This window comes from Micromonospora noduli, from assembly GCF_003264365.1.
Classification (GTDB): Bacteria; Actinomycetota; Actinomycetes; order Mycobacteriales; family Micromonosporaceae; genus Micromonospora; species Micromonospora noduli.
Genome location: NZ_PYAK01000041.1, coordinates 1 through 52,432, shown reverse-complemented (window position 1 = coordinate 52,432; position 52,432 = coordinate 1). Strand labels below are relative to the sequence as shown.

Sequence of the window (52,432 nt, the reverse complement as noted above, 5' to 3'; positions counted from 1 at the left end):
GCCGCCGCGCTCGCCCTGCCGACCGGTGTGGCGCTGGCCGCCAGCCTGCTGGTCGGCGCGGGCGCCGGTGCGGTCGCACTGGACCTCGCCCGGCGGCGGTTCCGGCCGCGGGCCGGTGGCGGGTCGGTTACCGCCGCGCTGCGCCGGCACCAGCCGGAGTTCCTGCTCTACTTCTCCGCGCCTCCCGGCTCGGAATACCAGGTCACCATGTGGCTGCCGTACCTGGAACGGATCGGCCGGCCGTTCCTGGTCGTGCTGCGTGAGCCGGAGTTCCTGGCACCGATCGCGGCAGCCACCGACGCGCCGGTGGTCTACTGCCCCACCCTGCAGGCGATAGACGAGGCGTTGGTGCCGAGCCTGCGGGCGGCGTTCTACGTCAACCACGGTGCGAAGAACAGCCACTGCGTCCGATTCACCCAGCTCACCCACATCCAGCTGCACCACGGCGACAGCGACAAGGCGCCGAGCGCCAACCCGGTGTCGGGGATCTTCGATCGGATCTTCGTGGCCGGGCAGGCGGCGATCGACCGGTACGCCCGCGCCGGAGTGCAGATCCCGGCGGACAAGTTCGTGGTGGTGGGTCGCCCACAGGTCGAGTCGATCGAGGTACGCCCGGAGCCCGCAAGAGGGTTGGCGCACCCGACGGTGCTCTATACGCCGACCTGGACCGGGCACCACGCCGACGCCGACTACTGCTCGCTGCCGGTGGCCGAAAGCCTGCTGCGCCGACTGTTGGAGCGCGGCGCGACGGTGATCCTGCGGGCCCACCCGTACACCGCGCAGAACCCGGCATCAGCCCGCCAAGTGGGCCGCCTGACCGAGTTGCTCGTCGCAGACCGGGCCCGCACCGGCCGCCAGCACCTGGTCGGCGCGGCGGCTCGGGAGCTGAGCCTGACCGAGTGCGTCAACACCGCCGACGCGCTGGTCTCCGACGTGTCCGGCGTGATCTCGGACTTCCTCTACTCCGGCAAGCCGTACGCGGTCACCGACATGGGCGACGAGGGCGACCGGTTCGTGGAGCGGTTCCCGCTGGCCGGGTCGGGTTACGTGCTGCGCCGGGACATGTCCAACGTGGACGAGGTGCTGACCGCACTGCTGGACACCGATCCGCTGGCCGAGGCCCGCTGGGCCACCCGCCGCCGCTACCTGGGTGACTTCCCGGCCGAGTCGTACGCTGAGGCGTTCCTGATCGCTGCCCGCCGGGAGCTGGCACCGGCTGAGACACTGACCGCGTCCACACCGGCGTAGGGTCTGTTTCATAAGGGCGGTCGAGCCGAGGCCGGCCGCCCTGACCGCTCAGCGGTACGGGTCCAGCAGCGCCAGCACCGCCGCCGGGTCCTCCACGTGCGCGTTGTGCCCGAGACCGGGCAGCGTGGCGACCGGTACCCCGTACTCCTTGAGCTGTTCGTCGGTGACCATCGGATCGTTCTCCCCGCGCGCCAGCACCACCGGCACGTCGGTCGCCGCCAGCAGCGCGGTCAGGTCGGGCTCGCCGACGGCGAAGGCGGTCGGGTCCATGGCGAGGCGCCACCGGCCGTCGACCTGGCGCAGCCCGGCGTCCACCACGGGGTGGTCCGGCGGGACCAGGCCGGCCAGCCCGGAGACCCGCAGGTAGCGGCGAGCCGCCTCGGTGCGGCTGGCGAACCAGCTCACCGGGCGGGCGGCGACCTCGGCCGCGCGGGTCAGCTCATCGGGTGACCAGAGCGCCTTGATGCCCAGCCCGACGACCGCGTCCACCGGCGTTCCGGCGTCGCGGGCGGCCAGCGCCAGGCCGACCACCCCACCCAGCGAGTGCCCGAGCACGACGAGCCGGTCGTCGGGAGCGAGGGCCTGCGCGACCTGCTGGGCGAAGCCCGCGAAGGAGTACGACGGCAGCGGCGACGCCCAGCCGTGGCCGGCGAGGTCCGGTGCCAGCCACCGCCCGGGCCAGTGCTGCTCAAGGTACGGGGCCCAGGGCAACCACACGTCCCCGGTCGCTCCCATGCCGTGCAGCAGCAGCAGGACCGGCCTGCGGCCGGCGTGACCACCCGTCTTCTCCACCACGGCCGCAGTCTCCCACGGTTCACGGCCGGGTACGAGAGCCGTCGATGACGGACCGCGCTGACAAACGCCGCGGGCGCCGGCCCCTTGTGGGAGACGGCGCCCGCGGCGGTCAGCGTGCCCGGGTCAGGCGGAGTAGCCCCGGCTGGTGATCCAGTTGGCCAGGTCGATAGTGGTGATCCAGTACGACGGGTCGGCCGGGTTCGCCGAGTCGGCGATCCGTACGGTGCGACCGTTGTCCTTGTAGCCCACCACGGCGATGTAGTGCCCGCCGCCGTAGGAGTGCCAGCCGCCGTCGGTGTCGGTGGCGTCCCCGACGACGTTGGCCACCACGCCCCGGCCGTCGGTGATGGCCTTCACCACGTCGGCCTGGAGGCGGTCCATCTGGGCCGGGCTGGGCGCGCCGGGGAACATCCGGGTCCGGTACGGGGAGCCCTTCACCTCGGCGTTGAGCACCCGCGTGGTGTCCTCGGCCGAGTTGGTGCCCATCTCGGTGGTGCCCAGCTCGGCGCCGAGCTCCTGCTGGGTGCGGTCGATGCCGGCGGCGCTGAGTGCGTTCCGGGTGGCCGCCGGGCCGCAGTTGTAGTACGTGTTCTGCGCCTCGTAGTCGTAGTCGAGCACCTTGGTCGCGGGCGGCTTCGGCCGCTCCGGCTTCCGGGTCAGGTCGGGGTTGCTGCTGGCCTTGGCGGCGGGCGACGCGGCGCTGGTGGCCGGGGCGGCCGTGGTCGGCACGGCGCTGGCCGAGGGGGACGCGTCCCGAGCCTCGCCGCGGGAGGCGGCGACGTCGCTGCGCATCTCGGCGACAGTGGTCGCGGTGCGCTGGCCGGCCGGGGCGTCGTCGGCAGTGGTGAGCAGGGCGCCGGTGGTGGTGGCGATCGCGAGGGCCGCCGCGGAGGCGGCGACGATCTGGTACGGGCGTTCGGTGGCGAGGCGGCGGAGCTGACGCTGCAGGGTGTGCTTCACGGGGTCCTCCACGGATCGGGGGGAGAGCGGCACACCGGGGCCGGACCGGTATCCGGGCAGGCGCCAGCGCGCGGACAGTGGTCCGCGGATGGTGAACCGCTCAGGGGAACGCCCGGCGCGGCCGGGCGGGGAAGGCGATGACCCGGGGGGTCAGCTCACCGTCACGCGACGAATGAGCGGGTGCACCGCCGCGCCGTGGAGGCGAGGGAACAACCGAGGGGTGGAAAGGTGCTGCACGAGGATGGGACTCCTTCCGACACCGCCTACCGGGTTAGCTGACGGATTCGGGCGGGAAGACGCCCTACCGCGGGCCGTGGCTCGCGGATTCACCCCGGACTTACTGGTGGGTCCCCGGTTCGTTGATCACGATTAAGCGGGTCGATGCGGCGTCGCGTCTTGCGATCGGTTACCGCACCGGACGGCACGACACTACTGGCGTCTCAACGCCCTGCCAAGCCAGGTTCACCTGCGTAAACCCCAATCGGCGCGACAATTTCTGCGCGTATTGCCGATGATGTGACTCGATGGGACAAGCGGTTACGGCGACGCCTGCGGGCGACAACCGGACAGGCCGCAAACAATGCGGCCACAATCGCGTGAACAATCCCGCCGATCGCGTCGGACGTCCGGTTTCCCGATTGGGTGACCGGCCTCACATCACGGATTGGGCTCAACCCGCCCGGGCCGGGCGCCAGCGTGCCACGACGGTGGGACGCAACGCCCCGGCCACCGTGCGGCGCGCGGGGACCAGGGTCGGGCGTAGCCGGGCCGCCGCGGCGTACGCCTCCTCGGCGAGGGCACGAGCCGAATCGGCGGCCAACTCCGCGTCGCGCCAGGCGGCCCGCTCACGGTCGGCGGCCACCTGGTAGTCGGCCAGCCGCGCATCCCGGACCACCCGGCTGATCAGCACCTCCTGCTCGACCGGGTGTCGCCGGGGATCCCAGCCGCGCCGGTGCCCGAACACGTCGCCGAGCTGCGCCATCGTCAGGTCGCCCCGCCAGTACGCCGCCATCGCCGCCCGGTGCAGATAGCGTTCCCGGGCGGCGTACTCAGCCGGAGTGTGCGGGGTCTGCGGGGTGGGCAGCGCCCCGGCGCCCGCGAAGCGACGCGCGGCGGAGTCCGCCTCGTCGTACCCGATCCAGGCTTGCTCCAGCTGCTCCTGAGCGGTCAGCCACGCGGCGCGTCGTCGCTTGGCGGTGGTGGCCGCGCCGGCCGCGGCGACGGCGACCTCCTCGGCGTAGCGGCGCCTGTCGACGGCCTCGGCGGCGGCCAGCTCCCGAGGAGTGGGCCCGGCCGGGAGCGGGTCGTCAGTTGGCCGGTCCCGTTCGGGGCGGGCGGCCAGCACGGCGAGCAGGCCCAGGGTCAGCAGGAACAGCGTCGACCAGATGGCGGCGGCCCGCGGCATCTCGGTCACGAACTGGTAGAAGACGACGGTCTCCATGGTCGGCACCTCGGGGAGAGAGCAGTGCGATGGGGAGCCGCGCCGACCAGTGGGCCACGGCGGGCCACGGATCGGCGGGTCAGGGAGCGGGTGGGTCGACAGGGCGCGGTGTCGGGACGGTCGTCCCGGTGGCTCAGCGCCCGGGTGGAGCCCGGGAAGCCCGACCACCCGCTGCGTCGACGAGGGACGGCCGATCAGATTCGGCCGCGCGGACCGGCAGCACGCCGGCCGCGATGGTGCCCTGATCGCCGGGGAGCGCCACCGGCGTGTCGACCGACCATGTCGGGACCGACTCCTCGGCGGCCTCCGGCGGTATCGCCGGGGCCGGGCGGGCCGCACCGTGTGCCTCGGAGTGGCGGTAGCAGGCCGTCAGCGACCCGGCGGCGACCGAGGCTGGCACCGCGCTCGACGTCGGCACCGGGCCGGGTGTTGGCGTGGCGGCCGTGGCCGTGGCCGTGGCCGGGCCTGCGCCGAGCGCCAGGGCCGCGACGACGGCGAGGCTGGTCAGCACCCGAGTCGCCCAGCGCGCCACCCACCACAGCGGACATGTGAACGCGACCGGAAGCACGTCCCCACGCTACCGTCGCGCCGACCCGGGCGCACCGACCACGGGCGTGTCGGAGCACGCCGCGCCGACCTCGTTGACCAGGGTGGACGTTGTCAGCGCAGGTCGACGTACGTTGATCGACCGGCGGGCTGACCGACCTCGTCGGCAGGTCCGTCGACCTCGCCACGGGCGCTGCTTGCGGGGTCCCGTGCGTCATCGTCGCCGGCCGCCCGTTGTCGGGGGACGGGCGCCGGACGGGCCGCACGGCGCGGCGCGAGCCGGCGCATCATCGGGGTTTCGACGAAGCGGTGCAGCAGCCCGGCGAGGATCAGGTTCGCCGCCAGGAAGCCGAGCACCACGGCCGGGCCACGCCAGCCCGCGAAGCCGATCCCCCACGTCCCGCTCCAGCGCAGCACGCTCGTCATCACCAGGACGTGCACCAGGTAGAAGGCGAACGAGACCTCACCGAGCCAGACCACCGGCCGGGACCGCCACGGCGAGCGCCGACCCCGCACGTCCGCGTCCGCGGCCGCGGTGATCACCAACAGGTACGCGACCGCGAGCAGCGTGGTCCACAGCTCGGCGCGGATCCACTGCGCGGCCGCCACCCAGGTGACCACGAAGATCCCGCTGGCCACTGTCAGCCCGGGACCACGCCAGAGCCCCCGGCGCATCAATTCGGCCGCCACCGCGCCCAGCCAGAACTCCAGCGACCGCACCGGCGGGAAGATCTGGGTGAACCACCAGCGGCTCACCTCCGGCACCAACTCCTGTGCCGGCCAGAGCGCGAGGATCAGCAGCGGCAGCACGACGATCAGCGCCCAGAGCAGCTTCGGTCGGGCCCGGCGCAGCAGCGGCAGCGCCAGCGGCAAACAGAGGTAGAAGAAGAACTCGCAGGACAGCGACCAGCTGACGGTGTTGATGCTGTAGAACCAGCCCGGCCGAGGGTCCCACGCCTGCAACAACAGCAGGTTCTCCAACGCCGCCGCCGGCAGGACCGGGTCGGCGAACCACCAGGCGACCACCAGCGTCGCCGCGAACAGCACCAGGTGGTTCGGGTAGATCTTGGCGATCCGCCGCCGCCAGAAGGTACGCCGGGAGTCCCCCTCCCGGGCCGACCAGACCAGCACGAACCCACTGAGGATGAAGAAGAACTGCACCCCGGAGAGACCGAGGGTGAACAGCGCGTCGATGACAGCCTTGTAGTCCGGCTCGGCGATGATCCGCATGGTGCCGGCGTGAAAGCCGAAGACCAGCAGCGCGGCGATCCAACGCAGCCCGGTCAGCGAGGGCAGCCGGGGCGGGGCCGGTGCGGGCCGGGCGGCCGACGTCGCGGCGACGCTCGTCATGCCGGGATCCCGGCGCTCGGCAGGGTCACCAGCACGGTCGTAGCCTCCTCGTCGCGGCGTCGGACGGCGCGACGGCGACGCCCACGACGACCCGGCAGGGCCGCACCGAGGCACCCTACCGGGTCACTCCCGGGTGAACCGGACGCATCCCACCCGCCCCACGAGCCCGCGATCCCCGGGTCCGAAAACGCCCACCCGCCCGGCGTTAACCTTCCGCTGGGCGGGAGTTCAGAGAGTCCACCATCGGCGGCAACGTCAGGTTCCGGGGCCGGCCACCCGGGTCGTCGAAGGTGGCGGACGTGGTCAATGAGCCGACGCACGCACCGCTGCTGAGCATCGTCGTGCCCGTGTACGGCGTCGAGGCGTACCTGTACCAGTGCCTCGAGTCGATCCGGGCCGACATCCCGGCGGGCGAGTCGGACGCGGTCGAGCTGATCGCCGTCGACGACGCCTCCCCGGACGGCTGCGGCGACATGCTCCGCTCGTACGCGGTCAGCCGCGACGGCGTGCGCGTCGTGCACCTGAGCAGCAACGTGGGTCTGGGGCTGGCCCGCAACGCCGGGCTCGACGTGGCCACCGGCCGGTACGTCTGGTTCGTCGACAGCGACGACTGGTTGCCGCCGGGCACGATCGCGGCGGTGCTGGACCGGTTGCGCCAGCACCAGCCCGACGTGCTGATGCTCGATCACCTGCGGATGCACGAAGGCGGCAGGCGGGAGGTCGACGCGAGCAGCCCGCTGCTGCGCGGGATCACCGGCGTCACCCGGTTGGCCGACCAGCCGCAGCTGCTGCGGGTGCAGCACACCGCCTGGAACAAGGTGGTCCGCCGGGACTTCATGGACGAGTTGGAGCTGCGGTTCTTCCCCGGCTGGTACGAGGACATCCCCTTCAGCCACCCCCTGCTGATCGGGGCCGAGAAGATCTCCGTGCTGGACCGGGTCTGCTACCTGTACCGCCAGGGCCGCCAGGGCGCCATCACCTCCACCCGCAGCGGCCGGCACTTCGACGCCTTCGCCCAGTACGAGCGGCTGATGGACTGGGTCGCCCGAAAGCACCCGGACGAGCGGTTGCAGGCCGAGCTGTTCGAGCTGATGATCAGCCACTACCTGGTGGTGGTGGGCAACGACGGCCGGCTGCACCCACACCTGCGGCGCGACTTCTTCCACCGGGCCGCCGCGCACTACCGTCGCTACCTGCCCACCGGCGGTTACCCGCTGCCCCCGGGAGTGACCGGGCTCAAGCACCGCCTCATCGGGCGGGGTGACTGGGTGGCGTACTCGGCGCTGCGCCAGGCCCATCGGGTCGCTGGTCGCCTGCGTCGACCCGGCCCGGCGGTCAGCGCCGACGGCGGTTCGCTCGCCGCCGACGAGGACCCGGGGCGAGGGGCGAGCGCCGGGCCGACGCGCGACGGTGGGCTCGCGCCGGAGCGGCGTGACGCGCTGGCCGTCGGCCGGCTGCCGTGATCGACCCCACCGCGCAGCACGCCGGGAGCCGGGGCGGCTCCCGACGCCCTGATTTCCCAGGTCGTCCGCCCGCCGGGTGGACGACGACAGCACCACCGCACCCCGGTGCGGGCGTACCTGAGCAGAGGTCGGAATGACGGCGACAATCAAGATCGGACCGCACGCGGTCGGTGCCGGGGAGCGACCGTTCGTGGTCGCCGAGATGTCCGGCAACCACAACGGCGATCTGAACCGGGCGCTGGCCATCGTCGACGCGGTGGCCGCGAGCGGGGCGCACGCGCTCAAGCTCCAGACGTACCGGCCGGACACCATCACCATCGACGTCGACACCCCGGCGTTTCGGATCTCCAGCGGGCACGAGCTGTGGGGCGGGGAGAACCTGTACCGCCTCTACGAACGCGCGCACACCCCGTACGAGTGGCACGCCCCGATCTTCGAGCGGGCCCGCGAGCGGGGCCTGACCGTCTTCTCGTCGCCGTTCGACGCGACCGCCGTGGAGCTGCTGGAGTCGCTGGGCGCGCCCGCGTACAAGATCGCCTCGTCGGAGCTGGTCGACCTGCCGCTGATCCGACTTGTGGCCAGCACCGGCAAGCCGATGGTGATCTCCACCGGAATGGCGACGGTCGCCGAGATCGACGCCGCCGTACGCACCGCCCGGGCCGGCGGCGCGGCGGGCATCGTCCTGTTGGCCTGCACCGCGTCCTACCCGGCGCCGCCGGCCGACAGCAACCTGCGCCGGTTGCCGGTGCTGGCCGGCGCGTTCGACGTGCCGGTCGGGCTCTCCGACCACACCCCCGGCATCGGGGTGGCGGTCGCCTCGGTGGCGCTCGGCGCCTGCTTCATCGAGAAGCACGTGACGCTGGACCGGGCCGACGGCGGCGTGGACTCGGACTTCTCCCTGAACCCGGCGGAGCTCACGGCCCTGGTCGCCGAGTCCGGCCGCGCGTACGAGGCGCTGGGCGGCACCGCGATCGGACCGACCCCCGCGGAGCGGGAGGGGCTACGGTTCCGCCGGTCCCTTTTCGTGGTCGAGGACGTCCGGGCCGGCGATCCGGTGACCGCGCACAACGTCCGCTCGATCCGGCCGGCCGGCGGGCTGGCGCCCGTGGAGATCGACCGGGTCCTGGGCCGCACCTTCACCACCGACGTCCCGCGTGGCACCCCCCTGAGCTGGGACCAGATCTAACCCCAGCCGCCCCGCCCCGCGATCTTGCAGTTACTGTTCCGGCGAAAGGCGCGCAAGCCGCGATTCGGCGTCACAAAGTGCAAGATCGCGGGGCGGGAGGGTCGGGGCGAAGCCGACGGTGACCACCAGGTCGGCCACCCAGAGGGTCCGCCAGATCGCCGATCCGTCGGCCGGCGTACCCAGACCATGGCGCCGCCACCACGCCGCCACCGACACATCGGCCAACTTGCACCAGCATTCGGCCCGCGTCCAGCGGGCCCAGAAGTCCGCCGTGCCGAACCGGCGGGCCAGCGCCGGGGGCACCGGGGCATCGGCGCGCTCCGCGTCGACGGCCACCCGCCAGCCGGGCGCCGGTGGGCCGTACCAGCCGACGCACCGTCCATCGTCGAGGTGACTGCGGGTCACCGCGTCTGCCATCGCGGCCGGCGACCCGATGCGCAGATGCTGCTCGGCGGCGACGAGCAACCCCGGCACCGGACGCGGCACGGCCGCCCCGCCGTGCCGTGCTGGTTGCACCGGCAGGGGAACACCCCGCAGGTCAGATGGCGGCGGCACCGTCCACCACTATGACCTGGCCGTTGATGTTGGTGTGCTCCCGCAGCAGCATCCGCACGACCGGGGTGACCTCCACCGGCTCGGTCAGGTGACCGGTCGGGGTGCGGCGCACGATCTGGTCGAGCTGGGTCGGACCGAGCACGGCGGACATCTCCGAGGCGAAGAATCCGGGCGCGACCGAGTTGACCAGCATCCGGCCGCCCAGTTCGCGGGCGAGCGAGCGGGTGGCGGCGTCCATGCCGCCCTTGGTGGCCGAGTACGCGACCAGGCCGGGGAAACCGCGCTGCCCGCAGATCGAGGTGATGTTGACGATCCGCCCGCGCAGCCCCTTGGCGAGCATCCGACGGATCACCAACCGGGTCAGCTGAAGCGGGGCCGTCAGGTTGGTCTCGATGATCCGGGCGATGTCGTCGGCGGCGGTGTGTGCGTGCAGGGAGTCCTGCCCCATGGCGGCGTTGTTGACGATGCCGTCGATCGGGCCGAGGCGCTGCTCCACCTCACGGACGAAGATCTGCGCGGCGCGCAGGTCGGTGACGTCCACCGAGCCGACGTGCACCCGGTCGGGGTGCTCGGCGGCGAGCTTCTCCAGCTCCGGGGTGACGGTGCGGGCGAACGCGGCCACGCGTACGCCCGCGTCGAGCAGGTCGGTGACGATGGCCAGGCCCAGGCCACGGGAACCGCCGGAGACGAGGACCACTGAGCTGGGCGGGACGAGCTGGGTGTCGGCTGGCTCAGACATCGCTCTTCAGGGTCTCCTTGACGGGAATGTCGGTCAGGACGCGAATGCGGCGTGGCACCGCGTGCTCGGGAAGCCGGTCGGCGCACCAGCGGACCAGCGCGGCCTCGTCCGGCACACCGGTGTCAGCGCCGGACGGGTCGGCAGCGGCGAGGACCACCTCGGCGACCACCATCCGCCCGAGCACCGGGGCGCGGCGGCCGGTCACCCGGGCCCAGGCCACCGCCGGATGCCCGGTCAGCACGCCGCGGACCAGGCCGGCGGAGACCTTGCTGCCACCGACGTTGATCTCGTCGGAGTCCAGTCGGCCGGTGATCAGCACCCGGCCGTCGAGCACCTGCACCCGGTCGCCGGTGCGGATCGGGCCGGCGAGACCGGCCCCGTGGTACGGGGAGGTGACCACCAGCTCGTCGTCGCGGACGGAGAGCGTCGGCCGGCCCGGGGTCTCCCGGTCCAGCCAGTCGACCGGGAACCCGGCCCGCCCGTCGTGCACCACAATGGACGCCCCCACCTCGGAGGACGCGTAGATCCAGGAGATCCGGGCCGTCGGGAAGACCTCCCGCAGCTGGTCCAGGATCGCCTGGTCCACCGGCTCGCCGCCGAGGGTGATCTGACGCAGCGGCACCCGGGCCAGCGCTTCGGCGTCGCGGTAGAGGGTGCGCCGCCAGAAGGTCGGGGTGCCGGACGCCGCGTCCACCCCTTGGGTGGCCGCGACAGTGGGCCAGTCGTCCAGCTCGTCCGGCTCGACCACCACCAGGTGCTGGCCCGGCTGGGTCAGCGACAGGGTGACGACCTGCCACCAGGCGTACGTGCCGGGGGCGTACGGGCAGAGCCAGGTGCGGTCGGGCTGATCGGCCCGCACTGTGGTCAGCGTGTCGAGGGTGTGCCCGACCCGCTTCGGACGCCCGGTGGAGCCAGAGGTCAGCAGCCAGAGCCGGCCCGGCTCGGCGGCTCGCGGCCGGGCCGGTGCGCTCGGGTGCACGCCGTCGTCGTCGAGGACGCTGACGGTGAACCCGGCGGCCAGCAGCTCGGTGCGCATCGCCGCGTCGACCCGACTCGCGGTGCTGAGCAGCAGCTCGGTGCCGTGCACGGCGTGCTGCCGCGCCGCGGTGAGCGCGTGCACTGCCGAGTGGGCGAGCACCGCCACCGGGTCGGGCAGGGTGGGCGTCGGCAGCGAACGCCAGGTCAGCGCGGCGCCACCGACGACGAGCCGGTTGTCGACACCGGCCGGCTCCGGGCTGGCGGGGGTCAGGTGGCGCGACGTCGCGACGGTCACTGGTGTTGAAGCTCGACGAGGAAGTCGAGGACGTCCCCGACGGTGGCGATGCGACGCAGCCCGGGGGCGTCGAAGTTGAGCTCCTCCCCCGTCTCGTCCTCCACCCGCAGGGCCAGTTCGGAGAAGTCGAGCGACCGGAAGCCGATCTCCCGCAACTGCGCCGCGTCGTCCGCGGGCAGCTCCTTGTCCTGATTCTTCAGGACCTGAGCCATGAGGTCGCGGATCTGCGCGCGACTCAATTCGTTCATGCGCCGCAGTCTACAACCCAACGAATGCCTATCTGATTTCCCGGTAGGCCCGGGTAAGGTGCCGGAACCCGACATGAACGGCTAGGAAAGCGAGACGCACGTGCTGCGCGAAGCGACGACGGACGACGTTCATCTGATGTTGTCCTGGCGTAATCAGGAAACCAATCGACAGGTCAGCAAGACCAGTCACGAGATCACCGCCGAGGAGCACGCCCGGTGGTGGTCGGCGGTCCGCGACGACCCGTCCCGGCGAGTGCTGGTGTACGTCCGCGACGACCGGCCCTGCGGTGTGGTCACCTTCTTCGACCTGCGGTTGGACGGCCCCCGAACCGGCGCGTGGGGCTTCTATCTCGACGCCGACGGGCTGGACGGGCGAGGCGAGACACTGCCGGCCTGGCTGGGTGTCATGCGGGAGGCCGTCGAGTACGCCTTCGACGGGCTGCACCTGGACCGACTCGACGGCGAGGTGCTCGGCCACAATACAGTCGTACGACAGATGAACCGGCGTTTCCGATTCGTCGAGGGCACCCCACGACAGGAGCTGTCCGACGGTCGGGAAATCACCGTCATCCCGATTTCCCTGGCTCGGGCCGACCGCCGCCAGCGCTGATTGTCGGACACTTTTCCGTAATGGACGGGAACCATTAACCGACAGTGCTCCCGGTGGACATCCGCCGTTCACGAATAGCGGTGTCCACCGGGGCGGGGTGGGTCAGGCCCGCCGCCAGGCCGCCCAGTGCTGTTCCGGGTTCCCACCGAGTCGGACGAAGCCGTACGCCGTGCCGTCCCAGTCATCGACCTGCCCCGGTGCCCAGCGGGCGAACACGACCTGCGCCGCCGCAGGCGGCTGCTTGTCGCCGAACCACCGGACGTCGGTCCAGGTCACCTGATGGCTGAGGTTGAACCGGAGGACGTAGTGCACGCCGGTCGAGGCCCACACCCGCTCGCCGGGGCGGACGCCGACGTCGGCCACCCGGGGCGTCGGGGCGGTGCTCTCGGCGGCCGGTCGCACGATCCGTTGGTCGATCACCTGCATCGTGACGAGGTTGACCACCACGAGGGCGCCGAGGATCGGCAGCCGCAGGCGGGGCACCCGGGCCGCGGCGACGAGCAGCACACAGCCGGCGATGCCGACCAGCGACCCGACCACCGGTCGCAGCTCCCGCCAGCCCCCGGTCAACGCCACCAGGTCCGGCGCGCTGAACCCGCCGTAGCGCAGCTGGTGGCCCTGGCTGGCCACGTACGCGAGTCGGGCCGCGATCAGCGCACCGCCACCGACCAGCAGCGCCACCGCGACCGCCGCCCGGCGCAGCACCACCCGCCAGCCGGCGGTGAACAGCACCCCCAGCCCGACCAGCAGCCAGAACGGCGCCAGCATCTGCACGTACCGGCCGTAGATCGCGTCCAGCGGCTTGCCGGTGATGCCGGAGAGGATCACCGACGCGCCGCCGGCCACCCCGACGGTCACCACCAGCGCCACGCCCATCGTCCAGCGGGCCGCGTCGCCGTGCCGTGGACGCCACAGCTCGCGCACCGCGCCGGCCCAGGCCACCCCGGCCATTCCGAACGTGATCACCACGAGGTACCAGAGCTGGGTGGTGACAGCGGCGCTCACCCGGGCCACGCCCTGGGCGGAGGCGATCGCCTCGAACGTGCTACCGCCAGGGGTGCTGCCGAGCAGGTAGACCTTGCCGCCGAGGTAGCGGATGGCGGCCTCGTTGACGAGCGCCATGGCGAGCACCGGCAGCAACGCCGCGAGCACCACGGGCGGGCTGATCCGGCGACGGACGAACAGCAGCAGCACCAGCCCGGCGTGCACGGCCACGATCACCAGGCCGCGGGAGTGCAACAGGTGGAACCCGCCGACGAGCAGGCCCACGGTGGCGGCGGCGAGCGGGCCGGGCCGGGTGATCCACCGGTGCACGGCGAGCAGCCAGGCGACCACGAGCGGTGCCATCACCGCGTCGATCATGGCGACGCCCGCGTAGAAGGCGGTGGCCGGCAGGGTCGCCGCCGCGACCGCGCCGAGCAGCGCGTACGAGCGGCGCAGCTGGAACAGGCGGCGACCGAACAGGTACGCCAGCGGCAGCAGTGCCGAGTTCACCATCGCGTTGATCAGCTGGACGATCCGGTAGCTGTCGGTGAAGTCCCGGTCCCCGAGGAACGCCGGCGAGATCAGCATCGGGTAGCCGACCCGGCGCAGCAGGTCGTTCTCGCTGCTGAAGCCCCCCGGACCGCCGGCCAACGCGCGGGCGGTGTTCAGGTAGCTGTCCTCGTCGGTGTGGGCGATCGGCAGCACGACGTGCCGGGACCACCACATGCGCCAGGCCACGCTGAGCACCCAACCGACGACCAGCAGCAGCGGCACCAGCCAACGTCGGGAGGGCGGGCCGCTCGGCGTCTCGGCCACCGCCACCGGCCGTTCGATCACGTCACTACCGGGTGCCATGAACGCCTCCAGAATTGCCGGCCGGACCGGGCCCGCGCTGGTCCGACGGGCCCACCGGCCGGCGTCGGTGACGTCCGGGGTGGCCCGCTCGCATCGAGCCGGTGTGGATGTCGGGTGAACGTGGGACCGGCTGCGCGCCGGGCCGCCGGGTCGTTCGCGCGGTCACTGTAACGGCCCGTTCCGGCCAGGTCAGCCCACATTCGGGACGGTCGGAAGTGTTCGCCTACGCGGTGTTCGGCATTCACGGGAGCAGAGGTTGTGGTTCACCCGCGAGCGCCGAGGAGTTAACCCGCCATGGCTAGCGTGTCACCCCGGTCGGCCGGCCCAGGGCCGCTCGTTCATCCACGAACACGGGAGCACCACATTGAGTGAGTTGAATGGATCGTCCATTCTGATCACCGGGGGAACTGGTTCCTTCGGCAGGACGTTCCTCCGGCACATCCTCAACGAGGCCGACCCCGCCCGCGTGGTGGTGTTCTCCCGCGACGAGCTCAAGCAGTACGAGCTGCGCCAGCAACTCGGCGACGACCCGCGGCTGCGCTGGTTCATCGGCGACATCCGGGACCGGCACCGCCTCACCAGGGCCATGCACGGCGTCGACCACGTGGTGCACGCCGCCGCGCTGAAGCAGGTGGACACCGCGGAGTACAACCCCTCGGAGTACATCGCCACCAACATCACCGGCTCGCAGCACGTCGTCGACGCGGCGATCGAGGCCGGCGTCAAGAAGGTCATCGCGCTCTCCACCGACAAGGCGTCCAGCCCGATCAACCTGTATGGCGCGACGAAGCTGGTCGGCGACAAGTTGTTCGTCTCGGCCAACCACTACGCCGCCCAGCACCCCACCCGGTTCGCTGTGGTGCGCTACGGCAACGTGGTGGGCAGCCGCGGCTCGGTGGTCCCGCTGTTCCGCCGGCTGGCCGCCGAGGGCAAGAGCCTGCCGATCACCGACAAACGGATGACCCGCTTCTGGATCACCCTGGATCAGGCCGTGCAGTTCGTCATGGACTCGTTCGACCAGATGCAGGGTGGCGAGCTTTTCGTGCCGCGCATCCCGAGCATGCGCATCCTCGACCTGGTCGAGGCCGTGGCCCCGGACGCCACCACCCACGAGATCGGGATCCGGCCGGGCGAGAAGCTGCACGAGGAGATGATCGCGCCCGACGACAGCCGGCGGACGCTTCGCGCCGACGGTCGGTTCATCGTCCAGCCGACCATCGCCACCTGGGGCTACCAGGCACCGGTCGACTGCGACCCGGTGCCGGACGGCTTCGCCTACCAGTCGGACACCAACGACGAGTGGCTCACCGTCGAGCAGTTGCGCGACATGCTCGGCATCAACGGATGACGGGGATGCTCCCCTACGGCCGGCAGTCGATCAGCGAGGACGACGTCGCAGCCGTCGCCGACGTGCTGCGCGGCGACTGGCTCACCACCGGTCCGCAGGTCGACGCCTTCGAGGCCGACCTCGCCCGGTGGACCGGCGGAGTCGGTGTCGCCGCCGTCTCCAACGGCACCGCGGCACTGCATGTGGCGTACGCGGCGGCCGGGGTGGGGCCGGGCGACGAGGTGGTCGTCCCGCCGATGACGTTCGTGGCGACCGCCAGCAGCGCGGTCGCCCTCGGCGCGAAGATCGTGTTCGCCGACGTCGACGACGAGACGTTCTGCCTCGACCCGGCGGCGGCCGCCGCCGCGGTCACCTCGCGGACGAAGGTCGTCGCCGCTGTCGACTACGCCGGTCACCCCGCCGACTACGACGCGCTGCGCACGTCGGTCGAGGGCAGCGACGCGCTGCTGCTCGCCGACGCGGCGCACTCGATCGGCGGGACGTACCACGGTCGGCCGGTCGGTTCCCTCGCCGACCTGACCACGTTCTCGTTCTTCCCCACGAAGAACCTGACCACCGCCGAGGGCGGCGCCGTCGCGGCGCTGGACCCGGAGATCCTGAAGCGGGCCCGCCGGTTCCGCGGCGTCGGCGTGGTCCGCGAACGCGGCGACCTGCGTTTCCCGGATGAGGGCGGCTGGCACCAGGAGGTGCACGAGTTCGGGCTGAACTACCGGCTGCCGGACGTGCTCTGCGCTCTGGGTCGCAGCCAACTGCGTCGACTCGGCGAGTTCACGGCCCGCCGCAGCGCCCTGGTCGCCCGCTACGACGAGGCACTGGCCGACCTCGACGGCGTACTGCTGCCGAACCGCAGGTCGTGGGCCGACCCGGCCTGGCACCTCTACCCGATCCGGGTGCTCGACGGGCGTCGCCGCGAGGTGTATGACCGGATGCGGGCCGCCGGCATCGGCGTCCAGGTCAACTACATCCCGGTGCACTGGCACCCGGCCTTCGCCGACCTGGGTTACCGGCGCGGGTCCTGCCCGGTGGCCGAGTCGTTCTACGCCCAGCAGCTGTCGCTGCCGCTGTACCCGGGGCTCAGCGACGCCGACCAGGACCGCGTCATCGATGCGCTGACCGCCGCGGTGCGGGTCGGCTCGGTGCGTTCCGCCGCCTGATGGGAACCTGATGCACCACGCCAACCACTTCTACGGCCACGCGCACGTGCTGGCCCGGTACGCCGGCCTCGGTGACCGGCACCCACCCCGGATCAACGGGTACGTGCAGCACGGCTGGAACATCGGTGACGGCCTGGCCCCCGGCCACCCGTACGCCGAACGCACCCCCAGCCTGCTCTGGTCGGAGCAGACCCGCCGCCGGGCCTGGTCCGTGGGGCGACGCAACGTGGTCGTCATCGGCGCGCCGTTCAGCTACCTGTTGGCCATGCGACCCGAGGAACCACCGGCCGAGGAGCGGGAGGGCACCATCTGGTACCCGTTCCACGGCTGGGAGGGTCAACACGTCAAGGGCGACCACCGCAAACTGATCGCCCTCATCCAGGACACCGAGCCCGGCCCGGTCACGGTCTGCCTCTACTGGCACGAGTACCGGATGCGCAACGTGCGCCGGCTCTACGAGCGCGCCGGGTTCCGGGTGATCTGCCACGGCTACCGGGGGCACTGGTGGAAGGACACCGACCCGGAGTTCCTCGACCGACAGCTCACCGAGCTGCGCCGTCACCGCCGGGTAGCGTCCAACCGGCTGACCAGCGCGATCTTCTACGGCATCGCGGCGGGGTGCGAGCCGGCGGTCTACGGCGACCCGATGATCCTGTCCAACGAGGACCCCACCTTCGGCGGCACCGCTCGGATCCGACGGCAGTGGCCGCAGCTGCACGGCACCACTGTCGACCTGCCCACCGCTGTCGAGATCGCCCGCGCCGAGCTGGGCACCGACCACCGCTGCACGCCGGCCGAGCTACGCGAGCTGCTCGGTTGGGCGAACCTCCAGGAGGAAGAGGAAGACCGTGACGACTGAGACGGCACCCGCCGACCGGATCACCCTGCCGGGCGGCGAGATGCTGGCCTGGTCGGACCTGCCGCAGGAACGGCTGGCCAACGGGGGGCCGCTCGCCGCGCTGGCCGCCCGGTTGGTGCCGCCCGGCGCCCGGGTCCTGGTGGCCGGTCCACACGACCCGGCGCTGCTCGACCAGCTCACCCACGCCGAGGTCACCTGCCTGCTGCGCAGCCACCCGGACGCGGTGGCGCTGGCGCACCGGGCCGCCCGCGTGGTGGTGGGTGGCCCGGCCGGGCTGCCCGACGACGAGACGTACGACGTGGTGATCGCCGCCGCCGGGCTGGACCCGGTGGAGTCGGTGGAGGGCACCCGGCTCGGCTGGGACGCTGTGCTGGCGCGACTCGTCGCCGCGGTGCGACCGGGTGGCGCGTTGCTGCTGCGCCTGGACAACCCGCTGGGCCTGCACAGACTGGTCGACACCACCCCCTGGTACGCCCGCCGCGACGACTCCGCCTGGGCGATCGGCGGCGTGCTGGACCGGGCCCACCCCGCCAACCGGGACCAACTGCGCCAGCGCCTCGGCGCCGTGGGGCTGCGGCCGGCCGCGTGCTGGGCCGCGTACCCCGGTGTCAGCACCCCGACGGCGCTGCTGGACGCCGACCACCTCGACCGGGAGACGGGCTCCGGCCTGTTCGACGCGGTGCTGCACGGCGCCTGCGCCGGGGGTTTCACCAGCGCCACAGTGCTCCAGGACCCGGCCCGGCTCGCTGTGGACGCGCTGCACGCCGGGCGCGCCGCCGACCTCGCACCGGGCTGGCTGACCCTCGCCCACCGGCCCGCCGACCCCACGGACCCGACCACGCCGACCGTCGACCGGGACCTGCCGGTGGCTCTCGTGCAGACCGGTCGCCCCGGGATCGGCGTGCTGGAGGTGCTGAACGGCCCCTCCGGTTGGCGCTGGGGGCTCATCCCGACCACCGAGGCGACGACGCCGGCCGTCGCGCCGTTCGCCAGCCGCGAGGCCGCGTACCGGGACGCGGACGCGCTGTCCGGACCGGTGCCGTCCGGCCGGCTGCTGCGTACCCTGCTGCTCGACGCGGCCCTGCGCCGCGACCTGGCCACCCTGCGCGCGCTGCTGCGCGGGTACGCGGGCTGGCTCGCCGACCAGGCCGACACCGACGGCCGGATCGCCGGCGCGGCGGCGCTGGCCGGCACCGACAACGTGGTGGTCGACGGCGAGCGGTACGCGGTGCTCGACCCCAGCTGGCGGGCCACCGCCGCGCTGCCCGGCGACGTGGTGCTCGCCCGCGGGCTGTGGCGCTTCGCCGCGGGCCTGCTCACCGGCGGGTACGCCCACCCGTGGTCGTCCACTCTCGACGTCGCGGGCCTGACCGTGGTGCTCGGCGGACTCGCCGGTCACGACCTCGACCGCGCGACCGTCAGCGAGGCGGTCGAGGCCGAGGCGGCCATCGCCGCCGCGCTGCACGGGCTGGACGCCGACGGCACTGTCGGCCTCGCCACCGAGCTGCACGCCGTCGCGCCGACCGACCCGCCGGTCGGCGGGCACAGCTACCAGCAGCTACGCGAGGCGTGGCTGCGCCAGCGCGAGGAACTCACCCGGTTGGCCGCGCTGACCGCGTGGACCGAGGAGCTGCTCACCTCGCGGGAACGGGCGCTGCGCCGGGCCGAGACGACGATCGGCCTGCTCAGCGGGTCGCTCAGCTACCGGGTGGGCCGGCTCGCCATCACCCCGGCCCGCCTGGCCAAGCGGGGTGCCCGCGCCGCCAAACGTCGGGCCACCGCGGTGCTGGCCCCCAAGCAGGAGGAGCAGCAGTGACCGGCGTACCGGTGCCCGGGGTCTCCGCGGACGACGCGGGGCCACGGATCGTCGGCATCGTTCAGGCGCGGATGGGCTCGTCCCGGCTGCCCGGCAAGGTGCTCCGCCCGCTCGCCGGACGCTCCGTGCTGGGCCGGGTCGTACGCGCCGCCTCCGACAGCGGCGTCCTGGCCGGCCTGGTGGTCGCCACCAGCACCGACACGGTCGACGACGCGGTGGCCGCCGAGTGCGCGCGGCTCGACGTGCCGTGCCACCGCGGGCCGGTCGACGACGTGCTGGAGCGGTTCCTGGGTGCCCTCGCGGCGCACCCGGGGGACGCCGTCATGCGGTTCACCGCCGACTGCCCTCTGCTCGACCCGGAGATCATCACCCTGGTCGCGTCGGTGTACCGGGCGGTCCCCGGGCTGGACTACGCCAGCACGTCGATCGCCCGGACCCTGCCCCGAGGGCTGGACGTCGAGATCATCCGAGCGGAGACGCTGCGTACCCTGGGCCGGCTCGCCACCGACCACCACCGGGTGCACGTGACCTCGTACGCGTACACCCATCCGGAGCTGTTCCGGGTGCTCGGGGTGACGCTCACGCCGGACCGCTCCGCGCTGCGGCTCACCCTCGACACCGAGCAGGACTGGACGCTGGTCAGCGCGATCATTGACCACTTCGGTGACGTCAGCGTGCCGCTGGCCAAGCTCGCCGACTGGCTCGACGGTCAGCCCCGGCTACGCGCGCTCAACGCCGACGTACGACAGAAGAACCTGGAGGAGTCCTGAGCACCCTGAGGGTCGGGTTGCGCTGCGACGCCGGGCCACGGCGCGGCGTCGGCCACCTCGTCCGCTGCCTGGCGCTCGCCGAGGAGTTCCTCGCCCGGGGCACCGACGTCACAGTGTTCGGCACCGTCGAACGGCTCGACTGGGCAACCTCGGAGCTGGCCGCGCGGGGCATCCCGCTGCTCCCCGGCCCGGACTCGGCGGCCGAACTGGTCGAGGTGGCCCGCCGACACGACCTGGACGTGCTGGTCCTCGACTCCTACGAACTGGACCCGGCCGGGGCCGGTGCCCTGCGCGCCGCCGGCGTCTACACCCTCGCCATCATCGACGGCGACAGCCGAGGCCAGGTAGCGGACCTCTACCTCGACCAGAACTTCGGAGCGGAGCTGCCCGGGCCGGGTTCCGGGGCGGCACTGCCCGGCCGGCTGCTCGCCGGGAGCGGGTACGCCCTGCTGCGCGACACCGTGATCAGCGCCCGGCCGCCGGTCGTCCCGCCCGCCACGGCGGTCAGCCGCCCCCGGGTGCTGGCCTTCTTCGGCGGCACCGACGCGGTCGGCGCGGCCCCGGTCCTGACCCGGGTGCTGGTGGCCACCGGTCACCCGATGGACCTCACTGTCATCGTCGGGCGACCCGAGATCGAGGCCGAGGTCGACGATGTCGCCCCCGGCCGGGGGCAGACCATCCGGCCGGTCCCGCCCACCACCTCGCTGCCGGCACTGATCACCCAAGCGGACCTGGTGGTCAGCGCCGCCGGCACGTCCACCTGGGAACTCTGCTGCCTCGGCGCACCCAGCGCACTGGTCTGCGTGGTCGACAACCAACGTGAGTCGTACACCCGGGTGGTGCGGCACGGCCTGGTCGCCGGCCTCGGCGAGCTGCCGGAGCTGACCGCCGGTGGCGTCGCCGGACGAGCCGCCCGCGCGACGGCGGCACGGACCCTGCACGGGCTGCTCAGCTCGCCGCAGCGGCGCGCGACGCTGGCCGCGCGCGCCTGGTCCACCGTCGACGGGCAGGGCCGGGCGCGCGTGGTGGACGCGGTGTTCGACGCCGTACGCGCCGCCGCCGTCCCCGGCTGACCGCAGCGGGCCAAGGTCGGAGCGGGCCGGCACCGTTCGGCGCTAGCACGGGTGTACTAAAGTGCTGCTAGGGTGGCCGTATGACGCAGGCCGCCTATCAGCCGTCGATGCTCGACCTGGCCGACGCCGGGCCAACGCTGGGGCCGCTGCCCGGCCAGATCCGCCGACACCAGCTCAGCCGGGGCGCCTGGGTCGACCACCTTCCCGGCTGGGTGCGCGGCTCCGACACCGTCCTCGACACCCTGCTCACCGAGGTGCCCTGGCGTGCCGAGCGGCGCACCATGTATGACGCCGAGGTCGACGTGCCCCGCCTGCTCTGCTGGTACGACGGCGCGAGGCAACTCCCCCATCCCGTGCTCACCGCCGCGCGGGCCGCACTCACCGAGCACTACGCGCCCGAGTTGGGCGAGCCCTTCGTCACCGCCGGCATGTGCCTCTACCGCTCCGGGCGCGACAGCGTGGCCTGGCACGGCGACACCATCGGTCGCTCGGCGCACACCGACACGATCGTCGCGATCGTGTCGTTCGGAGCACCCCGACCGCTGCTGTTGCGCCCACGCGGCGGCGGCGGCGAGAGCCAGCGCTTCCCGGTGGGCCACGGCGACCTGATCGTCATGGGCGGCTCGTGTCAACGCACCTGGGAGCACGCCATCCCCAAGACCACCCGACCCGTGGGCCCCCGGGTGAGCGTCCAGTTCCGCCCCCACAACGTCGCCTGACCGTGGCCCTGCACTAGGGCGTCAGACGTTCGAGGCGGTGGCGGACCTCCTCGGCTGCGGGGTCGCCCACGTCCTCATAGATCCGCGCGGCCAGGCGCCAAGCGGCAGCGGCAGCGTTCCGGTCACCCATCCCTTCCCGGGTGTCCCCGAGTCGGATGAGAGTCTCCGCCTCGTGATACCGGTCCGCGGAGTCACGAAAGAGTGTGATCGCCTGCTCGTAGCAGTTGGCCGCGCGGTCGCGTTCGCCGAGGCGGTCGTAGGCGAAGCCGAGGCTGTCCAGCGTCGCGGCCTGACCGTTGCGGTCGTCGGTCCGTCGTTGCTGGTCGAGGGCCTCGCTGCAGCTGGCGATGGCCTGGACATAGTCGCCGGTGCTGGCGAGCAGCCAACCAATCGCGTTGAGCGTCCGGGCTTCGCCCGCGTGATTGCCGACCAGCCGGTAGAGCCGCAGCGCCTCGCGACCGTGTTCGAGCGCCTCGTCGAGCCGGCCGTCCAGGTAGCAGAGCTCGCAGTAGTTGTGCAGCGTCTGGGCCTGGCCGATCGGGTCGCCGAGACGTTCGTGCAGCTCAAGCGCGCGCTTGAGCCGGTACTCGGCAGTGGTGCGGTCGCCCAGTCGGGTCAGCGCGCGGGAGACCAGCCGGTTGGCGACGGCTTGACCGGCGAGGTCGTCGATCTTCTCCGCGGCACCCAGCGCGACCTCTTGGATGGCGAGCTGGTCCTGCCAGAGGCCGCGCGGCGCCACGAAGGTGGTCAGCGCCCACGCAATCTGCCAGGCATACGTCTCGAAGCCGTTCTCGGCGGCCTGTCGGACCACCCGGACCAGCACTCGATGCTCCGCCGTGAACCAGGCGAGCGCGCCGTCGTGATCGGTCACCGGTCGCCTGGCGGGTACGGGCAGCGGCGGCATCGGCTCGATCGGGGGCCACTGCGGCTGGAGTAGCCGGGCGGCCGGATAGGCGGAGTGCAGGTAGTGGTCGTACAGGCGATGTCGGGCTGCGACGTGTTCGTCGCCGCGCTCCGACGACTGTGCGAGCTCGGCCGCGTAGGCGCGCAGAAGATCGTGGAAGGCGAACCGGCCGGGCGCGTGCTCCGCCAGCAGATGGAGCCGGGTCAGTTCCCGCAGGATCGGCGTAACGGCCGCAGCCGACTCACCGGCGAGCGCCGAGGCCGCGGCGGTGGTCAGGTCCGGGCCCGGATGCAGCCCAAGCAGGGTGAACAGCCGGGCCGCGTCCACCCCCAGGGCCAGGAACGACCACGAGAAGACGCGCCGGACGTCGCCGTCGGCCAACGCGTCCAGCCTCGCCTCGGCCGAGTGCAGTTCGGCGGCGATCGCGCTGAGCGGGAACGTGGGATGGGTCGCGACACGCGCCGCCACTATCGACAGTGCCAGCGGAAGCCGGCCTGCGGCCTCGATGATGTCGGCCACCGCCACCGACTCGGAGGCGAGCCGGCTGACCCCGAGACGCCTGGCGAGCAGGCTCCTCGACTCCTCCGCCGTCAGCACGTCCAGTGTCAACGGCGTGGCACACTCGGCGGCGATCAGGCCGCCGAGCCGGTCACGGCTGGTGACCACGACCATGCAGCGGCCCGCACCGGGCAGCAGGGCGCGCACCTGGGCGGAGTCGCGAGCGTTGTCGAGCACCAGGAGCATCCGACGGGAGGCCAGCAGGCTGCGGTAGAGACCAGTCCGGGCCTCCATGTCGGAGGGTATCCGGGCGTGGGGCACACCGAGCGCTTCGAGGAAGCCGGACAGGGCGTCGGGCGGGGACACCGCGCCAGCTTCGTCGTAACCACGAAGGTTCACATAGAGCTGGCCGTCCGGGAAGCGGTCGGCAACCCGGTGCGCCCAGTGCAACGCCAGCGCCGTCTTGCCGACTCCGGCCATGCCGGACACCACAGAGATGGCCCCGCTCGTCGGCCCCTCAGCCCCGCCGTGCAGAAGCCCGTCGAGGCCCGCCAGCTCGACGCTGCGTCCGACGAATTCCGGCACCGCACGCGGCAGTTGCTCGGGGCGCTGGATGAGCGGTCCCACTGTCGTCTCCGGCGCCGGCCGGTCCGGCCCGGTTGGCGGTTGCGCCGTCAGGCCCGGGCGGTGATGCAGGATGTCGTCGTACAGCGTGACGAGCTCGGGTGCGGGATCGAGGCCGGTCTCCTCCGCCAGCGCCTGTCGGGCCTGCCGGAAAGCATCCAGTGCGCCAGCCACGTCTCCGATGCGGTACAGGCCCACCATCAGCTGGCCCCACGCCCGCTGCCGCAGCGGATGCCGGTCGAGCAGGCCGCGCAACCGGTGCACGACATCGGCCGACGCGCCGAGGGCCAGCACCGCCTCGGCGTAGTCCTCCTCGACGAGCAGCCGGCGCTCCTCCAACTGCGCCACCCGCCGAGCCAGTGTCGAGCGCAGCGGGAGGTCGGACAGCGGCGCGCCACGCCACAGGCGCACCGCGGCGGAGAGTTCGGCCTCGGCCCGGTCCAGATCGGAAACGGCGAGCGCCTCGCGGCCCCGCGCCGCCGCGGCGTCGAACAGGTCCACGTCCCGTTCGTCTGGGCCCACCCGCAGCAGGTAGCCGCCGGCCGCAGCGGTTATCCCATCCCAGGTCGCCCCACCGCCCAACGACCGCCGCAGCCCGCGCACATAGGTGCGCAAATTCGCGGCGGCCGACGCCGGTTCTTCGTCGCCCCACAGCATCGCGGCCAACTCGTTGGTGCCGACGACCTCATTCGGGCGCAGCAGCAGGGTCGCCAGCAGGAGACGCTGCTTCACCGAGCCCAGTGGAACCGACCGGCCGTCGCGGTACACCCGGAACGGGCCAAGGAGTTCGAAACGCAACCAGGCACCTCACATGTGGGCGCTGCCATGTGCCGCCACGCCTACAGCACCCGGATGACGCGGGCGAGTAGATGAGCTGTGCGTGAGTTGTACGGCGGTTGTACCGGCCCCACCGTACCTTCTCCACGGGGGGCCCGGAGCGGTGAGGACGGTTCTACCGTCCTCACCGCCCCATCCAAGAGCACCGATCGCCAGGACTGGTTGCACGACGGTGGCGCGAGGCCAAACGGGACCGTCTGTCCACCTGGCACGAAGCCACCTCGCCTGGTCGTGCCAGGTGTGACACCGCCGGCTGGCGCAACGCCCCAGCACCGTTGCCCCTCATGAATCCCGACCAGAGGAGATACATGTCGTCGCACCGCTCCACCCGCCGCGTCCTCAAGAGAGTCGCGATGCCCGCCATCGGCGCGGCACTGGCCATCGGCATCAACGTCACCATCGCCACGCCGGCCGCGGCCAGCGGCTCCTACACGGGCCGGGCGTTCGTCCATGGCACCGGCGCGGTGTCTGACGACTTCGATGACGAGGGCGTCACCAACGTCACCACGCACCGCAACTCGAACGTCGCCTGTCTCTGGCAGACCATTCTCTGGGCGAATGGCTACCTGCCCTCCTCCGGGGTCGACGGCGTCTTCGGCGACCAGACCGATGCCGCGACGAGGAACTTCCAGCGCGACAAGGGCCTCTCAGCGGATGGCTCCGCAGGCCGGAACAGCTGGACGAAGGCCGGCGACAAGCTGGTGCAGCACGACAACCAGAACGGGTGGCTGTACGTGGTGTACCACGGGGCGACGGGTTCCCGGAGCCCGTACGGCTCGCACCAGTTCGTCCTACAGCGTTCGCCCGACGGGAACTACCGGTTCTACCCGCCGCAGGGCAGCGGCCCCTACTGGGCCGCCTACAACTCCCGCACCTGCTGACCCCGCCCAGGACCACGACGGGGCGGATGCCGGGCCAGCCCGTGTCCCGATCCGGAGGAAAAATACGAAGTTCAACGGCTACACCGGTGTCATCGACGGCATCGCCGGGCCGGGCACCAAGGCGGCGTTCTGGCGCAAGGCCTACTCCAACCCGGCGGTCTGACCAACTGAGCATCATCGCGAGTGGCCCGACCCCCACTCGCTGACCAGCGACTCGCAAGGTAGGTCCGGACGCGACGGGACCGTTGTCCGGACCTACCTTGCGGTTCTCCGGCCTGATCGCCATTGATCCAGCGGTGACCGGGCGCCGCACTAGAGGAGGCCGGCCAGTTTGTAGAGGACCAGCGAGCCGGCGACCGCGACGTTCAGGCTGTGGCCGTGGCCGACCATGGGAATCTCCACCGCCGCGTCCAGCTGGTCGAGCGCCTCGGGCGGAATGCCGGTCGCCTCGTGCCCCAACAGCACCACGGTGCGCCCCCGAGCGGCGGGCAGATCACCGAGCCGGACGGCCTCGTCGGCCAGTTCCACCCCGAGGACCCGGGTGCCGGCGGCCCGTTCGGCGGCCAGCCAGCGCAGCGGACTGCCGACCCGGTGAACGCAGCCCGGCCGCCGCAGCGTGTTGCCCCGGGCCACTGCCTCGTCCACCCAACGAAACGGGGGCACGGCGAGGCAGGCGCCGACCGCGTCGCACGTACGCAACAGGGTGCCCAGGTTCGCGCCGTGCAGCGGCCAGAGCGGCGCGGCGATCAGGTGACCCCAGCAGCGGTGTGGCCGGGGACGGCGGGCGGCGCGTAGCTCACGCCTCGGCCGGACCCGGATGGCGGCGCTCACGCCGCACCGGCGACTCCGCCGGACAGGAAAGAAATCATGTTGAGGGGCGCTTCGCGGTGCACCCGGACCCTCACCGACAACAGAGCGCACCACCCTACCGTGCTGGCGGAGACCCCACCCCGCATGATCGTGCTCGACCCAGGATCGAGTGGCATCACCGCGTCGGTGATGCCACTACTTCCAGGATCGAGCACGATCTTCGGACCGCATGTGTCGGGCCGGCCCCGGGGACGGCCCGACAACGCGGGTGGGTCAGTCGCGTTCGATCAGGTGGCCTACCACCGTCGGGCCGAGCATCACCGCGAAGCCGCTGCCGTCACGGCGTGGGTCCGCCGCAGGCAGCTCCACCGGGTCGCCGGTGGCGGTCGCGCCGACCGGTCGCGGGCCCACCCAGGCGACGGCCACGTCCGTCTCACCCTTGAGGAAGCGGTGCGCACGCACGCCGCTGGTCGCCCGACCCTTCGCCGGGTACGCCTTGAACGGCGTCACCTTGACCGTCGCGCCGGTGGAGGTGACCACCATCGGCTCGCCGTGCCCCGGATCGTCGGTGCGCACCGCGCCGAAGAACGCGACCCGCGCCCCGGCCGGCAGGTTGATGCCGGCCATCCCGCCGCCCTTGAGGCCCTGCGGCCGGACCAACCCGGCGGGGAAGCGCAACAGCGACGCCTCCGAGGTGACGAAGGTCAGCGTCTCGGTGCCGTCGGTCAGCCAGGTCGCCCCGACCACCTCGTCACCGTCTCGCAGACCGATCACCTCGAACTCGTCGGAGCGCACCGGCCACTCCGGCGAGCAGATCTTCACCGCGCCCTGCCGGGTGCCCAACGCCAGCCCCGGTGAGCCCTCCGCCTGCCCGCCCAGCGGAGCCAGGCCGACGACGGTCTCCCCCGCCGCCAACGGCACCAGCTCGGCCGCGGACATACCGCCACGCAGTGACACAGTGCCCGCCTGCTCGGGCAGCACCGGCAGCGGCAGGACGTCGACCTTGAACGCCCGACCGGCGCTGGTCAACAGCAGCACCCGACCACGGGCGGTGGAGTGCGCGATGGCGCGTACCGTGTCGTGCTTGACCCGGCCGTTGCGTCGGCGCCCCTCGGAGCTCTCCTCCGACTCGGCAGCGGTTCGGGCGACCAGCCCGGTCGCGGAGAGGATCACCTGGCACGGGTCGTCGGCGACCTCCAGCGGGCCGGCCGGCGCGGACGCGGCCAGCACCTCCTTCAGGTCACCGTCGACAAGCGTCGTACGACGTTCGGTGGCGAACTGCTTGACCACGGCCGCCAGCTCGTCGGAGACCACCTTCCGGAGCACCCGCTCGTCGTCAAGGATCTTGCTCAGCTCGGCGATCTCGGCGCGCAGCCGCTCCTGCTCGGCCTCCAGCTCGATCCGGTCGAACTTGGTCAGCCGGCGCAACGGAGTGTCCAGGATGTACGTGGCCTGGATGTCGGAGAGGCCGAACCGGCTCATCAGCCCGTCCTTCGCAGCCTGCGCGTCGTCGCTGCCCCGGATCAGCCGGACCACCTCGTCGATGTCCAGCAGCGCGATCAGCAGACCGTCGACCAGGTGCAGCCGCTCCTGACGCTTGCGCCGGCGGTACGAGGTGCGCCGGGTGACCACCTCGTACCGGTGGGCCAGGAAGACCTCCAGCAGCGCCTTGAGGCCCAGCGTGCGCGGCTGCCCGTCGACCAGGACCAGGTTGTTGACGCCGAACGACTGCTCCAGCGGGGTCAGCCGGTAGAGGTCGGCGAGCAGCGCCTGCGGGTTGACCCCGACCTTGCACTCGACGACGAGCCGGGTGCCGCTCTCCCGGTCGGTGAGGTCCTTGACGTCGGCGATGCCGGTCAGCCGCTTGGTCTTGGTGACCTCGTTGGTGATCGCGGCGATGACCTTCTCCGCACCGACGCCGTAGGGCAGCTCGACCACTGTGATCGCCTGACGGCCCCGGCTGCCCTCGATCGGGCCGATCTCCACCTTGCCGCGCATCCGCACCACGCCACGCCCGGTCTCGTACGCCCGGCGCACCTCGTCCAGCCCGAGCAGCACCCCACCGGTGGGCAGGTCGGGGCCGGGGACGAACTCCATGAGTTTGTCCAGAGTGGCGTCCGGGTGGTTGATCAACCAGCGGGCCGCGGAAACGACCTCCGCCAGGTTGTGCGGGATCATGTTGGTGGCCATCCCGACCGCAATCCCGGACGCGCCGTTGACCAGCAGGTTGGGGAAGGCCGCCGGCAGCACGGTCGGCTGCGTCAGCGACCCGTCGTAGTTGGGCTCGACGTCGACCGTGTCCTCGCCCAGCTCACCGACGAGCAGCATGGCCTCGCGGGACATCCGCGCCTCGGTGTAACGCGAGGCTGCCGGCCCGTCGTCCGGTGACCCAAAGTTTCCATGCCCATCGATGAGCGGCACGTTGAGGGAGAAGTCCTGCGCGAGGCGGACCATGGCGTCGTAGATCGCCGTGTCCCCGTGCGGATGGTACTTACCCATTGTATCGCCGACAATTCGGGCAGACTTCACGTGCCCACGGTCGGGGCGGTAGCCCTGCTCGTACATCGACCAGAGGATGCGGCGGTGCACGGGCTTGAGGCCGTCGCGGGCGTCGGGCAGGGCTCGGGAGTGGATGACCGAGAACGCGTACTCCAGGTAGGAGTCGGAAACCTCGGTGACCAGCGGGTTGTCGAACACCCGCGCGCCGGCCTGGTCGAACGAGGAGAGGTCGACCTTGTTTTCCTTACGGCGTGCCATGACTCAGCTCTCCACTGGAACGGAACGGGCGCTCATGCGTCGATCGCATCCCGGTCGACGCGGTCGGCGGAGTCGATGAGCCAGTTGCGACGCGGCTCGACCTTCTCGCCCATCAGCAGTTCGAGGATGCGTTCGGCGGCGTCGACGTCATCGAGGGTGATCCGACGGACGGCCCGGGTGGCCGGGTTCATCGTGGTGTCCCACAACTCGTCGGCGTCCATCTCACCGAGACCCTTGAACCGTGGGATGGGCGTGACGATCTGCTTGCCGGCCTTCTCCAGCTTGCGGACCGTCGTCTCCATCTCGGCCTGCGTGTAGGTGTAGACGGTCTGCGGGCTGCGCCCCTTGGTGGTGATCTTGTGCAGGGGCGGCATCGCGGCGTAGAGCCGACCGGCCTCGATCAGCGGCCGCATGTACCGGGCGAACAGGGTGATCAGGAGCGTACGGATGTGGGCGCCGTCCACGTCGGCGTCGGCCATGATCAGCACACGGCCGTAGCGCAGCGCGGAGAGGTCGAAGGTGCGCCCCGAGCCGGCGCCGAGGACCTGCACGATGGCCGCGCACTCGGCATTGTCCAGAACCTGCTGGAGGTTGGCCTTCTGCACATTGAGGATCTTGCCGCGGATCGGCAGCAGCGCCTGGTATTCCGAGGAACGGGCCATCCGGCTCGTCCCCAATGCGCTGTCGCCCTCGACGATGAACAACTCGCTGCGATCGATGCCGGTGGCCCGGCAGTCGACAAGCTTCGGCGGCATGGACGCGCCCTCCAGGGCGGTCTTGCGCCGGGCGGCGTCCTTCTGTTGCTTCTGGGTGAGTCGCACCCGGGCGGCGTCGACGATCTTCTGCAGGACGGTGCGCGCCTCGGCCTTGGTGCGCCGGTCCTCCAGCCAGGCCTTGATGTGCGCGTCGACCAGGGACTGGAGAACCTTGGTGATGCCGGTGGTGGAGAGCTCGTCCTTGGTCTGCGAGGTGAACTGCGGCTCGGGGATCCGCACGTGCACCACCGCCGTCATCCCCTCCAGGACGTCGTCCAGGGTGGGCGGCTCCTCCTTGGCCTTGAGCAGACCGCGGGTGTTGCGAATCGCGTCGGCGAGCGCGCGGACGAGCGCCCGCTCGAAACCCTTGCGGTGGGTGCCGCCGTGCGCGTTGCGGATGGTGTTGGTGAAGCACTCGACGGTGCGCTCGTAACCGGTGCCCCACCGGAACGCCACCTCGACCTCGGCGCGCCGCTGCACGTTGGACTGCATGACGCCGTTGGCGTCGGCGGCGTTCTCCCGGTAGGTGCCCTCGCCGTTGACCAGCAGGGTGCCGGAGACCGGGCGGTCGCCGGCCGGGGCGAGGAACTCCACCATGTCGCTGAGCCCGTTGGGGTAGTGGAACCGCTCCTCGGCGGGCGCCTCACCGGTCAGGTCGCGCAGCAGGTAGGTCACGCCGGGGACCAGGAACGCGGTGTTGCGAAGCTTCATCCGGACGGCGTCGACGTCGAGCGCGGCGCCGGTCTCGAAGTAGCGGGCGTCGTGCCACCAGCGGATCGAGGTGCCGGTGCGCTGACCGCGCTTCATGGCACCGGTCACCTGGAGCCCGGGGCCGGCGGTGAAGGGGGCGTCCGGCCCGTCGCCGTCGAAGATGCCCGGGACCCCGTGCCGGAACGACATCGCGTGGATCTTGCCGGCCCGGCGGACGGTCACGTCGAAGCGGCGGGACAGCGCGTTGACCGCCGATGCGCCGACGCCGTGCAGACCGCCGGAGGTCTTGTAGCCGGAGCCGCCGAACTTGCCGCCGGCGTGCAGCCGGGTCAGCACCAGCTCGACGCCGGAGATGCCGGACTTGGCGTGCACGTCGGTGGGGATGCCGCGGCCGTCGTCGTCGACCTGCACGGAGCCGTCGGCATGCAGGATCACCTCGACGTGGCTGGCGTGACCGGCCACACCCTCGTCGGTGGAGTTGTCGAGGATCTCGTTGACGAGGTGACCCACGCCACGGCTGTCGGTGGAACCGATGTACATGCCGGGCCGCTTGCGGACAGCGTCCAGCCCCTCAAGGTGGGTGAGGTCATCGGCCCCGTACAGGGTGTCAGGCTCTGCGGTCAACTGGTCGTACTCCCCGGTCTCGGCGGTGTGCTGCCGGTCACCGGCGACATCAGCCGGCGTGGCGCGCCGCAGCGAGCCTAGCCCGAGGCTAGGACAACCACCGGAGGACCTACGCGACCCGCCGCGCGCGCCCCTCCGGACGTGAGCCAACGAACAGCCGCCGCGTGATCATGGGACCACGCAGAGACACCGCCACCGGTACGCTCAGCCATGATCGCGGCCGGTTGAGCGCGGGGTGCACGCCGGACCGGGTCGAGGAGATCGGGAGGCGGTCGAGGTGGACGAGACGATTCGCGACGCGCTGCGGCGCTCCCTCGGCACGCCGGCCCGGCGGTGGCTGCTGGTGGGCACCCTGGTGACCGGGCTGCTGGCCGCCGTGGCGCTGGTCGCGGCAGCGGATCCCGCCGACCGGACCTTCGCCGAACTCTCGGGCACCGTGCAGAGCCTGATGTCGGTCGCGACCCCGCTCTTCGGCATCCTGCTGGTACGCGACCAGCGCCGGGCGCCCATCGGCCTCCGGGTTCTGCCCACAGTGCTCGCGGTGGGGCTGCCGGCGGTCGTCATCGGCGTGGTCGGCGTGCTGATCTGCGCCGCGACGCTGGCCCTCACCCCGGCCGACGTCGCCGACGCGCCGTGGCGGTTCGCCGGGACAGTCGCGGTGGGCAGTGTGCTGGTGCAGGTCGTCGCCGGCCTGGTGGGCACCGGGCTGGGCCTGTTGCTGCGCTCGGTGGCGCTGGCGTTCCTGGCCACGATCATCCTGCCGCTGGGGCTGTTCGCGCTGCTGGGTGCCGTGGACGCGCTCCGTCCGGCGCAGCCGTGGCTCACCCCGTTCGGCAGCGTGCGCAACCTGCTGTCCGGCGAGATGAGCGCGCTGGGGTGGGTGCAGTGGCTGTGCGTACTCCTGATCTGGGGTGTCGGGCTGAACGCCGTGGGCGCGGCCCTGTTGCACCGCCGCGGCCGCCCGGCCGGTCGCTGACTCCACGCCGAGGGGCGGTCGACAACCCGGAGCGCGGGTCCTATCTCGACGCGGTAGCCCGCCATGCCTACGGGCGCATGTCTTTCGTCGAACGAATCTGTTACGGGCCATTGACGCCTGTCGCGCCGGGGTGATCTGATCGCGCTCTCAGAGAATCTTTCATCTTTCGATGGTTGGGGGCCCCATGCCCAGGTTCCGGCGTACCGCGCTCGCCGCGGGACTAACGATCGCCATGGCCGCGTTGTCGACCGCCGTCGCGCTGCCCGCACCCGCGTCCGCCGCGTTGCCCACCGCCGCGGTGGCACTCGGGGACAGCTTCATCAGTGGCGAGGGCGCCGGGGCGTACACCCCGGTCGTCGACGTCAACGGAGTCAGCCAGGGCTTCCCCGGTTGGACCGCGGCGAACAACAACGCGTTCTTCTGCCACCGCTCGGCGAACGCCTCGCTCAACCAGGCCAACCTGCCGGGCATCCAGAACCGGTTCAACCTGGCCTGCTCCGGCGGTCAGCCACACGACATCGCCAACGCCTCCCAGGCGCGGACCAACGGTCGTACGGTCGCCTCGCAGCTGAGTCAGCTACGCGCCGTCGCGCAGACCCAGGACATCGACCTGGTGCTGGTCGGCCTCGGCTCCAACAACAGCTCGTTCACCTTCGGCAGTGTCGCGGAGAAGTGCGCCAACCGGTTCATCGCCGACGCCTGGACCGGCTGGTGGGAGTTCTGGGCGTACCTGAACGGGCCGGTGGAGCAGAAGCCGTGCAGCGACGCCGACCTGGCCACCGCCGCGCAGCTGAGCGCCGCGACCGCCGAGACCACCGCGGCCGTACGCCAGATCCTGACCACCCTCGACCAGGTGGACGCGGACGGGCAGCACCGGGTGGTGTTCCAGGACTACACGAACCCGCTGCCGCTGGACCTGAACCCGCAGTTCCACGAGGAGGACAGCCGGGACGACACCCGGGACAAGTTCCGTGACCTGGGTGCCGAGCGGTACGCGGGCGGTTGCCCGATCCACCGGGCCAGCCTGGCGCCGGGGCACCGCTTCTCCCAGGGCCTGGGCAGCATCGTGAAGTCCACCCGGGACACTCTGGCCGCCGAGTTCCCCGCCGACGAGCTGGTGTACCTGAACGTGCAGCAGGCCTTCAACGGTGCCCGGCTCTGCGAGCAGACCAGCAGCCCGAGCGGCGCGCTGGCCACTCCGATCCGGCTTCAGGACGGTGCGACCGGCACCTTCGTCACCAGCCTCGCCGGCAAGGACAAGATCGCCATTCAGCGCATCGCCAACACCTGCGTCACCTACTTCCAGACCTGCCAGGAGTCGTGGCACCCGAACGCCACGGGGCACCAGGTGCTCGGCCAGTGCCTGAGCGGCGCGGCCTCCACCAGCGCCCGTTCGGTGGCCTGCGTGCGGGCCACCAACGGGGCGATCTCGGTCTCCTGACCGCAGCGTCCTTCGGAGGGCTTCGCCGTTCGGCGGGGCCCTCCGTCGCGTCCGTCGAGCGCGCGGCACGTCTGCCCACCGCTGTCGTGGACCCCAAAGGTCTGCTGCTACCCGCCGGTAACGTCAGGCCGTAGTCTGGGCCGATGAACGGGGACCCGGAGTACGCGCAGGAGTACGTCGACGTCGACGGTGGCCGGTTGGGTGTGCAGGTCTATCCGGAACCGGACGGCGTGTCGGCCGCGCCGGTGGTCGTGATCTGGCCCGCGATGGGGGTCCGGGCCCGGTACTACCGGCCCTTCGCCGCCGCGCTGCGCGCCGCCGGGCTGGCAGTGGTCGTGGCCGACCTGCGCGGCACCGGGGCGAGCACGCCCGCGCCGAGTCGGGCGGACCGGCACGGTTACGCCGAACTGGCCGACGACGTCGGCGCCGTCCTGGCCGCCCTCAAGCCACGTCTGGACGGACGCACCCGACTGCTCCTCGGGCACTCGCTCGGCGGGCAGGCCGCGCTGCTGCACCTCGCCCTGCACGGCAGCGACGAGGTGGACGGGTTGGCGCTGGTGGCGGTCGGCATCCCGTACTGGCGGAGCTACCCGGGCCGGCGCGGCCTCGGCGTACTGCCCTACACCCAGGGGATCGCCGCCACGGCGGCGCTGCTGGGGGTCTGGCCGGGCTGGGGCTTCGGCGGTCGGCAGGCACGCGGCGTGATCCGCGACTGGGCCCACACCGCGCGAACCGGCCGATTCCCCCAGCTCGACGGTACGGACACCGAGGCCGCCGTCCGCGCGGTGCGGACCCCGGTGCTGGCCGTCAGTGTGGACGACGACCAGTTCACCCCGCACGAGACCATGGACCACCTCTGCGCGAAGCTCGCCGACGCCCCCGTTACCCGGGAGCGGTACACAGTGGCGCAGGCCGGTACGACGTTGGACCACTTCACCTGGGTCCGCGCCAGCATCCCGCTGGCGCGGCGGATCGCCGGTTTCGTCGGCGACCTGCCGCCCCGCTGAGCCGTACCGGTCGGTCGGCTCACTCGTCCTGGTCCAGCGGCACCAGTTCACCGTCGCGTTCCACCTGAATCTCGGCGTGCTCCTTGCGGGGTGCGACCTCTGCGGTGTTCCGGTGTGGGTCGTTGTCGGGGTGCATGAGCACTGCGTCTGTTTTGGGGGTCTTCTCCCGGCTCTCGTCCGGCTGTGACATCGCGTTCCCCTCTCGTCGGCGTCGCTCGGGATCTACCCACCACCGGGCGAGTGACTCCTGCTCGGGGCAGATCGACCCGCCGACGCCAGGGATGTCCGGTAGCGGCCCTCCAGGGCGCGGATCGGCCCGCCCGGGGCGGGGTTAGCCGCCCGACCGGCGGGTAAGCCGCACCGCCCGACACGGCGGAAGGGGATCACATGTCCGAACGGCACACCGCACTGCGCTCGATGCACGATCTGGGCCTGGCGGCCTGGTTTGGCGGCTCCCTCATGGGTGCCTTCGGTGTCAACGGCGCAGCGGCGAAAATCAGCGACTCGACCCAGCGACTCCCGGTCGCCTCGGCCGGATGGTCCAAGTGGACCCCGGTCAACGCGGCCGCGATCGGCGCCCACCTGGCCGGCGCCGTCGGCGAGCTGGTGACCGAGAGCCCACGGGTGGCGGCCCAGTCCGGCGTAGGCCGGGCCAGCGCCATCAAGACGGCGTTGACCATCGGCGCGCTGGCGGTCACCGGCTACAGCCGGTTGGTCGGAATGCGGCTGGAGAAGGCCGGCGGGCCGTCGGTGAGCGGCGCCACCGAGCCGAACCACCAGACCCCGGCCAGTGTGGCCTCGTCGCAGCGGCAGATGAAGCTGCTCCAGTGGGCCATTCCGGCTCTGACCGGGACGCTGGTCGTGGTCACCGCGTACATGGGTGAGCAGCAGAAGCCCGGACAGGTGTTCCGCGGGATGCTCGGTCGCACCGGTGGGATAAAGGGCGCCTCGAAGACCATGATCAAGATGGCGGGGATGAGCAACGGCAAGCGGCCGATGGCGATGGCCGGACGCTGAACGTCGGGCCGGTCGTCGTCCCGCCGCCACCTCGACGGCGGGGCGCTGGCCGGCCCTACGCGCGCACCGGAGCGACAACGGATGCCACGTGCGCGGCGGCGTGCCGGCGACATGTCGTGCGCCGCGCTCGGGCGGGCGGTCCGGGCCCGAGGACGGCACATCGTCCGCCGCTGGCGGCGGACCGACGAGCGGGGTGGCCATGACGGCGCACAAGGGACGCAGCGGGGACAACGACCGGCTGGAGCCGGAAGCGACCAAGCCGTGGGGTACCGGCGACGGCTTCGACGCCGACGCGCCCTGGGGCACGGCCGACGACTCACCGATGGACGAGGGCAGCGAGGAGACCGCGGTGCCCGAGGGACGGCGCGGCGAGCGACGCGCGGGTGCTCCGGCGGGCCGGTCGGACCCGGCGGGACGGCACGGCTTCGGCTCGGTCGAGCCGACCCGTACGACGATGGCCGGACCGGGTGCCCCACCCGATCCCGCCCCCAGCGGCCGGAGCTTCCCCGACGACGCGGACATCGGCGAGTCGACCCAGGACGCCCTGCGCAGCCGGGGACGACGGTCCTGAGCGGACCGGCGTCCGGCCGGGCAGCCCGTGCCGCGATCAGCCGGTCGCCGGGACGGCCTGCTCGACGACCATGGTCTCGGCGAGCAGTTGCGCCAGCCGGGTGGCGTCGCGCTGGGCCTGCCCTGCGCAGCAGTTGTTGAACAACACGTGCAGTTCGTCGGGGAGATCGGCGAACTCGGCCAGCCGTCCGGCCCAGTGCCGCAGCTCGTTCTCGGCGTACGCGTACCGGAACTTCTCCTGCTTGTCGCCCTCGCCCCAGGCGTCGCTGTGACCGTGGAACCGGACGATCGCCGGTTCCGCCGTCATGGTCAGGATCGGTGGCACCGACGACGGGTGCCCCTGTGGCATGTCGACGCAGACCAGCGACAGGTCGTGGGCGCGTAGCAGATCCAGAGTGTCCGCCGCCACGTCGTCGTCCAACCAGGAGCCGTGCCGCAGCTCCACAGCGACCCGCCACGGCCGGCAGCGCTGCGCCAGCTCGATGATCCGGCGTTCAGCTGCGGGGCTGCGCACCAGCCACGGCGGGAACTGCAACATCACCACACCGAGCTTGCCGGCCGCCGCGATCGGGTCGAGGGCCGCGCGGAACCGGGCCCACAGCTCGTCGTACGCCGGCTCCGGCAGGTCCCGGCGGCGGATCCGGCTCGGGCCGCTGGCCGGTCGCAGGTCCCGGGGCAGCACGGCGACCGGTGTCGGGTGACCGGTGAAGAGGCTGAACGCCTTGACGTCGAAGGTGAAGTCGTCAGGTGTGGCGTCCACCCAGCCCTGGGTCGTCTCCGGCACCGGGATGGCGTAGTAGGACGTGTCCACCTCGACCATCGGGAACTGGCTGGCGTAGAAGCCCAGCCGACGGGCCGGCGTGCTTGCCGAGCGTGGGTACCACCCGGAGCGCAGCAGCGACTGGTCCGCCCAGGACGACGTGCCCACCTTAATCACACCCATGTCATTCAGTGGACCGCCACGGGCGCGGATCGGCAACCGCTGGCGGTTCTTCGGTCGGAGCTGGTGTCGTGCCCGAAAGTGTCGGTGCCTCGCCCTACGGTGGCACCGGGTGGACATCAACGAAGGGTGGCGGCATGACCAGCACTGAGCAGCTCACCGGTGAGCGCACCGACCTCCTGCAGAGCCTGCGCAGGCACCGCGCTTTCCTCTTGCAGACGGTCGACGGGCTCACCGACGAGCAGGCGGCCAGCCGCCCCACCGTCAGCGGGCTCTGCCTCGGTGGCCTCATCAAGCACGTGTCCGGCGTCGAGCGCCGGTGGATGCTCTTCGCCGTCGACGGCGCGGAGGCGATGGGCCGCGAGGAGATCGACTGGGTCGGTCAGTTCCAGATGTTGCCGGGCGAGACCCTCGCCGGGCTGGTCGAGCGCTTCCAGGCGGTGGCCGCCCAGACCGACGAGTTGGTCGCCACCCTCGACCTGGACGCGGCGCACCCGCTGCCGCAGGCGCCCTGGTTCGAGCCGGGGGCGAGTTGGACGGTCCGCCGGGTGCTGCTGCACCTGATCGCCGAGACGGCCCAGCACGCCGGGCACGCCGACATCCTGCGGGAGTCCATCGACGGCGCCAAGACGATGGGCTGACCCCGACGTCGACCGTCGCCGGGCCGAGCGCTGCCGCACCGCCTCAGCGCAGGCGGCGCCGGCGTTCGGTGCTCCGGTCTCTCGCGTAGGCGTCGGAGTGACCCCAACGGCCCGGGATGTCCAGCAGTTCCAGCCGACCGAACCCCTCCGGCACCGCCGGGTTCACCAGCAGGTTGTCGCCGGTGGGTCGCAGGCCCAGCATGGTGCCGAGCAGCATCAGCAACGCCCCTGACGACCACGCCTGCGGGCGGCAGCTCGTCGTCAACTGGACGGGGTAGGTCGTCAGGTCGCGCTCGTACCCGGCGATCACTCCCGGCGTCGCGCCACCGAGCGTCTGCGCCATGTCGAAGATGCCGTCGGCGATCCGGGCCGCCTGCACGTCGAGGCGGTAGCGGCGCAACCCGGCGGCGATCAGCGCGTTGTCCGACGGCCACACCGCGCCCAGGTGCGTGCCCACCGGGTTGTACGCGCGCTGCCCCGTGGCGAACGTCCGTACTCCCCACCCGCTGAACAGTCGCGGCCCGACCAGGTGCTCGGCGACCGCCTCCGCACGGTCGTCCGCGACGATTCCGCTCCAGAGCAGATGCCCGATGTTGGAGGCCAGCGCGTCGACCGGTTCGCCGTACGGGTCGAGCGCCAACGCGTAGTACTCCCCGTGTGGCAGCCAGAAGTCCCGGTTGAAGCGCTCCTTCAGCGCTGCCGCCTCCCGTTCCAACCGGTCGGCGTACGTGGGGTCGCCCCAGAACTCCCGGGCCAGCCGAGCGCCACGCCGCTTCGCGTCGTACGCGTAGCCCTGCAACTCACAGGTGGCGCGGGGGAAGGCGGGTTGCCGACCGTGGGCGTCGACGATGGCGTCCGGGGAGTCCTTCCAGCACTGGTTGATCGTGCCGTCGCGTTCGTTGCGACGCTGGTAGCGCAGGTAGCCGTCCCCGGTCAGGTCGCCGTACTCGTCGATCCAGTCCAGCGCCATCCGGGCCGGGTGGCGCAGCTCGCGGACCAGGTCCGCGTCACCGGACCAGCGCTCGTACTCGTCGAGCAGTACGACGAAGAGTGGGGTGGTGTCCGCCGCGCCGTAGTACAGCGCGCTCGCCCGGTCGCTGAACGCCCCCGTCTCGCCGTACCGGAGCTGGGCCAGGATCTTGCCGGGCTCCTCGTCCAGCGAGTCGTCGAGTTGGCCGCCCTGCATGAGCGCCAGCATCCGTAGCGTCGCGGGAGCCAGTTCGGGGGTGAAGGCCATCGTCTGGAGGCAGGTGATCAGGGCGTCCCGTCCACACAACCCCATCGCCCACGGCAGACCACCGATCGGCACCCGCTCGCGGTACGACAGCGGCCTGTAGCGCAGCGCCGCCAGGTCCGCGAGGCTGCCCTGGTAGAGCTCCTCCAGGCCCTTGCGTTCGGCCACCAGCTGCGGTGCCCGGTCCAGCCACTGCGCCAGGTCCTCGCGCATCCCCGTCCGCACAATCTGCTGGTGCGACTGGAGGTCGGCGCGGAGATCCCGGCCGTCCTCGCCGCCCATGGTCACGCTGACGTGCAGGTCGGTCTCCCACTTGCCGTCGGGCGCGATCCGGATCCGGAACGTCATCCCCCGCTCGTCCACCTCGGCGGGGACGGTGCTGCGCACTGTGGTCTCCCGGACGAACCGGTCCCGCTGGTAGCGCAGCACGAGTTGCTGGTTCGCCGAGTCGGCGCTGACCTCGACGGCCCGCTGCCGGAGCTGCCCGACCTCGATGATGTCGGTGAAGTCGCTGGCCATCTCCACCCGGACGGTGAACTCGGCGGGCTGCGACGAGTGGTTGAGCACTGTGAGGTTCTCGTGGAAGCAGTCGTGCACCGAGCGGTGCCTGATGATCGACACGTCGGCGTCGACGTAGTGGCTCGCCGCACCGGGGACCAGGAAGAACCGGGTCTCGAAGTAGGTGAGGTCGTCGCGGGAGAGCGCGTTGATCCGTTCACCGTCGATCCTGAGCACCCAGTGGGACAGGAACCGGGTGTCGTAGGCGAAGAGTCCGAGCGGGGCCTGCGGATCGACCTCGATGTCGCCCTGGGCGTCGCTGATCGCGAAGAGATTGCCGGCGATGACGTGCACCAGTTCCTGCTTCACGACCGCTCATTCCGAGCGGTCGTCGCGGCCCGGCCAACCAGCGCGGCCCGGCCCAGCTCGTGCGGGTGACGGGCGCCGTCCGGCCCGGAGAAGATCCGCCGCAGCAGCATCAGCAGTTGCATGTTGCCCTGCACGGTCAGCTCGTTGCGCAACAGGCCCGCGCCGGGGTGCAGCTCACCGCGGGCCATCCGGTCGAAGACCGCCCGGTCGGCCCGCACCACCAGCTCGGCGTCGTCCGCCGAGCGGGTCACCCGGACCCGTTGATCGGCGATGGTCAGGTACCAGTGATCGGTGCTGCCGTCGTCACGGACATCCAGCCGCAGCGTCCCCGCGGTGGTCTCCGGCAGGTCGGGCCGCCGACCGGTGTCCAGCTGTCGCAGGTACTGCTCCGCCGTAGCGCCCATCGGGTCCCCTCCCCACGGTTTCCCGCAGGATCACCCGCGCCGGGGTGAGCCCGGCTCACCCGAAGAGGGTGAGGTGCCAGATCTGCCCTGGCGTCGGCCTGTTTGCTCTGGGACGAGGTGGGCAGGCCAGTGGTTCAGCCGAGACGGACGGGAGCACCGGTATGCGCGCGCTGCGGTTGAAGGAGTGGAAATCGGAGCCGGAGTTGGTCGAGGTTCCCGACCCGACGCCCGGGCCGGGTCAGGTGGTGGTGCGGATCGGCGGTGCCGGCGCCTGCCATTCGGACCTGCACCTGATGGACGAGTTCGAGCCGGGCACGATGCCCTGGAACCCACCCTTCACGCTCGGGCACGAGAACGCCGGCTGGGTGCACGCCCTCGGCGACGGTGTGACCGGGCTTTCCGTCGGGCAACCGGTCGCTGTGTTCGGCGCATGGGGTTGTGGCACCTGCGCCCGTTGTCGGGTCGGAGTCGACCCGTACTGCGAGAACCCGTCCGCTGCGCCGGTACCGAGCGGCGGCGGCGGGCTCGGACTGGACGGCGGAATGGCCGAGTTCGAGCTGGTCCCGGATGCGCGGCACGTCGTGCCTCTTCCGGAGGGTTTGGATCCGGCGGAAGCCGCACCGCTGACCGACGCGGGACTTACCCCGTACCACGCCATCCGACGCTCCTGGCCGAAGCTGCCACCGGGCAGCACGGCCGTGATGATCGGGGTCGGCGGGCTGGGGCATGTGGGTGTGCAGATCCTCAAGGCCACCACCGCCGCGCGGGTGATCGCCGTGGACACCCGAGCCGAGGCGCTGCGGTTGGCCGAGGAGTGCGGCGCCGACCGCACCGTGACGTCCGGACCGGCCGCCGCCGAGGAGATCCGGGACGCCACCGGAGGGCGGGGCGCCGATGTGGTGCTGGATTTCGTTGGCACGGACACCACCCTGGCGCTCGGCGTGGCGGCGGCCCGCACCGTGGGCGACCTGACCATCGTGGGGATCGGCGGCGGCACCCTGGGGGTGTCGTTCTTCTCCGTGCCGTACGAGGTGAGTATCGCGACCACCTACTGGGGCAGCCGCCCCGAGCTGGTGGAGGTACTCGACCTGGGTGCCCGGGGCCTGGTCCGCCCGAAGACCACAACCTTCGCACTGGGAGGCGCCCTGGACGCGTACCGCCAGATGCGCGACGGGACCCTGGAGGGCCGGGCGGTGATCGTGCCGTGAGACCGGCGTTCAGTCGGCCTGGATGAGGCCGCGGACGAAGGCGGCCTGGCCCACGTGTTGCAGGTCGTCGTCGACGATGCTGACCAACCGGACTCCGAGGGTGACCGGCGGATCCCACCCCTCGTCGACCACGCGGTCCAGGTCCGCCGGTCCCAGGCCGGCCAGCAAGCTTCCGGTACGCGCCGCGACCGCCTGGTAGTAGTCGATCAGCGCCTGCGCGCTCTCCGGCCGCACGGCAGCGACCTGAGCGGGCGAGTGCCCGTAGCCGGTGTTGTCGGGGTCGGCGGCGAGCCCGAACCGACCCGCCCAGTCGCCGCTCACCCAGATCTGCTCGGCGTCGAGCAGGTCGGCGACGTGGTGGTCCTGCACCCGGGTGAGGTGCCAGACCAGCCAGCCGACCGAGTTGGCGCCCGGCCCGGGCTGCCGGCGCAGTTGCTCGGGGCTGAGGCCGTCGACGGCCGCGCGGACGAGGTCGGGCAGCCGGTCGTACGCCTCGGTCAGCAGGTCACTCACGTCCACGGGTACGCCTTCCTGGTCGGTTTCCGAACAGGTACCGCCGGACCAGGGCGCGCAAACCTCGGCGGCTACGGTGATCGAATGGTCGCCGCGGTGGAGTTGTACCTGGACCCGGACGCCACCCGCCGGATCCGGGTGCTCTGGGACGCGCTGGAGGCCGAGGGGGTGCAGAGCATGCGCTCGCTGCTGGAGCAGCGCCATCGTCCGCACGTCTCGCTCATGGTGGCGCCCCGTTTTGACCCGGAGCAGGTCGCCGAGGCGCTACAGGGGACGGTGGTGGCCGCCCCGCTGCGGCTCGACTTCCAGCACGCCGGCCAGTTCGTCGGTCGGGTGCTCTGGCTCGGCCCGGCGCCCACGCCGGAGTTGCTGGCGCACCACCGGCTGGTGCACGACCGGCTCGCCGCCGCCGGCATCGCCCTCGCCGAGCACTACCAGCCGGGGCGGTGGGTGCCGCACTGCACGCTCTCCATGCGGGTGCCGAACACGCTGATGGCCGCCGCGGTGCGCCGCTGCCTGGAGGTGTTGCCGCTGGCCGCGACAGTGGTCGGCGCGGCGCTCACCGATCACGCACGCGGCATCGCCCACCCGCTGCCTTGACCGCGCCTCGACCGTCGAGGCGTAATGTCCGGTTTGGCGGGCGACAGTCGGAAACCCGAAAACAAGCGGTGCGGATGCGGCCGGGCGTGGGAAGGTTCGAGTGGCTGTCGTACCGGTGGTGGGCTGCTCACAGGCGGTCCGCCCATCCGGTGTGGCGCGGGGTCACCCCGCGCCGCCCACGGCGGCTTCGACGAGGAGAGGCAGGGCCCATGCAGGCTCAGCGCAGGCCACCGCGCACGGAGCGGAGCCAGACCCGGGACGACCGGACCGGCGGCGGAATGACCGGGGCGGCCACGCCACTGACGATCTGGGCGGCCGCCGTACTGCTCGGCCGCATCGGTGCCGGCGACGACGACGTCGAGGACGAACGGCACATCCTGCGCGGCATCGAGTGATCCCGGCCGCGCGGCTCAGAGCCAGCCGCGACGCTTGAAGATCACATAGAGGGTGCCGCAGACCAGCAGCATCAACAGCAGCGCGAAGAGGTAGCCGAAGCGCCAGTTCAGCTCGGGCATGTGGACGAAGTTCATGCCGTACACGGTGCCGATGAGCGTGGGAGCGAAGAGGATCGCCGCCCAGGAGGAGACCTTCTTCAGCTCCTCGTTCTGGCTGTAGCTGGCCGCGGTGAGGCTGCGCATCTCCTCGTTCTGCTGCTGCGAGACGAGGGTGGCGTTGACGGTGAGGATGTTCTGCAACAGGTGCCGGAAACTGTCCACCCGCTCCACCACCTGGGTCAGGTGGTCGATCACGTCGCGCAGGTAGCGGCGTAGCTCCTCGTCCGCGCTGGCGCTGCCGGCGCCGTCGGCCAGCGCGTCGAGCACGCTGAGCAGCGGGCGGGCGGCCCGCTGGAACTGGATGACCTCGCGGCTGAGCCCGTAGATGCGGCGGCTGGCGTTCGGGTCGCCACCGAACACCTGGGTCTCGATCTCGTCGATGTCGTTCTCCAGTCCGGCCACCACCGGCGCGTACCCGTCGACGACCTGGTCGAGGATCGCGTACAGGACCGCCTCCGGCCCCCGGGCGAGCATCTGCGCCTCGGTCTCCAGCCGCCGACGCACCGCGGCCAGGTCGGGCGCCTCGCCGTGTCGGACGGTGACCACGAAGCCCGGCCCGATGAACAGGTGCAGCTCGGAGAACTCGACCTCCTCCCGGAGGTCGTTGTAGCGGGCGGCGCGCAGCACCACGAACAGGGTGTGCCCGTACCGCTCCAGCTTGGGCCGCTGGTGGGCGTTGATCGCGTCCTCGACCGCCAGGTCGTGCAGCCGAAACTCCCGGGCCAGCGAGGTGATCTGCTCGATGTCGGGCCGGTACAACCCGATCCAGGCCATCGCGCCGTCCTGCTCCTGGAGGCAGCGGTACGTCTCGGCGAGGCCGGACGGCGAGGCGAACCGGTGCCCCCGGATGTAGACCGCGCTGTCCACCAGGCCGCCGTGGGACGCGGCGGGCGACTCCGTGGACGGCGCCACACCGACCCTCGTCTCGTACTCGTCGAGTTGGCGGCCGAAGCCACCACCCGGGCGGAAGCGACGGCCGCCGACCATGCCCTGTCCCCTCCCCCGGTGCCGTCCCATCCAGCCCGGGGCGCTGCTTCCCCCCTGTCCTGGGCCCTGAAACCCGCCGTGGCGTCGGCTGGGTTCCGCGCACCGGCGGACGGGGGCGGCCCGTCGGGCGGATACTCACGGTGACCGTGGGCGGGATGACGGGGGACGCGCCGGTGACTGTCGACAGACGCGGCGGCCGGTTGCGGGGGTGGCTGCTCGACGCCGGCTCGGACCAGGCCGTGCAGCACCCGGGGCCGCACGGGCGGCCGCCGGAGCACCGGCACCACCCGTGGTGGAAGGTGATGTGCCTGACCGGGGTCGACTACTTCTCCACGTTGGGTTACCAGCCCGGCATCGCGGCGCTGGCCGCCGGGGCGCTCTCACCGGTGGCGACCCTGGTGCTGGTGCTGGTGACCCTGCTGGGGGCGTTGCCGGTCTACCGGCGGGTGGCGGTGGAGAGCCCGCACGGTGAGGGTTCCATCGCGATGCTGGTACGCCTGCTGAGCTACTGGCCGGGCAAGTTGCTGGTGCTGGTGCTGCTCGGTTTCGCGGCCACCGACTTCATCATCACCATCACCCTCTCGGCCGCCGACGCGACGGCGCACATCGACGAGAACCCGTTCTGGCCGAGCGGGCTCAAGGGTCACGAGGTGCTGGTCACGCTGCTGCTGGTGTCGCTGCTGGGCGCGGTGTTCCTCAAGGGATTCACCGAGGCCATCGGGATCGCCGTCGTCCTCGTCGCGGTCTACCTGACGCTGAACGCGGTGGTGGTGGCCGACGCGCTGTGGCGGGTGGCGACGCACCCGAGCGCGGTCGGCGACTGGACCACCATGCTGACCACCGGGCACGGCGATCCGTGGCTGGTGGTCGGGCTGTCGCTGTTGGTCTTTCCGAAGCTGGCGTTGGGCCTGTCCGGCTTCGAGACCGGGGTGGCGGTCATGCCGAGCGTACGGGGTGACCCGCAGGACTCGGAGGCACGACCGCTGGGCCGGATCCGTGGCGCCCGCCGGCTGCTCACCACCGCAGCGGTGATCATGAGCGTCTTCCTGATCACCAGCAGCGTGACGACCACCGTGCTCATTCCGCCGGAGGCCTTCCAGCCGGGCGGGCCGGCGAACGGGCGCGCGCTGGCCTACCTGGCACACGCCCACCTCGGCGAGGTGTTCGGCACCGTCTACGACCTGTCCACCATCGGAATCCTCTGGTTCGCCGGGGCATCGGCGATGGCTGGTCTGCTCAACCTCGTGCCGCGCTACCTGCCCCGCTACGGCATGGCGCCGACCTGGGCCCGAGCCGTCCGGCCGCTGGTGCTGGTCTTCACCGCCGTGGCGTTCCTGATCACGATCGTTTTCGAGGCCAGCGTGGACGCGCAGGGTGGCGCGTACGCCACCGGGGTCCTGGTGTTGATCACCTCGGCCGCGACAGCGGTGACGCTCGCGGCGCAGCGGCAGCGTCAGCGCGGTCGCACCATCGCGTTCGGAGTCATCGCGGTGATCTTCGTCTACACCACAGTGGCGAACGTGGTGGAGCGCCCGAGCGGCGTCAAGATCGCGGCCTGTTTCATCGGCGGGATCATCCTGGTGTCGGTGCTGTCCCGGCTGATGCGGGCCTACGAGCTGCGCGTCGACCATGTCGAACTGGACCACGCCGCGGCCCGGATGATCGACGAACGCGCCGGACGACGGATCCGCCTCATCGCACACGAACCCGACCGCCGCGACGAGGCGGAGTACCGCGCCAAGCTGGCCCAGACCATGGCGGACAACGACTTCCCCAACGACGGCGACGTCATCTTCGTCGAGGTCACTGTCACCGACCCCTCCGACTTCGAGACGGAGCTGCTGGTCCGGGGCAGCGTGGCCGACGACCGCTTCCCGGTGCTCAGCCTGGCCAGCTCGTCGGTGCCCACCGCGCTCGCCGCTCTGTTGCTGGAGATCCGCGACCGCAGCCGTCGGCGCCCCCACATCTACTTCGAGTGGTCCGAGGGCGGCCCAACCCGCAACTTCCTGCGCTACCTGGCGTTCGGACAGGGCGCCATCGCCTCGGTGACCCGGGAGATCCTGCGCCGCCAGGAGCCCGACCCGCACCGTCGACCGCACGTGCACGCCGGCTGACCTGCGAGTCGACGGTCCGTCGCGCACAGTGAGCGTGGTCATAACGACTGGACGATCCACCCGTTCCTGCTGCTAGCCTCGGCGCAGGTCATGAGCGCCAGCGCGAAGCCCCGGCTCGCTGGCCGGCAACCCTCCTCCGCGGTGGGGTGCCCCGGGTGAAGACCAGGCACCGGCAGGACGTCGGTGCAAGCGTGGCCTGGCACCCAGGTCAGCACAGACCCGGGAGAACCATGCGCATCCTCAGCACCACCCCACCGACCGACGTCGCGGACTCCCGCACCGGTCGACCCTCGCCCGCACTGATCCGGCGACGGCACGTGGACATGATGCGAATGTGCAGCGCCGCCTGTCGTCGCGGCACCGCGCTCTAGCACCCCCTTCCCGAGCTCCTTTCCCACCGGTACGCCCATCGGGCGCACCGTCGGTGGCGCACGTCCGTGCGCGCCGAGACACCACCCTTCGGAGACACCCGTGCGATTCCTTCCTGCCCTGACCCGCGCCGCCGCCCTGGGCGCGGCCACGATCCTGGCCGCCACCGCCCTCACCGCCTGCGGCGACGACAGCTCGTCCGACGCCACCGCCAACCCGTACGGCCTGGCCCAGGCCGGCGTGCTGCGCGCCGGAACGCTGACCGACGCCCCGCCGAACGTGTACCTCAAGGACGGCAAGTTCACCGGCTTCGACAACGACCTGCTGACCGCCGTGGCCGGCAAGCTCGGTCTCACTGTCGAGTTCGTCGGCACCGACTTCTCCGCGCTGCTCAGCCAGGTCAACAACCGCAAGTTCGACGTGGGCAGTTCCTCGATCACCATCACCGAGGCCCGCAGGAAGACCGTCGACTTCGGCAACGGCTACGACTTCGGCTACTTCGGCCTGGACGTCCCGGCCGGCTCGCCGATCACCGGCTTCGACCAGCTCGCCGGCAAGCGGGTCGTGGTGGTGCAGGGCACCGTCCAGGACGACTACGCCACCGGCAAGCAGCTCAACCCGGTGCGGGTGCCCGACTACAACGGCGCGATCAACCAGCTCAAGGCGGGCACCGCCGACGCCTGGATCGCCCCGGCGGAGATCGGCGAGAAGTCGGCCACCGACAGCAACGGCAAGATCACCGTGGCGGCCAAGCAGCTCAGCCCGGCACCTACCGCGTACGCCGTGGCCAAGGGGAACGACAAGCTGCGCGAGGCGCTGAACAAGGGCCTCGACGAGGTCATCGCCGATGGCACCTGGAGCCGGTTGCAGGCGCAGTACTACCCGGGCCGGCCGATCCCGGCGGACTTCACACCGGGCAGCGGCACTGTGAAGGCCCCGTCCGCGTCGACCGCGCCGTCGGCGTCCGCTACGGCCGTGCCGTCGGCGTCCGCGTCGACCGCGTCCTGAGCCGGTGACGAGCGAGCAGGGCGGGAGGAGGAGCCACCGATGGATCCGTTGAGCACCCTGTGGGAGACCTTCTTCGACTGGGACGCGATGCGCGAGGCGCTGCCCGAGATGCTGACCGTCGGGTTGCCCAACACGCTGATCCTGGCGGTCTCCGCCGCCCTGCTCGGCTCGGTGCTGGGCCTGCTGCTGGCCGTCGCCGGGATTTCCCGCAGCCGCTGGCTGCGCTGGCCGGCGCGGGTCTACACCGACGTGTTCCGGGGGCTGCCGGCCGCGGCGACGATCCTGCTGATCGGCGTCGGGCTGGCCCCGCTGGGCATGCAGGTCTGGGGGCCGGATCCCTACCCGTTGGGCATCCTGGCGCTGTCGCTCATCGCCGCCGCGTACATCGGAGAGATCTTCCGCTCGGGCATCCAGTCGGTGGAGGCCGCCCAGTTGGAGGGCGCCCGGGCGCTCGGCTTCTCCTGGGCCGACGCGATGCGGCTGGTGATCATTCCGCAGGGCATCCGGCGGGTGCTGCCGGCCTGGGTGAACCAGCTCATCGCACTGATCAAGGACTCCAGCCTGGTCTACTTCCTCGGCCTGGTGGCCAGCCAGCGGGAGCTGTTCCGGATCGGGCAGGACTACGCGGCCACCACCGGCAACGAGTCGGCGCTGCTGCTGGCGGGGCTCTGCTACCTGGCGTTGACGGTCCCGCTGACGCACGTCGTGAACTGGATCGACCGGCGGCTGCGCAACGGCCGGCCGGCCACCGCGTCGACCGAAGAGGACGACGACATCGCGTCGTACGCCGCGACGGAAGGAGATCGGCGATGACCACCGCCACGACGACCTCGGTCAGCCTCGACGTACGCGACGTGCACCTCGCCTTCGGACCGAACCGGGTGCTGCGCGGCGTCGACCTCTCGGTGCCGCGAGGCGCGACGGCCTGCGTCATCGGGCCGTCCGGGTCGGGCAAGTCCACACTGCTGCGCACCATCAACCGGCTGATCGAACCGGACCGGGGCGACGTGCTGCTGGACGGGCGCAGCGTGCTGGGCGACGACCCGGACGCGCTGCGGCAGCGGGTGGGCATGGTGTTCCAGCAGTTCAACCTCTTTCCGCACATGAGCGTGCTGCGCAACGTCACGCTGGCGCTGCGGCGGCTGCGCAAGCTCGGTGCGGACGAGGCGGAGACCGTCGCCCGGGCCCAGTTGGAGCTGGTGGGGCTGGCCGGCAAGGCGAACTCCCGGCCGGCGCAGCTCTCCGGTGGTCAACAGCAGCGGGTGGCGATCGCCCGCGCGCTGGCGCTGCGGCCCGAGGTGATGCTCTTCGACGAGGCCACCTCGGCGCTCGACCCGGAGTTGGTCAAGGGCGTCCTCGGGGTGATGGCCGACCTGTCCGCCGCCGGCATGACCATGGTGGTGGTGACCCACGAGATGGGCTTCGCCCGGCAGGTCGCCGACACCGTCGCCTTCATGGACCGGGGCGTGGTGCTGGAGGCCGGCCCACCCGAGGCGATCTTCGAGCGGGCCGAGCATCCGCGGCTTCGCCGTTTCCTCGACCAGGTGCTCTGAGCCGCGCGGCCCGACGGGTTGCCGGCGGTCACTCGTTGGGCCCGCGCCCCAGCAGCCGGATCTCCTCGTTGTCCAGCGCGGACTGAAGTTCCTGGAGCACCAGGTCGTCGATCTCCCGGTTGTCGCGCAGCCGGGTGACCTCCCGCCTCTTGTGGGCGAGAACGCCGAGGCGCAGTCGGCGTTCCAGGCGGCGCTCCTCGGCGGTGCTCCCACCGCTCTCGTCGAGGTCCTCCAGATGCCGCCGGTACTCGGCTTCCAGCCGACGCACCGATTCATTCTGGGCACCGATCTCCGCGGCGACCTGGGGAAGAGCGGCCAGGCCCACCTCGGTGGCCCGCCGCCGGGCGTTGCGGGCCTCGTCGACGCGTTCCGGGTCGCCGCTCAGCCCGGCCCAGCGCACGACCAACGGCAGGGTGGTGCCCTGAAGCAGCATGATCAGCACGATCACCAGCGCGGTGACGAAGATGATCAGATCCCGTTCGACCACCGGTTGACCGTCGACCATCACCGTCGGGACGGCCAGGGCGGCGGCCAGCGAGACCGCGCCCCGGAAACCGGACCAGCCCGCGACGGTCCCCACCCGCCAGGCGGACGGCCCCTGGCTCGGGTCCGTTATCCGCCGGCGCCGCAGCCGCGCCGACTGCGCGGTCAGGTAGACGAAGAGCAGGCGGGTGCCGATCACGACCAGGGTGACCACCAGCACGATCAGCAGCGCCCGCTCGGGCGAGGTGCTGGTGATGCTCCGCACCGAGCGGGGAATCTGCGTGCCGAGCAGGACGAACAACCCGCCGTTGATCAGAAACGTGGAGAGGTCCCAGAACGCGTACGCCAGCACCCGGGACCGGGCGCGGATCACCCGTGGGCCGGCGTAGGCCAGCACCAGGCCGGCGACCACCACCGCCAGCACACCGCTGGCGTGCACCGCGTCGGCGAGCAGGAAGGCGCCGAACGGGGTCAGCACGCTGAGCGCGCCCTCGCGCAACGGATCGTCGAGCCGCTTGCGGATCAGCACCACGGCGGCCCCCACCAGCAGACCGGCGACCACGCCCCCGACGCTGGCGCCGACGAACTCCTCACCGATGCCCAGCACGCCCGGCCTGGCGCTGTGGCTGAGCAGACCCACTGCCACCGCGAAGACCACCAGCGCGGTGCCGTCGTTGATCAGGCTCTCCGCGTGCAGGGTGGTGAGCAGCTTACGGGGCAACCGCTTGGCCAGGCCGGTGACCGCGGCGGCGTCGGTCGGCGCGAGGACCGCGCCGAGCACCCAGGCGGCAGCGGGGTTCACCCCGAACGCCTGCGCGGCGAACGACACAGTGACCATGGTGAGCACCACCAGCACCACGGCGAGCAACCCGATCACCGGCAGGTTGGCCCGGATCTCCCGCAGGCTGATGGTGAGGCTCTCCCGGTACAGGATCGCCGGCAGGAAGATCAGCAGGACCAGATCGGGTTCCAGGGTGACCTCGGACAGCGGCGGCGTGAGCCCGAGCAGCACGCCCAACGCGATGAGCAGGACCGGCGGGGCGACCCGGTACCGACCGCCGAGGGTGGTGCCGACGAGGACGGTGACGCCGAGCACCACGATCAGGATGAGCGCCTCCACGCGTACACCCCCTCGGACCACGGCCGACGGTGGACGCGCCGGTGGTTCCATCTGACCGCACCGGCCGGTGGGTTCCGGCGGAAACCGGCAAGTCGCGGTGCCCGCGGGCGAGGGTCAGGCGGTGGCGCGGGCGCGCGCTGTCACCGCACGGGCCGTACGACGGTGTTCGGCCGCCTCCTCGTGCCGGCCCATCGCGGCGGCCAGGTCGGCGAGGTGCCCGGCCACCGGGCCGACGGTGAGCACCCCACTGCCGGCGGCCAGCTCGTCGACGGCCGGCAGCAGCTCGGCGTGGACCCGCGTCATCGTCGCCCGGTCGTCGAGGGCGCGCGCCGCCCGACCGACGAGGCAGAGCCGCACCTCACGCAGCAGATCGTGCGGCCCCTCGGGAAGCGCCCGCAGGGCGGCCGCGGCGGCGTCCCGGTCGTCGGCGGCGAGCAGCAGCAACGGCCGGACCCACGGTTCGTGCGGCCCCCAGTCCAGGTCCGCCCAGTCGGCAGCGCCGAGCCCCGTGGTCGGCCGGTCGGCAGCGCCGAGCCCGATGGTCGGCCGGTCGGCGCCGATGGTGTCGGCCAACCGCAGGCCGAGCAGGGCCAGCGGGAGCAACCCCTGGGTCAGCCCCGGCATGCTGTCGGCGCTCACCCGGTCGGCCGCCGAGCGGTACGCCTGCGCCGCCGCGTCCGACTCGCCGTCAAGGGCCAGGCGCAGTGCGGCGTACCACCGGGTGAAGACACCGACCAACGGCAGCTCGTACCGTTCGGCGAGGCGGTCGGCGGCGCGGGCGTGCGCGTCGGCGGCGGGCCGGTCCGCCAGCGCGCAGTTGGCCTGGACCAGGACGAGGTGGCCGAGCACCTCGAAGGTCACCAGGTGGTGCCGGGCGGCCAACTCGACCAGTTCCACGCCGATCCGGGCCCGCGCGTCGGCAAGACCGACGCGGTGGAAGGCGTGCATGAAGCGGGCGTTGAGCGCGAAGGCCAACAGCCCGGGGTCGCCGATGTCGCGGGCGGTCGTCTCGGCCTCGACGGCGGCGCGGCGGCCACGATCGGTGGTGGTGCCGCGCAGCTCCAACGCGAGGGTGCTCAGCAGCCGACTGCGCTGCGCCGAGCCGATCGGGCCGAGCGCGGTCAGGGCGTGTTCGGCGGCTCGGACGATGTGCCCGGAGAGCAGGTCGTCGTCGTTGCGCGTCCAACTGGCGGGCACGTCGAAGCCAGCCAGGGCCTCCTGGATCAGCAGGGGGTCTCCGGTGGACTCGGCGACGGTGATCGCCTCGGCACGCCGTAGCCGCGCCTCGGCCAGCCGGCCCGTCACGGCCAGCGCCCGCCCCAGGCCGAGCAGCGCGGTCACCCGCCCACGCGGCTCGACCCCGCCGGCGCGGCCGTACGCGTCGATCGCCTGGCCCCACAGGCGGGCCGCCTCGTGGGGGTTGCCGCCCCGTT

At 72.0% G+C, this 52,432-nt stretch carries 47 protein-coding genes, 1 pseudogene and 2 riboswitches; of the genes and pseudogenes, 26 read left to right on the top strand and 22 right to left on the bottom strand.

Features of this window, described 5'->3' with window-relative positions:
* On the top strand, nt 1-1,248 hold a 1,248-nt coding region (locus GUI43_RS24595), incomplete at its 5' end, for a CDP-glycerol glycerophosphotransferase family protein (protein ID WP_112699884.1).
* 48 nt (nt 1,249-1,296) lie between these two features.
* Here GUI43_RS24595 and GUI43_RS24590 read toward each other — a convergent pair.
* The 5 genes from GUI43_RS24590 to GUI43_RS24570 form a co-directional block, all read right to left on the bottom strand.
* The gene (locus tag GUI43_RS24590; protein WP_112585537.1) at nt 1,297-2,043 is read right to left on the bottom strand and encodes an alpha/beta fold hydrolase; all 747 of its coding nucleotides are present in this window, start codon (nt 2,041-2,043) and stop codon (nt 1,297-1,299) included.
* Nucleotides 2,044-2,166: 123 nt separating this feature from the next.
* Nucleotides 2,167-3,015 carry a C39 family peptidase gene (locus GUI43_RS24585; protein WP_181541904.1) on the bottom strand — a complete coding sequence of 283 codons (849 nt, stop codon included), beginning with the start codon at nt 3,013-3,015 and terminating at the stop codon, nt 2,167-2,169.
* Nucleotides 3,016-3,248: 233 nt separating this feature from the next.
* Nucleotides 3,249-3,389: riboswitch (cyclic di-AMP (ydaO/yuaA leader) on the bottom strand.
* 284 nt (nt 3,390-3,673) lie between these two features.
* A complete protein-coding gene (locus tag GUI43_RS24580) occupies nt 3,674-4,444 on the bottom strand; it encodes a hypothetical protein (RefSeq protein ID WP_112585533.1) in 771 nt (256 codons plus the stop codon).
* A 133-nt stretch (nt 4,445-4,577) separates the two neighbouring features.
* Complete coding sequence (locus tag GUI43_RS24575) at nt 4,578-5,012, bottom strand: hypothetical protein (RefSeq protein WP_112585531.1); 435 nt, start codon at nt 5,010-5,012, stop codon at nt 4,578-4,580.
* Nucleotides 5,013-5,104: 92 nt separating this feature from the next.
* Nucleotides 5,105-6,340 carry an acyltransferase family protein gene (locus tag GUI43_RS24570; RefSeq protein ID WP_249037838.1) on the bottom strand — a complete coding sequence of 412 codons (1,236 nt, stop codon included), beginning with the start codon at nt 6,338-6,340 and terminating at the stop codon, nt 5,105-5,107.
* 299 nt (nt 6,341-6,639) lie between these two features.
* Here GUI43_RS24570 and GUI43_RS24565 point away from each other — a divergent pair, with 299 nt between their 5' ends.
* Both GUI43_RS24565 and pseI read left to right on the top strand, forming a co-directional pair.
* On the top strand, nt 6,640-7,803 hold the full coding sequence (locus tag GUI43_RS24565; RefSeq protein WP_112585645.1) for a glycosyltransferase family 2 protein: 1,164 nt from the start codon (nt 6,640-6,642) through the stop codon (nt 7,801-7,803).
* A gap of 133 nt (nt 7,804-7,936) precedes the next feature.
* Entirely contained in the window at nt 7,937-8,989 is a 1,053-nt protein-coding gene (pseI, locus tag GUI43_RS24560; RefSeq protein ID WP_112585529.1) for a pseudaminic acid synthase, read from the top strand.
* 30 nt (nt 8,990-9,019) lie between these two features.
* On the opposite strand, the gene GUI43_RS24555 is transcribed toward pseI, so the two are convergent.
* The 4 genes from GUI43_RS24555 to GUI43_RS24540 are packed head-to-tail and all read right to left on the bottom strand — an operon-like array spanning nt 9,020 to nt 11,804.
* Nucleotides 9,020-9,544: a hypothetical protein gene (locus GUI43_RS24555; protein WP_211326755.1), complete on the bottom strand. Its 525-nt coding sequence runs from the start codon at nt 9,542-9,544 to the stop codon at nt 9,020-9,022.
* Nucleotides 9,528-10,283 (bottom strand): SDR family NAD(P)-dependent oxidoreductase, encoded by a 756-nt coding sequence (locus GUI43_RS24550; RefSeq protein WP_112699883.1) that lies wholly within the window; start codon nt 10,281-10,283, stop codon nt 9,528-9,530. The genes GUI43_RS24555 and GUI43_RS24550 overlap by 17 nt, the downstream gene beginning before the upstream one ends.
* Nucleotides 10,276-11,556 (bottom strand): AMP-binding protein, encoded by a 1,281-nt coding sequence (locus GUI43_RS24545; protein ID WP_112699882.1) that lies wholly within the window; start codon nt 11,554-11,556, stop codon nt 10,276-10,278. Before GUI43_RS24545 ends, GUI43_RS24550 begins: the two co-directional genes overlap by 8 nt.
* Nucleotides 11,553-11,804, bottom strand: coding sequence for an acyl carrier protein (locus GUI43_RS24540; protein WP_091401397.1), 252 nt, complete (start codon nt 11,802-11,804; stop codon nt 11,553-11,555). Before GUI43_RS24540 ends, GUI43_RS24545 begins: the two co-directional genes overlap by 4 nt.
* Nucleotides 11,805-11,904: 100 nt before the next feature.
* Here GUI43_RS24540 and GUI43_RS24535 point away from each other — a divergent pair, with 100 nt between their 5' ends.
* Nucleotides 11,905-12,414 (top strand): GNAT family N-acetyltransferase, encoded by a 510-nt coding sequence (locus GUI43_RS24535; RefSeq protein WP_091401394.1) that lies wholly within the window; start codon nt 11,905-11,907, stop codon nt 12,412-12,414.
* A gap of 102 nt (nt 12,415-12,516) precedes the next feature.
* Here GUI43_RS24535 and GUI43_RS24530 read toward each other — a convergent pair whose 3' ends face one another.
* A complete protein-coding gene (locus GUI43_RS24530) occupies nt 12,517-14,253 on the bottom strand; it encodes a glycosyltransferase family protein (protein ID WP_112699881.1) in 1,737 nt (578 codons plus the stop codon).
* Nucleotides 14,254-14,617: 364 nt separating this feature from the next.
* On the opposite strand from GUI43_RS24530, the gene pseB reads away from it, so the two are divergent.
* From pseB to GUI43_RS24495, 7 genes are all read left to right on the top strand, one after another.
* Entirely contained in the window at nt 14,618-15,601 is a 984-nt protein-coding gene (pseB, locus tag GUI43_RS24525; RefSeq protein WP_112585521.1) for a UDP-N-acetylglucosamine 4,6-dehydratase (inverting), read from the top strand.
* Nucleotides 15,598-16,755 (top strand): DegT/DnrJ/EryC1/StrS family aminotransferase, encoded by a 1,158-nt coding sequence (locus GUI43_RS24520; protein WP_112585519.1) that lies wholly within the window; start codon nt 15,598-15,600, stop codon nt 16,753-16,755. The genes pseB and GUI43_RS24520 overlap by 4 nt, the downstream gene beginning before the upstream one ends.
* Before the next feature lie 10 nt (nt 16,756-16,765).
* Nucleotides 16,766-17,614 carry a hypothetical protein gene (locus tag GUI43_RS24515; protein WP_112585517.1) on the top strand — a complete coding sequence of 283 codons (849 nt, stop codon included), beginning with the start codon at nt 16,766-16,768 and terminating at the stop codon, nt 17,612-17,614.
* Nucleotides 17,604-19,430, top strand: a complete 1,827-nt coding sequence (locus tag GUI43_RS24510; protein WP_112699880.1) for a class I SAM-dependent methyltransferase — start codon at nt 17,604-17,606, stop codon at nt 19,428-19,430. The genes GUI43_RS24515 and GUI43_RS24510 overlap by 11 nt, the downstream gene beginning before the upstream one ends.
* Nucleotides 19,427-20,200, top strand: coding sequence for a cytidylyltransferase domain-containing protein (locus GUI43_RS24505; RefSeq protein ID WP_258401854.1), 774 nt, complete (start codon nt 19,427-19,429; stop codon nt 20,198-20,200). Before GUI43_RS24510 ends, GUI43_RS24505 begins: the two co-directional genes overlap by 4 nt.
* Nucleotides 20,197-21,273, top strand: coding sequence for a PseG/SpsG family protein (locus tag GUI43_RS24500; protein ID WP_146765951.1), 1,077 nt, complete (start codon nt 20,197-20,199; stop codon nt 21,271-21,273). The genes GUI43_RS24505 and GUI43_RS24500 overlap by 4 nt, the downstream gene beginning before the upstream one ends.
* A gap of 80 nt (nt 21,274-21,353) precedes the next feature.
* Nucleotides 21,354-21,992, top strand: coding sequence for an alpha-ketoglutarate-dependent dioxygenase AlkB (locus GUI43_RS24495; protein ID WP_112601685.1), 639 nt, complete (start codon nt 21,354-21,356; stop codon nt 21,990-21,992).
* 13 nt (nt 21,993-22,005) lie between these two features.
* Here the strand turns inward: GUI43_RS24495 and GUI43_RS24490 are convergent, their stop codons facing one another.
* The gene (locus tag GUI43_RS24490) at nt 22,006-24,816 is read right to left on the bottom strand and encodes an AfsR/SARP family transcriptional regulator (RefSeq protein ID WP_112699878.1); all 2,811 of its coding nucleotides are present in this window, start codon (nt 24,814-24,816) and stop codon (nt 22,006-22,008) included.
* Nucleotides 24,817-25,163: 347 nt separating this feature from the next.
* On the opposite strand from GUI43_RS24490, the gene GUI43_RS24485 reads away from it, so the two are divergent.
* Entirely contained in the window at nt 25,164-25,736 is a 573-nt protein-coding gene (locus GUI43_RS24485) for a peptidoglycan-binding domain-containing protein (protein ID WP_167457725.1), read from the top strand.
* A 312-nt stretch (nt 25,737-26,048) separates the two neighbouring features.
* Here GUI43_RS24485 and GUI43_RS24480 read toward each other — a convergent pair whose 3' ends face one another.
* The 3 genes from GUI43_RS24480 to GUI43_RS24470 all read right to left on the bottom strand — a co-directional run bounded on the left by GUI43_RS24480 (nt 26,049) and on the right by GUI43_RS24470 (nt 31,393).
* The gene (locus GUI43_RS24480; RefSeq protein WP_112699877.1) at nt 26,049-26,567 is read right to left on the bottom strand and encodes a TrmH family RNA methyltransferase; all 519 of its coding nucleotides are present in this window, start codon (nt 26,565-26,567) and stop codon (nt 26,049-26,051) included.
* 252 nt (nt 26,568-26,819) lie between these two features.
* Entirely contained in the window at nt 26,820-29,303 is a 2,484-nt protein-coding gene (locus GUI43_RS24475; protein ID WP_112699876.1) for a DNA gyrase/topoisomerase IV subunit A, read from the bottom strand.
* Between the two features lie 32 nt (nt 29,304-29,335).
* Nucleotides 29,336-31,393, bottom strand: coding sequence for a DNA gyrase/topoisomerase IV subunit B (locus GUI43_RS24470; protein WP_091401367.1), 2,058 nt, complete (start codon nt 31,391-31,393; stop codon nt 29,336-29,338).
* Between the two features lie 277 nt (nt 31,394-31,670).
* Here GUI43_RS24470 and GUI43_RS24465 point away from each other — a divergent pair, with 277 nt between their 5' ends.
* The 3 genes from GUI43_RS24465 (at nt 31,671) to GUI43_RS24455 (ending at nt 34,817) form a co-directional block, all read left to right on the top strand.
* Nucleotides 31,671-32,369 (top strand): hypothetical protein, encoded by a 699-nt coding sequence (locus GUI43_RS24465; RefSeq protein WP_112699875.1) that lies wholly within the window; start codon nt 31,671-31,673, stop codon nt 32,367-32,369.
* Between the two features lie 184 nt (nt 32,370-32,553).
* Nucleotides 32,554-33,810: an SGNH/GDSL hydrolase family protein gene (locus tag GUI43_RS24460; protein ID WP_112699874.1), complete on the top strand. Its 1,257-nt coding sequence runs from the start codon at nt 32,554-32,556 to the stop codon at nt 33,808-33,810.
* Nucleotides 33,811-33,953: 143 nt separating this feature from the next.
* Nucleotides 33,954-34,817: an alpha/beta hydrolase family protein gene (locus tag GUI43_RS24455; RefSeq protein ID WP_112699873.1), complete on the top strand. Its 864-nt coding sequence runs from the start codon at nt 33,954-33,956 to the stop codon at nt 34,815-34,817.
* 19 nt (nt 34,818-34,836) lie between these two features.
* Here GUI43_RS24455 and GUI43_RS33980 read toward each other — a convergent pair whose 3' ends face one another.
* The gene (locus GUI43_RS33980) at nt 34,837-35,007 is read right to left on the bottom strand and encodes a hypothetical protein (protein ID WP_158629581.1); all 171 of its coding nucleotides are present in this window, start codon (nt 35,005-35,007) and stop codon (nt 34,837-34,839) included.
* Between the two features lie 197 nt (nt 35,008-35,204).
* Here GUI43_RS33980 and GUI43_RS24450 point away from each other — a divergent pair, with 197 nt between their 5' ends.
* Together GUI43_RS24450 and GUI43_RS24445 are read left to right on the top strand one after the other, a co-directional pair.
* A complete protein-coding gene (locus GUI43_RS24450; RefSeq protein WP_112585495.1) occupies nt 35,205-35,834 on the top strand; it encodes a hypothetical protein in 630 nt (209 codons plus the stop codon).
* A 199-nt stretch (nt 35,835-36,033) separates the two neighbouring features.
* Complete coding sequence (locus GUI43_RS24445) at nt 36,034-36,405, top strand: hypothetical protein (protein WP_091401355.1); 372 nt, start codon at nt 36,034-36,036, stop codon at nt 36,403-36,405.
* 36 nt (nt 36,406-36,441) lie between these two features.
* Here GUI43_RS24445 and GUI43_RS24440 read toward each other — a convergent pair whose 3' ends face one another.
* A complete protein-coding gene (locus GUI43_RS24440) occupies nt 36,442-37,347 on the bottom strand; it encodes a DUF72 domain-containing protein (RefSeq protein ID WP_112585493.1) in 906 nt (301 codons plus the stop codon).
* Between the two features lie 134 nt (nt 37,348-37,481).
* On the opposite strand from GUI43_RS24440, the gene GUI43_RS24435 reads away from it, so the two are divergent.
* Complete coding sequence (locus GUI43_RS24435; RefSeq protein WP_112585492.1) at nt 37,482-37,985, top strand: DinB family protein; 504 nt, start codon at nt 37,482-37,484, stop codon at nt 37,983-37,985.
* Nucleotides 37,986-38,028: 43 nt separating this feature from the next.
* Here the strand turns inward: GUI43_RS24435 and GUI43_RS24430 are convergent, their stop codons facing one another.
* Both GUI43_RS24430 and GUI43_RS24425 read right to left on the bottom strand, forming a co-directional pair.
* On the bottom strand, nt 38,029-40,086 hold the full coding sequence (locus tag GUI43_RS24430; protein WP_112699872.1) for an amylo-alpha-1,6-glucosidase: 2,058 nt from the start codon (nt 40,084-40,086) through the stop codon (nt 38,029-38,031).
* On the bottom strand, nt 40,083-40,490 hold the full coding sequence (locus GUI43_RS24425) for an SCP2 sterol-binding domain-containing protein (RefSeq protein ID WP_112585488.1): 408 nt from the start codon (nt 40,488-40,490) through the stop codon (nt 40,083-40,085). The genes GUI43_RS24430 and GUI43_RS24425 overlap by 4 nt, the downstream gene beginning before the upstream one ends.
* Before the next feature lie 161 nt (nt 40,491-40,651).
* On the opposite strand from GUI43_RS24425, the gene GUI43_RS24420 reads away from it, so the two are divergent.
* On the top strand, nt 40,652-41,698 hold the full coding sequence (locus GUI43_RS24420) for an NAD(P)-dependent alcohol dehydrogenase (protein WP_112585486.1): 1,047 nt from the start codon (nt 40,652-40,654) through the stop codon (nt 41,696-41,698).
* A gap of 9 nt (nt 41,699-41,707) precedes the next feature.
* On the opposite strand, the gene GUI43_RS24415 is transcribed toward GUI43_RS24420, so the two are convergent.
* Entirely contained in the window at nt 41,708-42,217 is a 510-nt protein-coding gene (locus tag GUI43_RS24415; protein ID WP_112585485.1) for a mycothiol transferase, read from the bottom strand.
* A gap of 78 nt (nt 42,218-42,295) precedes the next feature.
* Between GUI43_RS24415 and GUI43_RS24410 the strand changes: the two genes are divergently transcribed.
* Both GUI43_RS24410 and GUI43_RS33555 read left to right on the top strand, forming a co-directional pair.
* Complete coding sequence (locus GUI43_RS24410; RefSeq protein ID WP_112585483.1) at nt 42,296-42,811, top strand: 2'-5' RNA ligase family protein; 516 nt, start codon at nt 42,296-42,298, stop codon at nt 42,809-42,811.
* 209 nt (nt 42,812-43,020) lie between these two features.
* The gene (locus GUI43_RS33555) at nt 43,021-43,206 is read left to right on the top strand and encodes a hypothetical protein (RefSeq protein ID WP_091401337.1); all 186 of its coding nucleotides are present in this window, start codon (nt 43,021-43,023) and stop codon (nt 43,204-43,206) included.
* A gap of 15 nt (nt 43,207-43,221) precedes the next feature.
* Here the strand turns inward: GUI43_RS33555 and corA are convergent, their stop codons facing one another.
* Complete coding sequence (corA, locus tag GUI43_RS24405; RefSeq protein ID WP_112699871.1) at nt 43,222-44,352, bottom strand: magnesium/cobalt transporter CorA; 1,131 nt, start codon at nt 44,350-44,352, stop codon at nt 43,222-43,224.
* 155 nt (nt 44,353-44,507) lie between these two features.
* Here corA and GUI43_RS24400 point away from each other — a divergent pair, with 155 nt between their 5' ends.
* The 5 genes from GUI43_RS24400 to GUI43_RS24385 all read left to right on the top strand — a co-directional run bounded on the left by GUI43_RS24400 (nt 44,508) and on the right by GUI43_RS24385 (nt 49,396).
* Nucleotides 44,508-46,466 carry an amino acid transporter gene (locus GUI43_RS24400; RefSeq protein WP_112601727.1) on the top strand — a complete coding sequence of 653 codons (1,959 nt, stop codon included), beginning with the start codon at nt 44,508-44,510 and terminating at the stop codon, nt 46,464-46,466.
* An 86-nt stretch (nt 46,467-46,552) separates the two neighbouring features.
* A riboswitch (SAM riboswitch) is annotated at nt 46,553-46,664 on the top strand.
* A gap of 32 nt (nt 46,665-46,696) precedes the next feature.
* On the top strand, nt 46,697-46,837 hold the full coding sequence (locus GUI43_RS33975; protein ID WP_167457726.1) for a hypothetical protein: 141 nt from the start codon (nt 46,697-46,699) through the stop codon (nt 46,835-46,837).
* A 100-nt stretch (nt 46,838-46,937) separates the two neighbouring features.
* Nucleotides 46,938-47,843, top strand: coding sequence for an ABC transporter substrate-binding protein (locus tag GUI43_RS24395; RefSeq protein WP_112601675.1), 906 nt, complete (start codon nt 46,938-46,940; stop codon nt 47,841-47,843).
* Nucleotides 47,844-47,882: 39 nt separating this feature from the next.
* Nucleotides 47,883-48,656 carry an amino acid ABC transporter permease gene (locus tag GUI43_RS24390; RefSeq protein WP_112585477.1) on the top strand — a complete coding sequence of 258 codons (774 nt, stop codon included), beginning with the start codon at nt 47,883-47,885 and terminating at the stop codon, nt 48,654-48,656.
* Complete coding sequence (locus tag GUI43_RS24385; RefSeq protein WP_112585475.1) at nt 48,653-49,396, top strand: amino acid ABC transporter ATP-binding protein; 744 nt, start codon at nt 48,653-48,655, stop codon at nt 49,394-49,396. Before GUI43_RS24390 ends, GUI43_RS24385 begins: the two co-directional genes overlap by 4 nt.
* Nucleotides 49,397-49,424: 28 nt before the next feature.
* Here GUI43_RS24385 and GUI43_RS24380 read toward each other — a convergent pair whose 3' ends face one another.
* Both GUI43_RS24380 and GUI43_RS24375 read right to left on the bottom strand, forming a co-directional pair.
* On the bottom strand, nt 49,425-50,999 hold the full coding sequence (locus GUI43_RS24380; RefSeq protein ID WP_181518460.1) for a Na+/H+ antiporter: 1,575 nt from the start codon (nt 50,997-50,999) through the stop codon (nt 49,425-49,427).
* 114 nt (nt 51,000-51,113) lie between these two features.
* A pseudogene (locus GUI43_RS24375) lies at nt 51,114-52,432 on the bottom strand (SARP family transcriptional regulator); the annotation flags it as partial.

Excerpts from the sequence above, each read along its gene's own strand:
- GUI43_RS24420 (WP_112585486.1), top strand. The coding sequence starts at position 40,652 with ATGCGCGCGCTGCGGTTGAAGGAGTGGAAATCGGAGCCGGAGTTGGTC.
- GUI43_RS24435 (WP_112585492.1), top strand. The coding sequence starts at position 37,482 with ATGACCAGCACTGAGCAGCTCACCGGTGAGCGCACCGACCTCCTGCAG.
- GUI43_RS24475 (WP_112699876.1), bottom strand. The coding sequence starts at position 29,303 with ATGGCACGCCGTAAGGAAAACAAGGTCGACCTCTCCTCGTTCGACCAG.
- pseI (WP_112585529.1), top strand. The coding sequence starts at position 7,937 with ATGACGGCGACAATCAAGATCGGACCGCACGCGGTCGGTGCCGGGGAG.
- GUI43_RS24385 (WP_112585475.1), top strand. The coding sequence starts at position 48,653 with ATGACCACCGCCACGACGACCTCGGTCAGCCTCGACGTACGCGACGTG.
- GUI43_RS24580 (WP_112585533.1), bottom strand. The coding sequence starts at position 4,444 with ATGGAGACCGTCGTCTTCTACCAGTTCGTGACCGAGATGCCGCGGGCC.
- GUI43_RS24495 (WP_112601685.1), top strand. The coding sequence starts at position 21,354 with ATGACGCAGGCCGCCTATCAGCCGTCGATGCTCGACCTGGCCGACGCC.
- GUI43_RS24485 (WP_167457725.1), top strand. The coding sequence starts at position 25,164 with ATGTCGTCGCACCGCTCCACCCGCCGCGTCCTCAAGAGAGTCGCGATG.
- GUI43_RS24540 (WP_091401397.1), bottom strand. The coding sequence starts at position 11,804 with ATGAACGAATTGAGTCGCGCGCAGATCCGCGACCTCATGGCTCAGGTC.
- GUI43_RS24515 (WP_112585517.1), top strand. The coding sequence starts at position 16,766 with ATGCACCACGCCAACCACTTCTACGGCCACGCGCACGTGCTGGCCCGG.
- GUI43_RS24520 (WP_112585519.1), top strand. The coding sequence starts at position 15,598 with ATGACGGGGATGCTCCCCTACGGCCGGCAGTCGATCAGCGAGGACGAC.
- GUI43_RS24445 (WP_091401355.1), top strand. The coding sequence starts at position 36,034 with ATGACGGCGCACAAGGGACGCAGCGGGGACAACGACCGGCTGGAGCCG.
- GUI43_RS24530 (WP_112699881.1), bottom strand. The coding sequence starts at position 14,253 with ATGGCACCCGGTAGTGACGTGATCGAACGGCCGGTGGCGGTGGCCGAG.
- GUI43_RS24410 (WP_112585483.1), top strand. The coding sequence starts at position 42,296 with ATGGTCGCCGCGGTGGAGTTGTACCTGGACCCGGACGCCACCCGCCGG.
- GUI43_RS24400 (WP_112601727.1), top strand. The coding sequence starts at position 44,508 with ATGACGGGGGACGCGCCGGTGACTGTCGACAGACGCGGCGGCCGGTTG.
- GUI43_RS33555 (WP_091401337.1), top strand. The coding sequence starts at position 43,021 with ATGCAGGCTCAGCGCAGGCCACCGCGCACGGAGCGGAGCCAGACCCGG.
- GUI43_RS24455 (WP_112699873.1), top strand. The coding sequence starts at position 33,954 with ATGAACGGGGACCCGGAGTACGCGCAGGAGTACGTCGACGTCGACGGT.
- GUI43_RS24460 (WP_112699874.1), top strand. The coding sequence starts at position 32,554 with ATGCCCAGGTTCCGGCGTACCGCGCTCGCCGCGGGACTAACGATCGCC.
- GUI43_RS24550 (WP_112699883.1), bottom strand. The coding sequence starts at position 10,283 with ATGTCTGAGCCAGCCGACACCCAGCTCGTCCCGCCCAGCTCAGTGGTC.
- GUI43_RS24390 (WP_112585477.1), top strand. The coding sequence starts at position 47,883 with ATGGATCCGTTGAGCACCCTGTGGGAGACCTTCTTCGACTGGGACGCG.
- GUI43_RS24425 (WP_112585488.1), bottom strand. The coding sequence starts at position 40,490 with ATGGGCGCTACGGCGGAGCAGTACCTGCGACAGCTGGACACCGGTCGG.
- GUI43_RS33980 (WP_158629581.1), bottom strand. The coding sequence starts at position 35,007 with ATGTCACAGCCGGACGAGAGCCGGGAGAAGACCCCCAAAACAGACGCA.
- corA (WP_112699871.1), bottom strand. The coding sequence starts at position 44,352 with ATGGTCGGCGGCCGTCGCTTCCGCCCGGGTGGTGGCTTCGGCCGCCAA.
- GUI43_RS33975 (WP_167457726.1), top strand. The coding sequence starts at position 46,697 with ATGCGCATCCTCAGCACCACCCCACCGACCGACGTCGCGGACTCCCGC.
- GUI43_RS24450 (WP_112585495.1), top strand. The coding sequence starts at position 35,205 with ATGTCCGAACGGCACACCGCACTGCGCTCGATGCACGATCTGGGCCTG.
- GUI43_RS24440 (WP_112585493.1), bottom strand. The coding sequence starts at position 37,347 with ATGGGTGTGATTAAGGTGGGCACGTCGTCCTGGGCGGACCAGTCGCTG.
- GUI43_RS24570 (WP_249037838.1), bottom strand. The coding sequence starts at position 6,340 with ATGACGAGCGTCGCCGCGACGTCGGCCGCCCGGCCCGCACCGGCCCCG.